Source organism: Myxococcales bacterium, from assembly GCA_016717005.1.
Classification (GTDB): Bacteria; Myxococcota_A; Polyangia; order Haliangiales; family Haliangiaceae; genus UBA2376.
Map to the genome: position 1 here is coordinate 130,001 of JADJUF010000007.1, position 57,671 is coordinate 187,671.

Here is a 57,671-nt window from a genome sequence, read left to right on the forward strand (position 1 = left end):
GTCGTGCGGCCCCGGGCCGAGTGGACGATCGAGGTGTTGCCGGCGTTCCTGCGCTACGGCCGGCCGCCCGACGGCACCACCACGCTCGACCTGCTGCGCGATCTGCTGGCGCTGCGGCGCACGCTGATCGGTGAGATCGTCAAGCTGATCGCGGCGCGCATGCCGGCCGGCGGCACGACCGCCGCCCGGGCCCAGGTCGAGCGCGCCTGGGCCGCGCGCGATCGCCCGGCCGCGTTCGTCCACGAGGACTTCCTGGTCATGCGGGCGGTGGTCGAGGCCACCGGGTTCCTGCCGGCGGTGTGGATGCTCAACCGGATCGCCGGGGTCTACCTCGACATCGCCACGGTCGTGACCGTCCGGGTTCCGGACGACTACGTCGTCGCGGCCACCGGCTACCTCGACGCGCTCGATCGCAAGGACGGCGCCACCGCCGCGACGCGCATCACCGCCTACCTCGATCGCCACGACGCCGCCATGCTGGGAGGCCCGACGTGACCTACGCCCACTCGCCGACGACCGCCGCGCTGCTGCACAGCCTGGTGCCGGTGATCCTGCCGCCCGAGGCCAACGACCTGGCCGACGACGTCGTCGCCCACGTCGGGCTGACGATGGGCGCCCTGCCCGCCGGATTCCGGCGCGCGCTCGTGACCGGCATCTTCGGCTACGACGCGCTCGCGGTGGCCTGGGGCCCGGGCGGACGCCGCCGCGCCCACCGCCTGCCGCCGGATCTGGCCGAGCGGTACTACCTGACCTGGGAGCACGGCCCGACCCCGGCCCACGAGCAGTTCGCGAAGGGCATCGGCCAGCTGCTCAAGCTGGCCTGCTACGAGCACCCGACCATGCAGGCCGCGCTCGGCTACACGCCCGCGGCGTGGATCGAGCGGGTCAAGCGCCGGCGGCTCGAGGTCTACCAGGCCGACATCGACCGGCACCAGCGCAGCCTGATCGAGCCCGATCCGCTGCGGCCCAGGGTCGGCGCCCGCGCCAAGGAGCACGTCTGATGGTGGCCCTGCCTCGCCCCGCGGTCGCGCAGGATCGGATCCCCGCCGGCGTCATCACCCGCGACGCCGTCCACGGCGACCTCGCGCTCGAGGCCGACGTCGTGATCGTCGGCTCCGGCGCCGGCGGCGCCACGCTGGCGGCCGAGCTGGCCGAGTGCGGGCTCGACGTGGTGATCGTCGAGGAGGGCCGCTACTACACGACCCGCGACTTCACCGCCGACGCCTCGGCCGCGGTCCGGACGCTGTACCGCGACGGCGGCGCGTCGATGGCGATCGGCGATCCGCCGGTGCTGTTCCAGGAGGGCCGCGCGGTCGGCGGCTCGACGGTGATCAACGGCGGCATGTCGTGGCGCACGCCCGAGCGCATCCTCGATCGCTGGTGGCGCGAGGCCGGCATCGACGGCGTCCGCCCCGCCGACATGGAGCCGTACTTCGCCCGGGTCGAGCGCCGCATCCACGTCGCCGGCCAGGATCCCGAGTCGATCGGGGAGGACAACCACCTGCTCAAGCGCGGCGCCGACGCGATGGGCTGGAAGGTCATCCCCAACCTGCGCAACCAGGTCCACTGCCCGGGCTCGAACAACTGCGCGTTCGGGTGCCCGACCGGCGCCAAGCAGTCGGCGCTGGTCAGCTACATCCCCCGCGCGCTGCACTTCGGCGCGCGGCTCCTGTCGGACGTCCGGGTCGAGCGCGTCGTGATGGCCGGCAAGCGCGCGACCGGCATCGTCGGCCGCGTCGTCGGCGCCGACGGCCGGCCCGGGCACCGGATCAGCGTCCAGGCGAAGCTGACGGTCGCGGCCTGCGGCGCGATCCAGACCCCGGCGCTGCTCGCGCGGTCGGGCGTGCGCTCGCCGTCGGGCCGGCTCGGCCACAACCTGTCGCTGCACCCCAACGTCAAGCTGTCGGCGGTGTTCGATCAGCCGGTCCGCGGCTGGGAGGGCGTGCACCAGGCCTTCCAGGTGCGCGAGTTCGAGGGCGAGGGCCTGCTGTTCGCGGCGGTCAACATCCCGCCCGGCATCCTGGCGATGACCTCGCACCCGCGCGGCGCCGAGCTGCACCGGCTGATGGTCGACTACGACAAGACCGTCGTCGCCGGCATGCTGTGCGAGGACACCGCGACCGGGCGCGTCCGCACGATCGCCGGCCGCCCCCAGGCGTTCTACCAGCTGGCCGAGTTCGACGCGCACAAGCTGATCCGCGGCGTGGCGCTGCTGGCCGAGCTGTTGTTCGCGGCCGGCGCGCGGCGGATCGCGACGCCGTTCGCGGGCGTGCCCGAGCTGACCTCGGCCGACGACACCCGCGCGCTCTACGCCCACCCGATCGCGCGCAAGGCGATGGAGGTCGTGACCGTCCACATGATGGGCACCGCGGCCATGGGCACCGATCGCGCGCGCGCGGTCACCGACGGCCACGGCTACGTCCACGACGCCGACGCGCTGATGGTCTGCGACGCCAGCCTGTTCCCCACGCCGATCGGCGTGAACCCGATGGAGACGATCATGGCGCTGGCCACCCGGGCCGCCGCGCACGTGCTCGACACCTGGACCTGATCGCCACTCGACCTGCGAGGACCGCCATGACCACGACCGCGACCACCGCCACGACGACGCCCGCGCCCGCGCCCGCCCCGACCGCGCCGCCGCCCCGCCCCAACCAGCCGAGCGCGCGCGTGCTCGAGCTCGAGCGCATGTCGCTCGCCGCGCTCGAGCAGGTGTTCGTGCGCGGCGTGACGCCCGACCTCGCCGGCCTGGCCGGCTGGGAGTTCCGCGGCCTCAACTCGCCGGCGCACTTCAAGCTGCTCGGCATCAAGAAGTTCGTGAAGGGCTTCTGGCGCGACGCCGCCGGCGCGACCTGGGGCTACAACTACCCGGTCGAGCAGAACCGCATCGCCGACGGCTGGTACGGCCTGCCGAGCGTGACCGCCCCGAAGCGGTTCGGCTTCTACACGGTCGCGCCGGTCGATCCGACCGCGCGGGACAACCGCTACCTGCACGCGCTCCTGCTCGACTACGGGCGCGGCGGCAACCCGCGCTTCGACGCGAGCGCCGGCCTGCGCGACTACGTCGTCCAGGTCGACGCCGCCGACCCCGACCTGCTGCTCGGCAAGGCCTACTACGCGCTCGGCCCGCTGCGGGTGCCGACCGCGTCGTTCTTCATCCTCGAGCGCCACCAGCCGGGGCCGACGACGATCGCGCGCTGACGCGCGGGCGGGTTGCGGCGCCGACGGGTGACTGATGCGCCGACGGACTACTGCGCGGGGCCGACCTTGGAGCCGACCGGCACGTCGACGCGCAGCACCTCGCGGAACGAGAGCTCGACGTCGGCGGGATCGTCGGACGGGTCGACCGCGCGCATCAGCACGATGATCTCGCCGCGGTAGACCGCGCGGTACTCGCGGCCGACGCCGTCGGTGACGCACCGGAGCACGGTGACCGCGTCGGGGCCGCTGGGCGGCGCGACCGCGCACGGTCCGACGGTGGTGCCGATCGGGTACGACTTGGCGGCGCCGGTGTGGTCGCCGACCTCCAGGAACAGGTTGAGCTTGCCGTCGGGCACCGGCTGCTGGCCCCAGCCGACGAGGGTCTGCGCGACGACGCCGGGATCCGGCGGCGCGGAGCCCGAGCCCTGGCCGGGATCGGTCGCAGGCTTCTTGCTTCCGCCGCAGGCGACCAGCACGATGGCGACGACGACGAGGGCACGGACACGCATGCCGTGTTGTAGCAGGCGCGCGCGCGATCGATCGGGCATAGCACCACAGATGTTGGCGCGGTCGCCGACGTTCACGACGGCCGCGCATCCGGTACGATGGCGCCGTGGCTCTGGCGCGACTGATCGTCATCGACGGCCCCGATCGCGGGCGCGAGTTCGATATCACCGCCCGCGGTGGCGGCGTCGGCCGCGGCGAGGACAACGCCGCCCAGCTCACCGATCCGTCGGTGTCGCGCCTGCACTGCTCGCTCGAGCCGCGCGACGGCGGCCTGGCGGTCGTCGACGCCGGCAGCCGCAACAAGACGCTGGTCAACGGCGCGCCGGTGACCGAGCGGCTGCTCGAGGCCGGCGACGAGATCACCGTCGGCCAGACCCGGCTGACGTTCCTGCCGCAGGGCGCGGTCACGGTCACGCGCGCGGCGGCGCCGGCCAAGGTCACGATCGAGATCGGCACCCGCGAGCTGATGGCGCTGGGCGGGCCCGCCGTCGACGCCGGCGCGCGTCGGCACCTGGCGACGCTCGCGGCGCTGGGCGAGCGGCTGACCGCGGCGATCGGGCGCGGCCGCGGCGAGGTGGCCCAGGCCGCCGCCGAGGCCAGCCTGACCTTGGTCTCGGCCGAGCGCGGGTTCGTGCTGGCGCGCGATCGCGGGGCGACCACGCCGCTCGGGCGCGCCGGCGATGCGGGGCCGAGCCTGGTGCTGCCCGACGCGGTGCTCGACACGGTCCTGGGCCGCGGGCGCGCGCTCGCGATCGATCTCGGCTCACGCCCGGCGCTGGCGGTGCCGGTCGGGACCGGCGCCGCCGCCGCGGTGCTGGTGGCCGATCGCGCCACCGGCAGCTTCGGCGAGCTCGAGCTGATGGCGGCCGGGTGCCTCGGCCAGCTGGTCGCGGCGGCGCTGGCCGCGGCCGACACCCAGGGCCTCCTGGTCCGCACCCAGGAGGTGCTCGAGGAGCGGCTCGGCGACCGCGAGCTGATCGGCCGATCGCCGCCGGCGCGGGCGCTGCTCGAGCTGGTCGCCCGGGTCGCGCCGACCGACGCCACGGTGCTGCTCGGCGGCGAGTCCGGCGCCGGCAAGGAGATGGTGGCCCGGGCGATCCACCGCGGCAGCCGGCGCGCGGCCGGCCCGTGCGTCGCGGTCAACTGCGCGGCGCTGACCGAGACGCTGATCGAGAGCGAGCTGTTCGGCCACGAGAAGGGCGCGTTCACCGGCGCCACCGACAAGAAGATCGGCCGCTTCGAGGCCGCCGACAAGGGCACGCTGTTCCTCGACGAGATCGGCGAGATGCCGCTGGCGCTGCAGACCAAGCTGCTGCGCGTGCTCGAGGAGCGGCAGTTCGAGCGGGTCGGCGGCACCCGGTCGGTCGCGGTCGACGTCCGGCTGATCGCCGCGACCAACCGCGATCTGCCCGAGCTGGCGCGGCGCGGCCTGTTCCGCGAGGACCTGTACTACCGGCTGTCGGTGATCCACGCGATCGTCCCGGCGCTGCGCGAGCGCGCCGACGACATCCCGCTCTTGGCCGAGCACTTCCTGACCCGCATGCGCCAGCAGATCGGGCGCCGCGTGCGCGGGTTCCGCCCCGACGCGATGGCGGCGCTGGTCGCGCACCCGTGGCCCGGCAACGTGCGCGAGCTGCGCAACGCGATCGAGCGCGCGGTCGTGCTCGGCCGCAGCGAGTGGATCGAGGAGGGCGACCTGCCGCCGAACCTGATCGCGCGGATCCCGCACCGCCGCAGCGCGCCGACGCCGCCGCTGGGCTCGATGACGATCACCGGCCCCGTGACGCTCGCGGCCCAGAGCCTGCCCGGCCTGCCGGTGCCGCCGACCAGCTCGCCGGCGCTGGTGGTCCCGCCGATCGTACCCGAGCCGCGGATCGATCCGCCGGGCGCCGAGGCGCCGCCGCCGCCCGCGGCCCCCGCGGCGCCCGCCGCCAGATCGCTGCGCGAGCTCGAGCGCGAGGGCATCATCGCGGCCCTGGCCGCCACCGGCGGCAACAAGGCCCAGGCCGCCGGGATCCTCGAGATCGATCGCTCGACGCTCTACAAGAAGCTGAAGGAGTACGGCATCGGCTGAGCCGCGCGCGGCGCTCACCGTCGAGGCTGGCGCCGAGCGCGTACACCTACGACACGTCCGACGAGGATCTGGGCGACCACCGGCCACCTGGTCAGAGCGAGCTGACCAAGGTGCTGATCGAACCCGATGCTCATGAGCAGCGGCGCCTGCTGCTCGACACCCGCCTCGACCTGCTCCGCTACAGCTACCCCGGCTTCACCCTCCTGCCGTCCCGGGCCAGCGCCCTGGTCCAGGCGGGCGTGACCTGGTCCAGCGCCCTGGTCCAGGCGGGCCTGACCTGGGAGCTGTGACCCCGCGCGGCGGGGTGACGGGGCTAGCGGATCTTGCGGGGGCGACCGCGCTTGCGAGGCGCCTCGCCCGACCCGGCGAAGTCGAGCTCTTCCGCGAAGCGCTCCTCGACCATGTCCGAGACCGAGGTGTGAAGCGAGTCCAGCTTGCGCAGCTCATCGCGCTCGAACTCGGCGAACGAACCATAGATACGCGGCGAGGTAGACATCGTGGTTTCTCCCTGTAGGACCCACATGTCCTACATCTGTTCACAAGGTATTCCAAAGGATCACCTCGGTAAACTTTTCGGCAACGAATTGCGCTGCGTTGCGGGTTCACGACGATGACGCGATGGCGCGACGTCAGACGAACGTGCTAACGGCGTCGCGATGACCCGGATCGTCGCGGTCGCGAACCAGAAAGGCGGCGTCGGTAAGACCACGACCGCCATCAACCTGGCCGCGTCCGTCGCCAGCCGCGGCTACCACGTGCTCCTGTGCGACTTCGACCCCCAGGGCAACGCGTCCTCCGGGGTCGGCTACCCGCGCGACCGGATCGAGCTGTCGATGTACGACGCCCTGGTCGGCGAGGTCGCCCTGGCCGACGTCATCCGGCCGACCGAGATCACGACCTTGTGGGTGGCGCCGGCCAACACCGATCTGGTCGGCGCCGAGATCGAGCTGATCAGCGCCGAGCGCCGCGAGTGGATCCTGGCCGACGCGCTGGCGACGGTGAAGGACCGCTACGACTACATCGTGATCGACTGCCCGCCGTCGCTCGGCATGCTGACGCTCAACGCCCTGTGCGCCGCCGACGGCGTGGTCGTGCCGATGCAGGCCGAGTACTTCGCGCTCGAGGGCATCTCGTCCTTGTCGACGACGATCGAGCGGGTCCGCACCACCTACAACCCGCGCTTGACCATCGACGGCGTGCTGTTCTGCATGTTCGACGCGCGCACCAACCTGTCGGCGCAGGTCCGGGGCGAGGTCCAGTCGTTCTTCGGCGCCAAGGTGTTCGACACGCTGGTGCCGCGCAACGTGCGGCTGTCCGAGGCGCCGTCCCACGGCAAGCCGGCGCTGCTCTACGACTTCCGCAGCCCGGGCGCCAAGAGCTACCTGGCGGTCGCCGACGAGTACCTGGCCCGCCAGGGCCAGCCGGCCATGAGGCCGGCGTCGTGAGCGACCCCAAGCGCGGCGGGCGCGGCCTCGGGCGCGGCCTCGGGGCCCTGATGCCGGCGAAGCCGCCAGTGGCGGCGGTCCCGACGGCGGCGCCGGCCGCCCCGGCCGCGATCATCGCCCGCACCTACTTCCAGGCGCCGATCGAGGACGTCTACCCCAGCGCCGAGCAGCCGCGCCGGCGCTTCGACGACCGCGAGCTCGACGAGCTGGCCGCGTCGATCCGCACCCACGGCGTGATCATGCCGCTGGTCGTGCGGCCGCGGCCCGCCGGCGGCTACACGCTGATCGCCGGCGAGCGCCGCTGGCGCGCGGCGCAGCGCGCCGGCCGGCACGACGTGCCGGTGGTGATCCAGGACGTCGACTCGCGCGAGGCGTTCGAGCGCGCGCTGGTCGAGAACCTGCAGCGCGCCGATCTCAACCCGATCGAGGAGGCGCTGGCGTTCCAGCGGCTGATCGACGAGTTCGGCCTGCACCAGGACGAGGTCGCGGCCCGGGTCGGCAAGGACCGCTCGACCGTCGCCAACGCGGTGCGGCTGCTCAAGCTGCCCGACGGCGTGCGCGCGATGGTCGAGGATCGCCGGCTGTCGATGGGCCACGCCCGCGCGCTGCTCGGGCTCGAGGACACCGCGGCGATCGAGGTGGCCGCCCGCGCCGTCGTGGCCAAGAGCCTGTCGGTCCGCGCCACCGAGTCGCTGGTGCGCGCCACGCACGATCCCGCCCCGCCGCGCGATCGCGGCCCCGGGACGCCGCGCGGGCCGAGAAGTCGGCCGCCGCCAAGGACCTCGAGGAGCGCTTGACCCGGGCCCTGGGCGCGCCGGTCACGCTCGACGAGGACGGCGGCGCCAGCAAGGCCGGCACGATCGCCATCCGCTACCTCGACCTCGACCACCTCGACCGCCTGCTCGACAAGCTGCTGGTCGAGTAACCAACGTCCGACCACTCGAAGCGCTGCAGGGCGGGCACCTCGGGGGGGCTCACCGCCGACGGCCCGACGGCTCCGCGGCGTCAGGCCACCCGCACGTCGGCGTCGACGATCCGCAGGCCGCGCCCGAGGGCGTGCTTGCGGGCCGCGGCGCGACCGTCCTCCCGGGCGTGGTCGCCGTGCTCGTCCCCGGGACACGCCGCGGTCGCAAAGACCTCAGCGGTGTCGCGATCCGACAATGTCCAGGTGGTGGCCGTGGCCTTGCGGCCCGGCTCGATGATCGTGGACAGGGTCAGGGTGCTAGGCCCCGCGTGGACCGAGTGCCCGCCCACCACCGCCTCACCACGTCGCCGTCAGCCGGCGATTGCGCCGGCGGGCGCCGCCGGGGGGGGGCGCGGCGGCCGCGCGCCGGGCGCCGCGGCCGGAGGCGTGGGCTCCCGCCGGGCCCGCGCGTCAGCGCAGCCTTCACCCGCTGTGCCCCCGCCACGCCTCGTGCGCGATCGCTTCGTCACGTCGTCACAGGAACGCCCAACCTCTGCCACGCCACTTCGAGATTGGAGCGCCGAGGCCGGCGCGGATCAGCGCGGATCGTTGCCCCTGCGGCTTCGAAGGCGGTGCGCTCAGCCGCCCTCGGCCCCGAACGCCTCGGCCGCGGCCTCCCGCCGGCGCACCAGCCGGCCCAGGGCGGCGTGCTCGGGCCGCGCGAGGTCGGGATCGTCGGCGAGCACGGCCTCGGCCTCGGCCCGGGCGGCGAGCAAGAGCGCGGTGTGCTGGGCCAGGTCGCCGAAGCGGAGGCGCGGCACGCCGGCCTGGCGGGCGCCGAGCAGCTCGCCGGGGCCGCGCAGCAGCAGGTCTTCCTCGGCGATGCGGAAGCCGTCGGAGGTGTCGGCGATCACCTCGAGGCGGCGCTTGCCGTCGTCGGTCTTGCCGCCCTTGGTGAGCAGGTGGCACCACGCGGCGCCGCCGCCGCGGCCGATGCGACCGCGGAGCTGGTGGAGCTGCGCGAGGCCGAAGTGATCGGCGTCCTCGATGACCATGACGGTCGCCGCCGGCACGTCGACGCCGACCTCGATGACCGTGGTCGCGACCAGCACGTCGAGGTCGCCGCCAGCGAACGCGGCCATCGTCGCGTCGCGCAGGTCGGCCGGCAGCCGCCCGTGGACCAGCCCGACCCGCAGCGGCGCGAGCCGCGCGGTCAGCGCGGCGTGGACGCCGACCGCGTCGGCCCAGCCGCCCCGGGTGTCGTCGCTCGAGGCCTCGACCAGCGGGCACACCACGAACGCCCGCTCGCCGGCGCGGCAGCGCTCGACCACGCGCGCGTAGGCGGCGGCCCGGCCCTTGGCGCCCCGCCCCACCACGGTCGTCGGCGCGGCGCGCCCCGGCGGCAGCTCGTCGATCACCGTCGCGTCCAGATCGCCGAACGCGGTGAGCGCCAGCGTGCGCGGGATCGGCGTCGCGGTCATCACCAGCAGGTGCGGCGCGAGGCCGTCGCCCTTGCCGCGCAGCCGGACCCGCTGGGCCACGCCGAACCGGTGCTGCTCGTCGATGATCGCCAGGCCCAGGCGGGCGAAGCCGACGGCGTCGGCCAGGAGCGCGTGGGTGCCGATCGCCAGGCCGATGTCGCCGGCGCCGAGGAGCGCGACGGTCGAGGCCCGGGTGCCGCGCGCGGTCGACGCGGTCAAGAGCGTGGTGCGGATGCCGAGCGGCGCGCACCAGCGGCTGAAGGTCGCGTGGTGCTGCTCGGCCAGGATCTCGGTCGGCGCCATCAGCGCGACCTGGGCGCCGGCCCGCAGCGCGTGCAGCGCGGCCGCGAACGCCACCGCGGTCTTGCCGGCGCCGACGTCGCCCTGGAGCAAGCGGTTCATCGGCGTCGGCCGCACCAGGTCGGCGCGCAGCTCGGCGATCGCGCGGCGCTGGGCCGCGGTCAGCGCGAACGGCAGCGCCCGCGCGAGCTCGGCGTCGAGCGCCGGCGCCGGCGGCAGCGGCCGCGCGTGATCCGAGCGCAGCAGGCGCCGACGTCGCACCACCACGGCGCCGAGCGCGAACAGCTCGGCGAACGCCAGGCGCCGGTGGTAGGGGCTGGTGCCGGCGTTGAGCGCGGCGACCTCGGCCGTCGACAGGCTCGGCGTCGGCGCGTGCAGCGCGGTCAGGGCCTCGGCCAGGGGCGGCAGCGCCTGGCGCGCGGCCACGGCGACGGGCACGCCGTCGTCGACGTGGGTCGCGACCCGGGCCGCCGCGGTCTGGCACGCGGTGCGCAACCGCGCCGCCGGCACCCCGACGACGTCGGGGTAACGCGGGATGACCTGGGCGACGTCGCCGACCGCGCCCTCGACCGCGACGCCGAGCACGTCGGGGTTGGCCATCTCGTGGTGACCGGCGCGTCGACGGACGACGCCTGACAGCGCGGCCTCGGCGCCGACCGGGAACCGGCGATCGATCCCGGACCACACGCCGAAGAACCGCACGACCAGCAGCGCGCTCGCGCCGACGCCGTCGCCGAGGCGGACCTCGCCCCAGGCTCGACCGCGGGCGCGGACCGTGCGGGCCGCGACGACGGTGGCGCGGAGGCCGATGCGATCGCCGTCGGCGGCGCCGGCGAGCGCCTCGGTCAGCGGCATCACCTCGCGCGCGTCGAGCCAGCGCCGCGGCACCAGCCACAGCAGATCCTCGACGGTGGTCAGGCCGCGCGCGGCGAGCGCGGCAGCCAGCGCCGGGCCGATGCCCTTGATCGAGGTGGTCGGCGCCGCCAGCGGATCGTCGGCGAGCAGCAGCGGCGCAGGGGCGGCGCGAGGACGGCGGGCTCCGGGCCCGGGTCCGGCTACAGCGCCGGCTCCGGTTCCGGTTCCGACTCCGGTTCCGACTCCGCCTCCGGTTCCGGTTCCGGATCCGACGCCGGTTCCGGTTCCGGTTCCGGCTCCGACGCCGGTTCCGACGCCGGTTCCGACGCCGGTTCCGGTTCCGGTTCCGACTCCGGTTCCGGTTCCCTCCGCTTCCGCCTCCGGTTCCGACGCCGGTTCCGGTTCCGCTTCCGCCGCCGGTTCCGGTTCCGGTTCCGACTCCGGTTCCGGTTCCGACGCCGGTTCCGGTTCCGGTTCCGGTTCCGACGCCGCCCCCGACGCCGACGCCGGTTCCGGCGCTGGTCTCGCACGCTCGATCGCGCTCGGCGGTGAGCTGTGCGACCAGCTCGAGCGGTGGCGGCCCGACCAGGCTCAGCATCAATCGGAGGCCGCGCGCGATCTCGACGGTCTGGGCGTGTCGATCGAGGGCCTCGAACCCGATCAGGATGCGGCGCCAGGCGACCAGCGCGGCGAGCGGCGCGGCGGAGGCCGCGGCCGCGAGCACCTGGTCGCAGCCGGCGCGCAGCGCCGGGCCGAGCTCGCGCACGTGGGCCAGGCCAGCGAAGCGGTCGGCGGCGGCCAGCAGCAGCGGGCGCTGCAGCGCGAGCGCGGCGCGTCGAACCGGATCCACCGCGTCCGGGCTACCACGGTGCGCACGCGTCGTACACCGACGCTGCGCGACTTTGTTGGATCGCCGACTCGCCGCGCGCGCGGCGGCGGGCGATACTTCACCGACATGGTCGATCGCGAGTTCCCGCGCATGCCCTACGTGGTCGCGGTCGAGTTCAGGTCGGCGTCGTCGTTCCTGATCACCTACTCGCTCAACCTGTCGCGCGGCGGGTTGTTCGTCGAGACGTTCCAGGATCTGCCGCTCGGCGCGACCGTGGCGCTGACCTTTCGCATCCCCGGCTCTGGCGAGGTGGTGCTCTCGGGCGTGGTCGCGTGGCGACGCGAGCCCAGCAGCCCCGACGGGCCGCCCGGCATCGGCGTCGAGTTCACCGACATCACCGCGCAGCTGGGCGAGACCATCGATCAGCTGGTCGCGCAGTTCCACGGCATCGCGATCCTGGTGCTGGCGGCCGACACCAAGGACCGGGCGTCGCTGACCCGGCTGGTCAAGTCGATCGCGGCGTCGGCCAACATGCTCCAGGCCGCGAGCGCCGCGGTGGCCGAGACGCTGGTGACCGAGGATCTCGATCTGATGGTGATCGACGTCGACGGCGATCCCGAGGGCGCGATCGCGACCTTGCGCCTGGCCAAGGCGCTGAGCTCCCCGGTGCCGGCGATCGCGCTGGCGTCGACCAAGCGCCTGCGCGATCACGCGCGCGCGGCGGGCGCCGACGAGATGGTCGGCAACCCGCCGGCGTTCGAGGAGCTGCAGCTCGCGGTGATGCGCGCGCTGGCGCGCCCGAGCGCGGTGCGCTGATCCCGCGCCCGCGCCGCCAGCGATCGCTCGCCACCGCCGCCGCGCCCGCGCGCAAGATGCGGCGCCGATCGCGCTCGCCCGGCCGAGCCGCGCGGTAGGATGCGCCGTGCCCGTCGAGTTCGAGGCCACGGTGCCGGCGCCCACCACCGCCGCGCACGTGCGCTCGGAGGCCGAGCTCGACGCGACCGCCGCCGCCACCGGCTCGGCCGCGCTCGACGCGACCGCCGCCGCCACTGGCCCGGCCGCGCTCGACGCGACCGCCGCCGCGCCCGCCGACGGCACCGTCACCGCCGGAGGCCGGCGCGGCACCCCCGGCGCGTACGCGATCGGGCCGGGCACGCGCCTGGCCCACTTCGAGATCGTGCGCCCGCTCGGCCACGGCGGCATGGGCGAGGTCTACCTGGCCACCGATCTCGCGCTCGATCGGCCGGTCGCGCTCAAGCTCCTGCCGGCGGCGGTCGCGCGCGACCCCGGGCGCCGCGAGCGGCTGATCCGCGAGGCCCGGGCCCAGGCCCGGCTCAACCACCCCAACGTCGCGCACCTGTACTTCATCGGCGAGGATCTCGGGCACCTGTTCTTCGCGATGGAGTACATCGACGGCGAGACCCTGGCCCAGCGGCTCGAGCGCGGCCCGCTGCCGGCCGACGTCGCGCTCGAGCTCGCGCGCATGGCGGCCCTGGGCCTGCGCGAGGCCCACCGCCACGGCTTCACCCACCGCGACGTCAAGCCGTCGAACCTGATGATCGATCAGCACGGCGTGCTCAAGGTCATGGACTTCGGCCTGGTGACCGAGGCCGCCGACGGCGCCGCGCCGCCGACGTCCGACGACGACGCCCCGATCGCGGCGTCGGCGCTGGTGGGCACGCCGCTGTACATGGCGCCCGAGCAGGGCCGGGGCCGCGCCGTCGATCACCGGGCCGACATCTACGCGCTCGGCGCCACGCTCCACCACATGATCGCCGGCGCGCCGCCGTTCGCCGGCGGCTCGGCCGCCGAGCTGCAGTCGCAGCACGAGGCCGCGGCCCGGGCGTCGCTGGTCGGCGCGCGGCGGCGCCGGCGCACCGTCGGGCTCGCCGACGTCGTCATCACCCGCATGATGGCCAAGCGCCCCTTCGACCGCCCGGCGACCTACGACGAGCTGATCGACGATCTCGATCGCGCCAACCCGGTGCGCAGCCGGCCGGCCGGGTTCTGGCCCCGGGCCGTGGCCGGGCTGGTCGACCTGATCGGGGCCGGGCTCATCGCCGTGCCGATCGGCGTGCTGCTCGGCGGCAACGGCAACCTCGGCCTGGGCCTGTACTTCCTCTTGCTCATCCCGCTGGTGATCCGACGCTTCGGCACGACGCTCGGCCACGCGCTGTTCGATCTCGCGATCGTGCCGGTGCGCGGCGCGCGGACCGGGTTCTTGACCGCGGCGCTGCGCTACCTGGTCATGCTCGGGCCGATGATGGCCGGCATGGCGATCGATCGCTTCGGCGACGTCCTCGAGTCCCGACTCCTGGGCTTCGTCGGCGGCGCCGTCACGTTCGTCGGGTTCGCCTACCCGCTCGTCGAGCTGGCCCGGGTCGCGCTGACGACCGCCGACGCGGCCACGCTCTGGGATCGCGCCGCCCGGACGCGCGTGCGCTACCGCGTCCGCGGCTCGGTCGCGATCGGCGTCAGCGCCGGCGCGCTCGCGAGCTTGCCGCCGAGCCTGCGCTGACCGCGGCGGCGCGGCACCTCGAGGTCCCCCGCACCTGCCTGGGTTCGGCGACGAACCTCTGGAACTCAGAGCCTGTAACTTTTTTCGGCCGAGCACCGGTCGACGTGCCGGGAGTCTCGCGTCGTGGGTGGGGGCCCTGTCGGGGCTTGCCCCCGACGGGGGAGGGCCTGGCGACAGGCCCTCTGAAACTCAGCCGCTGGCGGCGACCAGCTCGGCCGCGCGCACGGTGTTCTCGAGCAGGCACGCGCGGGTCATCGGCCCGACGCCGCCCGGCACCGGGGTGATCACGCCGGCGCGCGCGGCGGCCGCGGCGAACTCGACGTCGCCGATCAGCTTGCCGTCGGCGCCGCGGTTGATGCCGACGTCGATCACCGCCGCGCCCGGCTTGATCCACGCGCCGCGCACCAGCTCGGGGCGACCGACCGCGGCCACGACGATGTCGGCGGCGCCGATCACCTCGGCGAGGTCGCGCGTCTTCGAGTGGCACAGCGTGACCGTGGCGTCGGCGTTGGCGAGCAGCAGGGCCATCGGCTTGCCGACCAGCACGCTGCGCCCGAGCACCACGGCCCGGGCCCCGACCAGCGGCACCTCGCCGTAGGCCAGCAGGCGCATGCACCCGGCCGGCGTGCACGCGGTGAAGCGCGGCTTGCCCTGGGCCACGCGCCCGAGGTTCTCGGGGTGGAGGCCGTCGACGTCCTTGTGCGGCGGGATCGTCAGGATCACGGCGTCGCTGTCGAGCCCCTTGGGCAGCGGCAGCTGCACCAGGATGCCATGCACCGTCGGATCGGCGCCGAGGCGCGCGACCAGCGCCAGCAGCGCGGCCTGGGTCGTGTCGGCCGGCAGCCGGTGATCGGTCGCGGCGATCCCCACCTCGCGCGCGTCCTTGGTCTTGGCCTTGACGTAGACCGCCGACGCCGGGTCGTCGCCGACCAGCACCACCGCCAGCCCGACCGTGACGCCCTGGGTCGCGAGCGCCGCGGTCCGCGCGCGGACCTCGTCCTTGACCTGGGCGGCGACCAGCTTCCCGTCGAGGATCCGCGCCGTCACGGCGCCGCCCCCGATCCCGATCCGGTCCCCGATCCCGATCCGGTCCCCGATCCGGTGCCTGATCCCGAGCCGGTGCCCGTCCCCGATCCGGTGCCGGATCCGGTCCCCGATCCCGCGTCACCACCGCTCGCCGGCGCCGCCGCCGGCGTCGCGGGCGCGCTCGCCGCCCCGCCGCTGTCGCCGCTCCCCGGCTTCGACGACGCGTACAGGTCCTTGTACCAACCGCCGCCCTTGAACGCGAACGACGTGCGCGAGATGAGCCGCTCGAGCGGCCCTCCACACGCCTCGCACACGGTCTTGGCCGGATCGCTCATCCGGTGCTCGTACTCGAACTCGCGCTTGCACGCGCCGCACTGGTACTCGTAGACGGGCATGACCCAGGGCGCTTAGCACGCCGCCGGTGGCGGCGACAAGACGTCGATCACCCGCACGCCCAGGTGACCGTCGACGGTCACCAGCTCGCCCCGGGCCACGGGCTGGCCGCCGGCCCGCAGCTCGACCGGTCCCCCGACCGGCGCCGCCAGCCCTAGCACCTGGCCGGGCGCCAGCTCGAGCAGCGCCCGGGCGGACACCTCGACCTCGCCGACGACGATCGACAGGGACACGCGCAGGTCGGCGGCGAGCAGCTCGGCGGGGGCGGTCATGGGCGCTCGGACATAGGGTCCGGTGACGGTAAGCCGCCCAGCGGCGCGGTCAAGCGTGGCCGCGAACCAACCGCGCGCGACCCGCAGCCGCGCGGCGCTGGCGCCGACCACGACCACGTCGCCGACGGTCACCGCGGCCAGGCGCGCGGCGACGATCGACGCCCGCGCCACCTCGACCCCGCCGACGATCGCCGGCAGCCGCGCGGCCCGGCTCGACACCAGCGCCGCCAGCGGCCGCGTGGGCAACGCCGCGACCTCGTCGACGGCCAGCGCGATCACCGCGGCGGTCGGCCGGGTCACCGCGATCAGCGCCATCGGCCCCGACGGCACCGCGCCGCCGAGCTCCGCGGTCGCGGCCACGCCGGCGCGCTCGAGCACGGTCGCCACCGCGAACGCCGCCAGCGCCGCCTCGACGTCGGTGGCCGGGCGTGGCGCCGCCAGCCCCGGGGCCCGGCCCAGGGCCACGTCGGCCACGGCGATCGCCAGGGTCGCCGGGATCACCACGACCGCATGCGCCCGCTCGGCCCGCACGGTCACGACCACCGGGTCGGCCACCGCGCACTGGTCGTCGACGCCGACCCAGCGGGCGCCGGCGATCCAGCCGCCCTCGGCGCCCAGCGCGTCGATCCACGCGGCCATCCGGCCGTCGACGGCCCGCGCCGCCGGCAACGCCGCCCAAGGGTACGAGGCCACCGGCACGCCTCTCGAGTGCCAGACGCAGCGCGCCAGGTCAACCGCCCGGCCAAGCGCCAGGTCAACCGCCGGAAACTGGCCCCGCCCAGCCAAGCAGGTACGATCAACACCTACATCGGCACCAGGAGCCACCTACCATGTCCCAGCGCGACCGCCGGATGGGCTTCCGCATCCCCTACTCGACCTTGATGACCTCGTTCGTCGCCGAGCGACCGGTCCGCATCCTGGTCGAGGATCTCAGCGACACCGGCATGCGCGTCCACGCGGTGACGCCGCGGGCGCCCGCGCCCGGCACCGTCATGGCGCTCGAGGTGGTGCTGCCCGACTCCGACGACACCATCTGGGCCACCGGCCAGGTCTGCCACCGCACCGCGGACGATCTCGCCGTCGGCCTCGGCGTCCGCTTCGTGGCGATGGCCACCAGCCACGCCCGCCGGCTCCGCGACTTCTGCCTCGAGTCGCGCCGCGCGCACCTCGGCGGCCTGCTCGAGCGCATCCGGGCCTGAGCCGCCGCTGCGGGCACCACGCGCGCCCGCGCCGCGCGACCGGCCCCGGCCCGATCGGCGCGCTATACTCCTGGCGCCGCATGCGCCGCACACCCTGGCTCGTCGCTGCTCTCCTGGTCCTGTCGGCGGCCGTGGTCGCGCCGACGCTCGCCCACGCCCAGCCCGGCGACGACTGGGACGTGCAGCGCGACCCGTTCGACAAGTCGGTGGTCGCGCGGCTCAAGGGGATCCTGGCCAAGAACCCCAACGACGCCGACGCGCTCGCGAAGCTGCTGAACCTGTACCGCCGCTACCGCACCGTCGCGACCTTGCGCGGGGAGTACGAGGCGATCCTCACGGCCAAGCCCGACGACTTCGGCGCGCTGGTGGTGCTGGCGCGCCTGGCCAAGACCGACCGCGACGACGTGACCGCGCTGGGGCTGTTCGAGCGCGCGGCCGCGACCCGGCCCGATCCGGCGGTGCTGGTCGAGGTCGGCACGCTCTACCGCATGAGCGGCAAGCTGGCCGAGGCCCGAGCCGCGCTCGACAAGGCCCTCGCCGGCAAGCCCGCCAAGGCGATCAAGCAGCAGGCGCTCCGCGCCCTCGCCGACCTGGCGCTCGCGGCCAAGGACATCGACGGCGCCCGCGGGTACTTCGAGCAGTACATCGCCCTCGACAGCGGCAACGTCGCGCTCCGGCTCGAGCTCGGCGACGCGCTGGCCGGGGCCGGCAAGGCCGACGACGCCATCGCGATCTACGAGGACGCCGAGCGCCGCCTCGGCAGCGATCCGTCGCGCCGGGTCGAGGTCGCGGCGCGGATCGGCGCGGCCCAGGAGACCAAGGGCGACGACGCCGCCGCCGTGTCCACCTACCGCCGGGCGATCAAGCTCGTGCCCCGCGGCTACTACCTCGAGACCGAGCTGACCGCGCGCATCGTCGACATCTACCGGCGCAAGCAGGACCTCGCCACGCTCCTGACCTTCTACGAGAAGGAGTGGCCCGAGCGCAGCCGCGGCGCGTTCGAGTGGAGCACGCTGGCGCGGCTGTACGAGGAGACCGGCGATCAGGACAAGGCGGTCGGCGCGTACACCAAGGCCGTGGCCAAGGCGCCGTACGAGCTCGAGGTCCAGCGCCGCCTGATCCAGCTGCTCGAGGCGACCGGCCGCGACAACGACGCGCTGGCCCAGTACGAGGTCGTGGCCCGGGTCGCGCCGGGCGAGGCCCGCTTCCAGCTCGAGCTGGCCGAGCGCTACTGGCGCCGGCACCAGGAGCCCAAGGCCCTGGGCACCGCCAAGAAGATCGAGGCGCGGTTCCCGACCGATCCGGCGGTCATGTCGGCGGTGGCCGATCTGTACCTGCGCTGGGGCAAGGACGACCTGGCGCTGGCCGCGTTCGAGCGGCTGGCCAAGCTCGAGCCTGACGATCCCGATCACCTGGTGACGCTCGGCGAGCAGTACCACCAGCGCGGCCAGGTCGACAAAGCCATGGCGACCTGGAAGCGCATCGCCGGCACCAAGTCGGCCAAGGGCTACGCCCGGCTCGGCGACGTGCTGGCCGAGCACGACGCGCCGACCGAGGGCCTGGTCTACTACGCCAAGGCGATCAAGCTCGATCCCGACGATCCCGAGCTGTACAAGGGTCGGGCCCAGATCCTCGAGCGGCAGCGCGCCTTCGCCGAGGCGATGGCCGACTGGGAGAAGGCGCTGTCGTTGTGGGTCAAGCCCAGCGATCGCAGCGCCCGGCGCGAGGCCCGCACCCGGATCGTCAACCTGTTGCCGCGCTGGGACGGCGGCAGCCACAAGGACGCGTACCGCCAGCGCTGGGAGCGCGCCTTCACCAAGGCCCCGCCCGACCTCGACGGCGGCTACTTCCTGGTGGCCTACTTCCAGCGGTTCGGGCAGCAGGGCCAGCCGCGCAAGACCCTCGAGCGCCTGCTCACGCTCGCGCCCGACGATCAGGAGACGCTGCTCGATCTGGTCAAGGCCTACCGGGGCGAGCACGCCTACGACAAGGCGGTGGCGCTGCTGATGCGCCTGGCCGAGCAGGACCCGGCGCGGCAGCGCGAGGCCTACAACCAGATCGCCGAGATCAAGACCGAGGACCACCAGGACGCCGAGGCGATCGCGTGGTCGCAGAAGGCGCTCGAGAAGAGCCCCAACGATCCGGTCGCGTACCAGCGCCTCGCCGAGCGCTACGTCGAGATGCAGCGCCTCGCCGACGCCACCGGCGCGTACCAGCGGGTGGTCGAGCTCGATCCGCGCAACTGGAAGGCGGCGTTCGCGCTCGCGGCGCTGCACCAGCAGCAGGTCGACCTGCCCGCCGCGGCCGAGGTCTACCGCCGGATCCTGCGCCAGGCCACCGACGACGACACCCTCAAGAAGGCCGGCAAGGCCGGCGATCGCGCTCGAGGAGATCAACCAGTCGCTGGGCGAGCTCGAGAAGGTGCTGGCGCCGCTGTCGTCGATCATGGCGCACAAGCAGGTCTACCGGCAGCTGCTGGTCGAGCTGTACGTGCACTACGTGCCGCGCCTGGTCGGGCGCGCCCGCCACGGCACCAGCGAGGTCCGCCGCTCGGCCCGGGCCGAGCTCGACCGGCTCGGCCACGGCGGCATGAAGGCGCTGCTCGACGCGCTGGCCGATCACGCGGCCCCGGCCCAGCGCGAGATCGCGGTCGCGATCCTGGGCCACCTGGGCAACAAGGCCGCCGCGCTGCCGCTGGTGCGGGTCGCCAAGGAGGAGCCGGCGCCGATCGATCCGTCGGCGCCGCGCACGCTCGGCACGCTGACCAACGCCCTCGATCTCGAGAACCGGATCGCCGCGCTCGTCGCCGCCGGCCGGCTCGGCGATCCCCGGGTCGTGCCCGAGGTGCTGCCGCTGGTCCACCACGGCGAGGTCGGCCTGCGCGAGGCCGCGGTGTTCACGCTCGCCGGCGTCAGCGACCCGCGCGCGACCACCGCGCTGATCGACGCGCTCGCCGACCACCGGCCCTCGGTCGCCGCGATCGCGTGCCTCGGGCTCGGCGGCGCGAAGGACCCGCGGGCGCTCCGGGCGGTGCTCGCCGTCGATCGCACCCGCGAGGATCTCGTGCGCGCGGCGTGCGCGGCGGGCCTGGCCGGCGCCGGCGCGGCGGCGCTGCCGTTCCTGACCGCCGCCGTCGACGACAACGCCGGCGAGACCCAGCGGGTCGCGGCCTACGCGCTCGGCCAGCTCGGCGATCCGCGGGCCGCGGCGCCGCTGGTGCGCGCCTACCTGGCCCGGGTCGGCCAAGACCGCTCGACGATCGTCTGGGCGCTGGCGCGGATCACCGGCGCGACGGCCCCGGCGCCCGCGGCCGGGCTCGACGACTACCCGATGCGCGCCGGCAAGCTCGACCTGGCCGCGCTGGTCCGCGGGCTGGCGACCGAGCTGCCGCAGGCGACGCCGTCGGCCGACGTCCTGATCGGCCACGAGGCGGAGACCGCGCAGGCGGTGATCGCCGCGCTGGCCGCGCACCGCGACGCCGCGCTGGGCGCGCTCACCGATCTCGATCGGCGCGACGACGGCCTGGCGCTGGGCGAGCTGACCGACGGCGCCCTGACGCCGAAGGCCCGCGCCGCGCTCGCGCAGATCGGCGCCGCGATCGGCGGCGCGGTGATCGCGCGGATCCGCGACGACGACGCCAAGCTCGCCGCTCGCGCGGTGAGCGTCGCCGGCAAGATCGGCACCGCGGCGGCGCTGGCCGCGCTGGCGCCGGCGCTCGACGACGATCGCCGGCTGGTCCGCGACGCGGCGATGGTGGCGATCGCGCGCGCCCCGGGCAGCGCCCCGGCGGTGCTCGCCACCGTCACGGCGCGGCTGACCGCGCCCGACTGGCGCGATCGGATGTCGGCGGCCACGGCCCTGGCCGCGATGGGCCCGCGCGCCGACGTCGCGGCCCTGACGCGCGCGGTCACCGATCGCTCGCCGTTCGTGCGCGGCGCCGCGGTCGCCGCGCTCGGCGCCACCGGCGCGGCGGCCGCCGTCGAGCCGCTGCTGACCGCCAGCGCCGACGAGACGCCCGAGGTCCGCCGGGCCGCGGCCACCGCGCTGCGCGCCAGCACCGATCCCCGGGCCCGCGCGCGCGTCGTCGAGCTGACCCGCGATCCCGACGCGGACGTGGCCGCCGCCGCCGCTGGCGCCGGCCCCGCCGGGCCCTGAATCGCACCTGGTAAAAAAAGGCGTGCTTTCGCAAGTTTGACGGCTCGGCCGGGCGCGTCTATTCTGTAGCCGCAATGGACATCGGGCTGGTGTGCGACCAGTGCAGCACGCTCTCCGCGATGGGGACCCCGCGCTGTCCGCGCTGCGGTACCTCCCTCGCCCTGGAGGAGGAGACCCGCATCGGCACGCCGGCCCTGCGCACGCCCGCGCCCGTGGATCCGACGGCGTCGATCCCGTGCGCGGAGTGCGGCGAGCTGGTGCCGCCCAACCATCGCTTCTGCGGCGCGTGCGGGGCCCGCACCGACGCGCCACGGGCGCGACCGCCCGCGGCCGCGCCCGCCGACAAGGGCACGCGCCGGACGATGTTCTTCGGCGCGATGCAGGCGGCGCGGGCGAAGCTGACGCTGATCCGCGGCGACGGCCTCGACGGCGTGTCGTTCACGCTCGCGGGCGACGAGCACCTCGCCGGGCGCGTCGACTGCCCGATCCTGTTCCCCGACGACCCCTACCTGTCGCCGGTCCACGCCAACTTCTTCTACCGCGACCAGAAGCTGGTCGTGCGCGACGAGGGCTCGATCAACGGCGTGTTCGTGCGCATCAGCGGCCAGGTCGACATGCCGCTCGGCAACCGCTTCCTGGTCGGCGAGCAGATGCTCGAGGTCGAGCTGGTGCCGGCGATCGACGAGGGCGCGATCGAGGACGGCACCTACTTCTTCGCCAGCCCGCGCCGCGGCGGCGACCTGCGGATCGTCCAGCGCCTGCGCGGCGGCGACAGCGGCTTCGTCTACGGCGCGCTCGGCGCGACGATCCGCATCGGCCGCGAGGGCAACGACATCGACTTTCCCGACGACCCGTTCATCTCTGGCCACCACGCGCACGTGGCGTGGAACGGCGAGCACCTGACGCTCACCGACCTCGGCTCGAAGAACGGCACCTTCGTCCGCATCATCGGCGAGCGCACGCTCGCCCACGGCGACTACGTGTTCATGGGCCAACAGCTCCTGCGCGTGGAGATCGTGTAGGATGCGCGTGGTTTCAACCCAAGCTGCCTCGGGGTCCGAATGATCGTCTGCAATCGGTGCGGCAAAGAAAATCAGGATCACTACAAGTTCTGTCTCGGCTGCGGCGCCGAGCTGACCGCCGCGACCAAGCCTGAAGCCGGCATGGCGATGATGAAGACGATGATGGCGGACACCGGCGGGGCGCCGCCGCGTCCGCTGCCGGGCCTGTCGCCGGCGCCGGCGGCGGGCATGCCGCTGCCGCCACCGCCCGGCTTCCCCGGCGCGCCCGGCCCGATGGGCCCGCCGCCCGGCTTCCCGGGTGGCCCCGGCCCGATGGGCCCGCCGCCCGGCTTCCCGGGTGGCCCCGGCCCGATGGGCCCACCGCCGGGCATCGGCGGCATGTCCGGAGGTCCGCTCGGCGGCCCGCTGCCGCCGCCGGCGTCGCTGGTGCCGGCGCCGCAGACCCAGCCCCCGCCCTACGGCGCGCCGCCCTCGGTCGGCCCGCCCGCGGGCCCGCCCCCGGGCGTGCCGGCCGCGAACCCGAGCGCCGGCTTCGGCGCGCCGGCCGCGGCGACCGGGCCGCGCCGCTGTCCGCAGTGCGGCGCCGACGTGCCGCCTGGCTTCCGCTTCTGCGGCGCCTGCGGGTGCCGCATGGACGAGGTGTCCCAGCCGGCGATCGCGCCGGTGGTCGGCGCCCCGCCGACGCGCACGGCGCCGCGCGCGATCATGACGCTGATCCGTCCCGACGGCAGCGAGGGCGGCACCCACGAGCTGCGCCAGGGCGACAACAAGATCGGCCGCAACTTCGGCCCGGTGTTCGAGACCGACGGCTACCTGTCGCCGGTCCACGCCGAGATCCTGGTCAACGGCACCGCGGCGCTGGTCCGCGACCTCGACAGCCTCAACGGCGTGTTCGTCAAGATGACCGAGGAGGAGGAGCTGGAGCCTGGCCAGATCATCCGCATCGGCCAGGAGCTCTTGCGGTACGAGCTGATCGTGCCGCCCGAGCCGATCGCCGACGGCACCGAGGTGATGGGCAGCCCCAACCCCGGCTACTGGGGCAAGCTGACCGTCATCATCGGCCGCGACGTCGACGGCTCGGCGTTCCCGCTGCTGGGCGACAGCATCACGCTGGGCCGCGAGCGCGGCGAGATCAACTTCCCCGACGACGGCTACGTCTCGGGCCTGCACGCGCGGGTCATCAACCGCGACGGGCGGGTGTTCCTGTCGGACCTCGGCAGCTCGAACGGGACGTTCGTCAAGGTCGCGAGCGAGCGCAGCCTGGTCAACGAGTCGTTCGTGCTGATGGGCCAGCAGCTGTTCCGGCTGAACCTGACCGCGTAGTCAGGCGCGCCCCTCGTGCGCCGCCGGCCGCGCCTCGTCGCGGCCGCGCTACTTCTTGAGGTCGTCGGCGTCCATCCCGCGCTTCTCCTTGAAGGTGAAGCCCTTGGGGATGGTGACCTCGCCGCCCGGCTCGAACACGACCAGCACGTCGACGATCTGGTCGGGCTTGCCGCCCGGGGCCTCGACGACCAGCTCGCCGTCGCTCTTGAAGCGGATGACGTTGCCGGGCTGATCGCCGAAGTACACCTTGGCGGTGCGGGTGACCTTCATGAAGTTCTGCCCGTTGATCAGCACGATCTGGCCGCCCATCGAGTCGCCGGTCCGCGGCTCGATCCCGGTGACCTTGAGCTTGCCGTCGTTCGAGCCACACCCCGCCAGCAAGACCGCCGCCCCGACCAAGAGGCCCTGGGCCAGACGCGTCGCCGGCCCGCTCATGCCGCCATGTGCCTGCATGGTCGCAGGCTATCACAGCCCTCCAGCGCGCGGCGCAGCGCGCGCGGCCCGCCTACATCATGTCCTTGCGCTGGAGCGCCCGCCGCATCTTGACCAGCGCCTGCTCCTGCAGCTGCCGGATGCGCTCACGCGACAGGTTGTACTTCTCGCCGATCTCCTTGAGCGTCAGCTCGTGCTCGTGCTCGGTCTCGATGCCGAAGCGCTGCCGCAGGATGTCGGCCTCGATCGGCCGCAGCTCGCCGAGGATCGCGCGGACCTCGGTGGTGAGCGCGTCCATCTCGAGGTCGGCCGTCGGCGAGACGTCGGCGCGCTCGGGATCCTCGAGCACCTCGGCCAGGCTGCGGCCCTCCTCGTCGCCGACCGGTCGGTCGATCGACACCGACTGCTCGAGCACCCACCGGCGCATGTTCTCGACCTTCTCGGCCGGCATCCCGGTGGTCTCGGCCAGCTCGGCCGTGGTCGGGCTCCGCCCGAGCTTCGAGGTCAGCTCGCGCGGGGCCTTGGTCAGGCGGTGGTGCGCGTCGATCATGTGCACCGGCACCCGTACCTCGCGGCCCTTGTCGGCCAGCGCGCGGCTGATCGCGTGGCGGATCCACCACGACGCGTAGGTCGAGAAGCGGAAGCCGCGGCGGTAGTCGTAGCGCTCGACCGCCTTGATCAGCCCCAGGTTGCCCTCCTGGACCAGATCGGCCAGGGACATGCGGCCGTGGTTGAAGCGGCGCGCGATGCTGATCACCAGGCGCAGGTTGGCCTTCACGAACGCGTTGCGGGCGTCGTGGGCGGCCCGAGCGGCGCGCTCGACCTTGCGGACCCACTCGGCCAGGCCGCGGGGCACCTTGCCGCGCGGCGGCGCGACGAAGCCGCGGGCGACTCGATCGATCAGCGTCAGCGCCGCGTCGATGAACAGCCGGTCGAGGTCGTGCTCGCGCAGGTGGGCGGCGGCGCGGCCCACGGCCGCGTCAGCCTTCTTGCCGGTCAGCGGGCGCCGCAGGGCCTTGAGCTCGGGGCTCGCGGTCTCGGGCGGCAGCGCGTCGAGCACCATCGCCTGCATCGGCGCGAACCCGAGCGCCTCGCGCCACAGGCCGATCTCGAGGCTCTCGATCTCCTTGGCGGTCGTGAACTCCTCCTCGGGCCGGAGCACGTGGAGGGCGGCCATGTCGCGGAAGTACATGGTCAGGTAGCCCGAGCCGTCGGTCGTCTGGCTGCGGGCGCGGTCCCCGTCGGGGCGACGCGTCCGGCCGCGCGCCTTTTCGGCCAGCCGCACGGCGCGCTGCGCGGCGCGGGGCGCCGGGCGAGTGACGGCGGGGGCTCGGGAATGGCTGATGGCGGCTGCAGTCTTCACGGCGTTCTCCTGGAAGGCCTTGCATGAGACCTCCCGAAATGTCAGACGTTCCGCGGGGCAAAATGTTTTGATCGATGGGACCTCGGGCGGCCGATAGGATCTAGACCCGCGAACGGACGCAGCTATTCCCCCCGGCGCCGAGGCCATCCCGGGGGCGCCCACCGTGCGCATGCAGTGCGCGCCACCCCGTGCACCCCGTGCGCGCCGACCCCGTCCGCGCCCACCCCGCGCGCGCTCGCCCGTGCCGTGCGCGCCCATCGCGCGTGCGCTCACCCCGTGTGCGCCGTCGCGCGTGATCCCCCCCACGGCGCGATCGGCCGAGGTCGCGCCGCGTAGGTGCGCGCCTACACGCTACTTGGTGTCGGTGCGGCGCTCGGCGATCACGATGATCTCGCGCGAGCGGTTGCCCAGGAAGCGGCCCTTGGTGGCCATGCTGCCGGACACCTCGAGCACCCGCAGGCCGGCGGCGTGGAGCAGCTTGCCGATCTCGTGCAGCGAGTAGACGCGGATCGAGATCTCCTGCTCGACCTGCCGGCCGTCGTCGAACACGACCGAGCGCTTCGACTGGACCCGCGACGAGAAGTAGTTGAACTCGACCTCCTCGAGGACGACGCAGCCGTCGCCCTCCCACCACACCCGGGTCGGCAGGTCGCCGATCACGTAGTCGCGGTTGAGGATCTCGAGCATGAACTTGGCGCCGGGCTTCATGCCCTTGGCCACCAGGCTCGCGGTCTTCTTGTTGGTCTCGTCGTCGAAGTAGCCGAAGGTCGAGAACAGGCAGTAGGCGCCGTCGAACTGGGCGTCGAAGTCGATCTCGCGCATGTCGGCGTGGACGAAGTTGATGTCGAGGCCGCGCCGCTGGGCCTCGTCGGCGCCGCGCAAGAGCATCGGCAACGACAGATCGACGCCGACGACGTTCATGCCGCGGGCCGCGAGCTCCATCGCGTGCCGGCCGTAGCCGCAGCCGAGGTCGAGCACCTGCGCGCCGGGGCTGAGCCCGAGCGCGTCGACCACCATCGACGCCTCGGCCTGGGTGGTCTGCGGCGTCAGGAACGGCAGCGTGCGGAGGTAGTCCTCGTCGAACAGGTCCTCGAACCAGGGCTTGCCGCGGCGCTTGCGCTTGTCGTCGGACGCGCCGCTCGTGGACGGCGCGGCCACCGCCTTGCGCGGCGGCGGCGGCTTGGGCACCGCGGCCGAGGGCGGCGGCGGCGGCGCGGCCTGGGCCGCCGCGGCGACGATCGCGGCGGGCAGCGGCACGGGGCCCGACGGGGTGTACGCGATTGGCGCGGGCGCGGCCTCGACCGCGTGCGCGCGGCTCTTCTCCTCGACTTCGAGGATCTCGTCGGCGAGGATCTCGCTCGAGTCGCCGGCGTCGGCGGGCCCGGCGGGGGCGGCGGCGACCGGGACCTCCTCGACGTCGACGTCGACGTCGTCCGACGACGACGCCTCGACGTCGATCTCGGCCTCGCCGTCGTCATCGTCGCTGGCGACCGACGGCGCCTCGACCGGCGCGGGCGGGGCGACCGGCGCGGGCGCCGCCTGCGGCGCGTTGATCGACGGCAGCGGCGCGTTGATCGACGGCAGCGGGGTGCTCGCCGACGCGGTCGGCCCGGTGAGGACGGCCATCGGGGGCGGCAGGGCCCCGGCCACGGACGGCGCCGGCAGCGGCGGCAGGGTCTTGTGCGGTCGATCGCTGGGCGGCGGCACCGGCGGCGCGGTGGTCGGCTTGGCGCGCGACGGCGCCGAGCCGATCCCGGTCGACTCCATCAGCTCCTCGAGATCGTCCTCGGACAGCGCGACGGTGGCGGCCCGGCCCATCGGCGCGCGCGGCACGCCGTCGGCGACGCCGGCGTCGTCGACGATGATGTCGACCGCCTCGACCTCGCCGGTGGTCCGGGTCAGATCGGGCTCGAGCGCGGGCGCGGGCGCGGGCGGCTCGTCGACGACGATCTCGTCGCCGGCCCCGTCAGGATCGAGCGCGGACAGGCCCAGCGCCTCGAGGTTGATCGCCGGCATCTGCCGGGTCCGCCCGTCGGGCACGACGTCGTCGATCGCGACCGCGACCGCGCCGTCACCGGTGGGCGCGGCGCCGATCGCGGTGGCGTCGTCGAGCTCGGCGCCGAGCTCCTCGTCGGGCGGCAGCGTCGTCGGCGCGCGGCCGCCCTGCTCGTCGCCGAACGCGTAGGCGATCGACACCGCCAGCGACGGCTCCTCGGGCACCGGCGCCACGACCGGCTGGCTGCCGGTCCGCCGCGGCACGTTGTCCGAGGGGATCCGGATGCCGCCGCGGCGGCGCCGACGCCGGCGCTCGGACGTCGACATGCCGTCGTCGAAGTCGGGGGCGTCGTCGTCGGGGCGCTTGGTCACGGCGCACCTCCCGGGGCGACCAGCGCGGCGCCGCAGCGGATCGAGCCGCCGGCGGCCGGCAGGGCCAGCGGCGGCGCGCCGGGCGGCAGCACCATCACCACGGTCGAGCCCAGCAAGAACGCGCCCAGCTCGTCGCCGGCCTCGACCGAGGCCGCCAACCGGTGGCAGTGGAAGTCGCCGCGGCGACGCCAGGCGCGGGTGTCGTGGCCCGCGTGGGTCAGCCAGACGTTGCCGACGCCCGTCGCCGCCACCATCACCACCGCCATCGGGCCCCAGGCGGTCTCGAGCTCGATGACGACCCGCTCGTTGACCGCGAACAGACGCTCGACGTGATCGACGAAGCGCGGGCTGACCGGCCAGCGCAGGCCGGGCACGTAGTGGTATCCGGTCACGCGGCCGGCGGCGGGGGCGTGGACCCGGTGGTAGTCCCGGGGCGACAGGTAGATGGTCGCGAACTGGCCCCCGGCGAGGCGGGCCGCCAAGGCGTCGTCGACCACCAGATCCCGCAGGGCGTAGTCGTGTCCCTTCGCCTGGAGGAGCGTCCCCTCGCTGATCATGCCGGCCGCGCCGATCGCGCCGTCACAGGGCGAGACCAGCGGCGCGCTCGCCACCGGCCGGGCCCCAGCCTGGAGCGGCCGGGCGAAGAAGTCACCGAAGCTGGCGAAGGTCGGCAGCGGCGCGCCGACCTCATCGAGCCGGGCCCCCACCGCGGCCGCGAACGCCCGGTACAGCGGCGCGCGCAGCGGCCGCGGAATGGTCCGCCGCGCCGTCGCCCCGATGACAGTCGAGTACGCCGACATCGGCGCCCAACGTAGGGAGCCGACGGTCACACGGTCGCGAAGCTCGGTTAGGGTCACGCGGTGGAGCCTGCACGTGGGCTGGCCGCCGGGCACACGCCAGGATCGGCCCCATCATCCAGGAAACCCTAAGAGTATAGGCCGGGTGAACGCGTGGGCACAAGCGACGGCGCCGGATCCGGCATGGCGTCTGACACTTGTAATCGCGAAATTCGCGTGGCGCGGCAGGTCAAAGGCCGATCTGAGCCCTGACGAGGGGTGGCGGGCTGCGGCGTTGCGCCTGCGGGCCTGCCCTGCCGCCTGCGGAGGGCCCGCGACCGGCCAGCGCCCCCATCGGGAGAGGCGCCCGGCCGTTGGCGGGGCCAGCGTTCCGCGGCTCGGCGGCTCGGCGGCTCCGCGGCTCGGCCGCTCCGCGCTCGGCGGCTCCGCGGCTCCGCGGCTCGGCGGCTCGGCGGCTCGGCGGCTCGGCGGCTCGGCGGCTCGGCGGCTCGGCGGCTCGGCGGCTCGGCGGCTCGGCGGCTCCGCGCTCGGCGGCTCGGCGGCTCGGCGGCTCGGCGGCTCCGCGCTCGGCGGCCCGGCGGCCCGGCGGCTCCGCGCTCCGCGGCTCCGCGGCTTGGCGGCTCGGCGGCTCCGCGCTCAGCGGCTCCGTGGCTCGATCCTGGGGACGGGCCCCTGGGAACGTCAGCGCCTGAAGTTCGTTCGACCGGCCACGCCGAGGGTCAGATGGCGTCCTCGCCGGTCTCGCCGGTGCGAATCCGGACGACCTCATCGATCGCGCTCACGAAGATCTTGCCGTCGCCGATCCGGCCGGTGCGCGCCGCGGCGGTGATCGCGTCGACGACCTGCCGGACCGCGTCGTCGGTGACGATGATCTCGAGCTTGACCTTGGGCACGAAGTCGACCACGTACGCGGAGCCGCGGTAGACCTCCTTCTTTCCCCCGGTGCGACCGAAGCCCTTGACCTCGCTGACGGTCATGCCGTGCACGCCGATCTCGGCGAGCGCGTCCTTCACCTCGTCGAGCTTGAACGGTTTGATGATCGCCTCGACCTTCTTCATGTCCCCCACGGTAGCGCCGGGTTGTTTCCGCCAGGTTTCCGGCCCGGCGCGCCGTGGGTCAGCGATCGCTCTTCATCTGAGCGCGCAGCCGATCGAGCTTCCGGTCGAACGCGATGCGCTTGTCGGCCGACGACAGGAAGCCGACCATGCTGGCGACGTCGGTCCACTCCGACTCGAGGCGCTCGCCGAACTCGGCCTTGTACTGCTTGTACTCGCGGGTGACGCCCTGGAACTTGGCGCGCAGCGCCGCCTCGTCGGGCGCGGCCGGCGGCTCCTTGGCCGAGCCGCTGCCGACCCGCGGCGGCGTGCCCGACCCCGCCGGCGTGCCCGAGCCCACCCGATCGCGCGGCGGGCGCACCGGCGGCGGCGCCGGCGCCGCGTCGATGTCCTCGGCGGCGTCGGGCGAGGCGACGCCGGCGTCGATCGGCGTGACGACCGGCGCCTGCGCGATCGCCGGGGCGGCCGCGGCCGAGCTCCCCGACGGCCGGGTCAGCACCCAGGCCAGGGTCAGCCCGATCCCAGCCAGGCCGGCCGCGACGGTCGCGACCACGGTGCGGCGCCGGCGACGCGCCAGCAGCGCGCGCTCGCGGGCGTAGATCGTCGCGTCGTCGACCACGACCGAGCGCGCCTCGAAGGCGCCGGCCGACGCCGACGACGACGACGCCCGCGGCAGGCTCCGGCCCGGCTGGGCCGGCATCGCCGGCACCCGCGGCACCGCGGCCGTGGCGGCGGCCGTGAGCGGCATGTTGGCCAGCGCGAACGAGATCGTCTCGATCGACTGGGTCGTCAGCTCCTGGCGGAAGTCCTCGAGGTGCGCGGCCGCGGCGCGGTCGAGCAGCTCGCGCTGGGACGCCATCTCGGTCTCGAACACCTCGCGCAGGAACGACGCGAGCGCGTCGGTCGAGATCGTCGGTGCGATCGCGACCAGCGCCGCCTGGATCTCGTCGCGCAGCTCGGCCGCGGTCTGGAAGCGCTCCTCGGGCCGGGGCCGCAGGGTCTTGGTGACCAGCGCGTCGAACCGCGCCAGCGCGGGATCGAGCTGCGACGGCAGCCGGTGCTCGCCCTTGACGACCTGGCGCGCCAGCGCGCGGTAGTCCGGGTTGTCGCCGACCTCGTACAGGCGCTCGCCGGTCAGCAGCTCGAACAGCACCGCGCCGAGCGCATACAGATCGGTGCGGGCGTCGACCGTGCCGCCGCGGACGAGCTGCTCGGGCGCCATGTAGCCGAACTTGCCGAAGCCCATCTTGGGGTCGGTGGCGGTGGCGCGCAGCGCGCTCTTGGCGATGCCGAAGTCGATGATCTTGGTCTCGCCCTCGAACGACACCAGCACGTTGGGCGGGGAGATGTCGCAGTGGACCAGGCCCAGCGACTGGCCGTCGGACGAGGTCCGGCGGTGGGCGTAGGCCAGGCCGTTGGCCATCTCGCGGGCGATGAACAGCGCGATCGGCGCCGGGATGCGCCGACTCTGCCGGGTCAGCAGGTTCAGCAGCCGCCGCAGATCGCGCCCCTCGAGGTACTCGAGCGCCAGGAAGTACTCGTCGCCGACCCGCCCGACCTCGAACACCTGCGCGACGTTGACGTGCTGGAGCTTGATCGCGACCTGGGCCTCGTCGATGAACCGCGAGATGAACTGCTCGTCCTCGGCCAGGCTGGGCAGCACCTTCTTGATCACGCACAGCTTCTCGAAGCCGGCCAGCCCGTGCTTGGCGAGGAAGATCTCGCCCATGCCACCGCGCGACAGCCGCTGCACCAGCAGGTAGCGCCCGAACACCGCCGGCAGCCCCACGTCGGTGAGGCGCGGGCCGGTGTGATCGACGCCGCCGTCGGATGGGGCGCGCAGGGAGTCTGATTCGACGACCACGGACATCGAGAACCTCCCGAGCATGCCAGATCACGGCGGCACGCGCGGGGTGTTCGCGCGGTTGTGGCCGCCCCGACGGCGGTGATAGCGTCGAGGCGTGCGGCAGGTCCTCTCGTGCGTGCTCGCGGCCCTCGCCGCCGGGGCCTGTGGCCAGGGCTCGGTCGAGGTGGTCCTGCTGCTGCCGACCGAGGCCAGCGCGCTGCCGGGGGACGCCGCGCAGATCACCCTGCGCGCCGACCGGGCCGACGGCGATCCCGTGACGCTGACCGCCCCGGTGCGCGGCGGCGCCTTCGACCTCGGCGATCTGCCGGTCGACAGCTACGTGCGCATGACGGTCGAGCTGATGAGCGCGTCGGGCGGGATGGTCGCCTACGGCCGGGCCGAGGCGCCGCTCGAGGTCAGCGCCGACGGCGTCCGCCGGTACGAGATCCCGGTGCGGCGCCCGCGGACCTACGCCGCCGGGCCGACCCCCGAGATGAGCCTGGAGGCGCCCGACGTCGGCGCCCGTCCCCGCCTGCTGCAGATCGATCGCGGCGGCGCGGTGCTCGAGACCGACACGATGATGCTGCCGGCCGGGCAGACGCCGACGCTGGTGGCCTCGGCCGGCGCGGACCTGTTCATGGCGATCGGCCCGTCGATCTACCGCCTCGACAGCGCCATCGACGCGTTCCTGCCGGATCCGCTCGCGACGCTCGCCGCCCCGGTGGTCGATCTCACCGGCTCGCCCGACGGGCGGTTCCTGGTGGCCGGCGCCGGCAACGATCTGACGATCATCGAGGTGGACAGCGGCAACCTGCGGACCGCGACCGCCGATCGGCCGATCGGCGCGGTCACGATCGCCCAGGAGCCCGACACCACCCTCAGCGCGGTGGCGCTGCTCGACGCGGTCCGGGTGGCCACCCAGTGCGGGCCGCAGTCGTCGCTGTTCCTGACCGAGCTCGGCCTGGCCGAGGCCGGCTCGCGCACCATCCCGCTGGGCGGCGGCGTCGCCGACATCGCCGGCACGAGCGCGCGCCCGTTCGTGGCCGCCGCCGAGCTGTGCGGCGATCGGGTCACGATCGCCGAGCTCGGTCCCGACCTCGTGACCGCGGTGACGGCCCCGGCCGCGCCGACCTGCGCCGCGACGCCCGACGTGGTGTGCGCGCCGACCGCGGTGACCGCGACCGAGGACCACGCCTGGGCTGGCGGCACCGTGCCGTCGCTGCCGTCGACGATCGGCGGCGTCACCTACACCGCCCGCGGCGCCTCGCACCAGCTCGCGACGATCGACCTGACCGCGGCGCCGCTGCTCCAGCGGGTCGACACCTTCCGCGAGATCCAGCAGCCGCTCGCGCCCGACAACGGCGAGCAGTTCGTGATCGACCGCACGATGAAGGCGCGGCAGGCGGTGGTTTCGGCGCTGTCGGCCTCGGCCGACGGCTCGATCATCACGCTGACGTCGAACTCGATGGCGCGCGCGACCGCGGTGCGCATCACCGTGTCGATCCCGTTCCTGGGCGACGTCGACGTCGACGTCGTGCCGACGACGGTCCTGCACCTGTCGCAGGAGCTGGCGGTGTCGACCCGCACCGGCGCGATCGAGTCGACGCTGCGGACCAAGTGCGCGGTGTGCGAGAGCGACTCGACCGGGCCGGGCTTCGAGCTCGGCACGCTGTGCACGCTGGCGCCCGACGAGGCCTACGTCCTGCCGCAGTGGCACTGCGCGCCGGCGCTCGGCGGTGAACCCCTGACCGACTTCGAGGGTGGCTCGTCGTCGTCGCTGTTCGGGCGGCCGTGATGCGGGCCCCGCTGATCGCCGCGCTGATGATCGCCCTCGTGGCGCCGGCCCGCGCCGACAGCCGCTCGACCGCGGTGGTGGAGTTCCGCTCGGGCAGCGCGGCCCTGCCCGACATCAGCGCCCGGGTCGGCGCGGTGCTCTCGGGCCGCACCTCGCTCAAGGTCGTCGGCGGCGATCAGGCGCGGCAACGCTACGGCGAGGGGCTCGATCGCGCGGTGGTCGAGTGCGCGGGCGACGCGGTCTGCATCGGCAAGATCGGCGCGCGGCTCGGCACCGACGAGGTGCTCCTGGTCGGCGTCAGCGAGCTCGGCGACGTGATCTTCACGCTCCAGCGCATCGCGTCGGGCGACGGCACGGTCGACGGCCGCGTCGCCGAGGCCCTGGCGGCCGACGTCGTGCCGACCGACGACGATCTGGTCGGCTACCTCGAGCGCGTGCTGCCGCCCGAGGACTTCGTCCGCTTCGGCACGATCGCGATCAAGGTCAACGTGGCCGGCGCCGAGATCTGGGTCGGCGGCATCCCGAAGGGCGCGTCGCCGATCCCGGCGTTCCGGGTGCCGGCGCCGTCGCGCTACCCGATCGAGATCAAGAAGGCCGGCTACGCCGCGTTCCGCGCGTCGGTCTCCGTGCCGCCCGACGCCGAGGTCAACGTCGACGCCGAGCTGACCCGCCCCGGCGGCCGCGCCGGCGCCTGGTACAGCAAGTGGTGGGTGGTCGCGACCGCCGGCGTGCTGGTCGCCGGCGCGGTCACGACCGCGGTGATCCTGACCCGCGACGTCAACAGCGTGCCGATCTCGGGCCACTTCTGACGCCGCGCGCGGCGCGATCGCGCGCCCGAGGGCGCTCCACGAGGACGCGCTGGTGCGCGCGCGGTGGGACGCGGTCCCGGTGTCACCCGCCGCCGGCCCCGGTCAGGCCTGCGCGCGCAGCATCACGACCGCGTCCTCGTCGTCGCCGCCATAGTAGCCGCGGCGGGTCGAGACCGCGACGAAGCCGGCCCGCTGGTACAGCGCGATCGCCGGCGCGTTGCTGGCGCGCACCTCGAGCGTGATCAGCCGCGCCGTGGCGGCCGCCTCGAGCACGTGCGCGAGCAGCCGCGCGCCGACGCCGCGGCGCCGGTGATCCGGGTGGGTCGCGATCGCCAGCAGGTGGACCTCGTCGGCGACCAGCCAGTAGTTGGCGTAGCCGACGACGTCGGCGGCGGCGCGCGCGACGATCAGCCGGCCGTGGGCGCGGGTCAGCTCGTCGACGAAGGTCTGCCGCGGCCACGGCGCGCGGAACGAGTGGCGTGAGATCGTGTCGATCGCGTCCGTGTCGGCGTCGGTCGCCGGCGCGACCTCGACCGCCTCACCCACGCGCCAGCCCGGCCAGGAGCGCGCGCCACAGCTCGTCGTTGCCGAGCCGCTCGAGCGATGAGAACAGCACCGGCGCCCGCGGCAGGCCGAGCTCGGCCTTGACCGACGCCACGATCGGCTGGCGCTTGGCCTTGCCGAGCTTGTCGGCCTTGGTCAGCACCGTCACCACCGACAGGTCGCGCTGCAAGAGCCACGGCACGAAGTCGCGCTCGTCGTCCTCGACGCCGCGCCGGATGTCGATCAGGAGCACGACGACCTTGAGGGTCGTGCGCTCGCCCAGGTAGCTCTCCATCAGCGGCCGCCACGACGCGCGCATGCCGCGGTCGACCGAGGCGAAGCCGTAGCCGGGCAGATCGACGAAGTAGCAGGCGTCGTGGCCGCCGGTCGCGCGCGGCAGCGCGACGTGGAACCAGTTGAGCAGGCGGGTGCGCCCCGGGGTCCGCGACGTGCGCGCCAGGCCCGAGACGCCGGCGAGCATGTTGAGCAGCGACGACTTGCCGACGTTCGAGCGGCCGGCGAACGCGATCTCGGGCAGATCGGCGACCGGGAACTCGACCGGCCGCGTGGCCGAGGTGACGAAGCGTGCGGCGCGCGGGCGCATCGCCCTCCTGTACCGCGGGGGCGGGCCCGGGTCCACGATCGTCACCGGAATCCGCGCGGGTCGCCGGCGGCGCCGCGGTCGTGGTACCAGATCGCGTGGCCAAGGTCCTGGGCCTCACCGGTGGGATCGCCAGCGGCAAGAGCACCGTGGCGGCGCTCCTGCGCGCGCGCGGCGCCGCCGTGGTCGACGCCGATCTGCTGGCGCGCGCGGTGGTCGAGCCGGGCCAGCCGGCGCTGGCCGAGCTGCTGGTGCGGTTCGGCCCCGAGATCCTCAACCCCGACGGCACCCTCGACCGCAAGGCGCTGGGCGCCCGCGCGTTCGCCGATCCCGAGGCGCGGCGCGATCTCGATCGCATCACCCACCCGCGCATCGCCGCCGCGGCCCAGGCCGCGATCGCCGCGCACGCCGCCGCGGGCGCGCCGGTGGTGCTCTACGAGGCGGCGCTGCTGATCGAGAAGGGCCTGCACCGCGGCCTCGACGGCACCGTCGTGGTGGCGGTGGCGCCCGAGGTCCAGGCCGCGCGCCTCGCCGAGCGCGACGGCCTCGACGCCGCCGCGGTCGCGGCCCGGCTGGCGGCGCAGCTGCCGCTGGCCGACAAGGTCGCGGTCGCGACCTGGGTCGTCGACAACTCCGGCGACCGCGCGCACCTCGAGGCCGAGGTCGAGCGGCTGTGCCAGGCGCTCGAGGACCGGTACGGGGCGCTGGCGGCGCCGACCGCCGAGACCGTGCCCGAGGACGTGCTGGTGATCGGCGCGCCCAGCCCGGTCGCGATGGCGCTGTGCGCGCACCTGCTCGCGACCGATCCGCGCGTGCGCGTGCGCGCGGTCGCGCCGGCCGAGCACGCGGCCACCTGCCTCGCCGCGCTGGCGGCCCACCCGCCCGAGCAGCGGGCGCGGATCGAGCTGCTCACCGGCGACGTGGCCGCGATGGATCTGGGGCTGTCGACCGCCGAGTACCTGGCGGTGCGCGCGACGGTCACGACGATCCACCACCTGGCGGCGGCGTTCCCCAAGGGCGCCGACGCCCGCGCCCGCAGCCGCACGGTGCTGGCCAGCACCCGCAACGTGCTCGAGCTGGCGCGCGAGGCCCCGCGCCTGCGCCGGGTCGTGCACTGGTCGAGCATCCGCGCGGTCGGCGACGGCGTCGGGGTCGTGCGCGAGGCGCCGCTGCCGCGCGCGCCGCGGTTCGCCAGCGTCGACGCGCGCGCCAGCTACGAGGCCGAGCGCGCCGCGGTCGTGGCGATGACGCGCCTGCCGCTGACGGTCGTGCGGGTCGGCCCGATCGTCGGCGGCGATCGCCGCGGCGGCGCCGGGGACGACGCCGCGACCGCGCTGTTCCGGTTGGTCGCGCAGCGCGCGGCCGGGCTGCAGGTGCCGCTGCCGGCCGACGGCCGCGGGCCGCTGCACGTCGCGCCGCGCGCGATCGTCGTGGCGGCCGCCGACGTGATCGCGCGGGCGCCGCGCGCCGCCGGGCGGGTGCTGCACCTGCTCGATCCCGATCCGCCGACGACCCGGGCCGCCCTCGACCGGGTCGCGGCGCTGGCCGGCCGCGAGCCGCTGCGCGGCTCGATCCCGCGCGGCCTGGCCCGCATGCTGCTCCGCGCGCCGGGGCTCGAGCGCGTCGCCGAGCTGCCGGCGGCGATGCTCGAGATGGTCGCGGTGCGCGCCCGGTTCGCGGGCGACGACACCCAGGCGCTCCTGGCCGAGGCCGGCCTGACCTGGCCGCGGTTCGACGCCTGGATCGCGCCGGTCGTGGCCGCGCTCACGCCGCCGCCCGCCGCCCCGGCGCCGCCGGTCGACGACGACTCGGTCGATCCGCTGGCGTGACCGCGGCGCCTACTCGTCGGCGTCGCCGCCGCCCTTGGTCCGCAGGCCGTTGCGCTCGAGCAGCCGGTACAGGAACTTCCGCTCGAGCCCGGCGGTCCGGGCCGCGGCCGACAGGTTGCCGCCGGCGCGCTCGACCAGGTCGGTGAGGTAGGCCCGCTCGAACCGATCGACGACCTCGTCCTTGGCCTCGTGGAACGGCCGATCGGCGCGCACGACCGGCTCGGTCGCGGCCGGCGCCACCGTCGGGCGCAGCAGGATCGGCAGCTCGCCGAAGTCGCGCGCGGGCCCGGCCAGCGCCACCGCGCGGGTGATCACGTTGCGCAGCTCGCGCACGTTGCCGGGCCAGTGGTACGCGGCCAGGCGGTCGAACGACGGGCCGCCGACCGTCGGCACCAGGTGCTTGGCGCCGGCCCGCTCGAGGAAGATGCCGACCAGGGTCTTCAGGTCCTCGCGGCGCTGCCGCAGCGGCGGCAGGTGGACCTCGACCACCGCCAGCCGGTAGTAGAGATCGCCGCGGAAGCCGCCCTTGGCGACCTCGCCGAACACGTCGCGGTGGGTGGCGGCGACCACGCGCACGTCGTAGCGCTCGGGCTTGCGCGACCCCAGCGGGATCACCTCGCCGGCCTCGAGCATGCGCAGGAGCTTGGGCTGCAGCGCGATCGGCAGATCGCCGATCTCGTCGAGGAACAGCGTGCCGCCGTGGGCGGCCGCGAACGCGCCCTGGCGATCGCCAGCGGCGCCCGTGAACGAGCCGCGCACGTGGCCGAACAGATCGCTCTCGATCAGCGTGTCGGTGGCCGCGCCGCAGTCGAACACGATGAACGGGGCGTGCGCGCGCGGGCTCTCGTCGTGGATCGCCCGCGCCGCCAGCTCCTTGCCGCACCCGCTCTCGCCCAGGAACAGGATCGACGCGTCGCTGGTGGCGGCGCGCTCGAGCACGGCGAACACCTGCCGCATCGCCGGGCTGTCGCCCCACATCGCGCCGAAGTGATCGCGCGTCGACGGCGGGATCGCGACGACCTCGTCGGCCGGCAGCAGCTGCAGCAAGGTCTTGCCGACCCGCACCACCGCGCCCGGCGGCGCCGTGACCTTGCCGACCGCGACCCCGTCGATCGACGTGCCGTTCTTCGAGCCGAGATCGACCACGTGGAAGCCCGCGGAGGTCGGCGCGATCGTGCAGTGACGGCTCGACACCGAGGGATCGGTCAGCGCGACGTCGCAGCCGGCGTCGGCGCCGACGACGACGCCGACCGGCGGCAGCTCGAGCTCGAGGCCGGCGTCGGGCCCGGCCAGGATCCGCAGCCGCGACGCCCGTCCGAACATGGCGTCGCGCTGGTTGGTGACCCGGGTCACCCGCACGGGCGCCTCGCGCGGGTCGGCCGCGTCACGGCTCGCTCCGGACCAGGCCGCGCCGCATCAGCTGCGCCAGGTGGCGGCACGCCTCGAGCCGGCCCATGCCGGCCACGTCGAGCAGCTCATCGAAGGTGAGCATGCCATCGATGCGCGACAGCAAGAACGCCGCGCGCGGCTCGAGCCCGCCGGGCCCGAGCGCGGCCATGTCGCCGATCGCGATCGGCCGCCGCTCGAGCGAGCCGAAGTACTTGTAGTAGCAATCGAGCAGCGCGTCCCGGTGCTTGTGCACCAGCTTCTGCGCCACCGCGCTGTCGGGCGACTCGGCGAGCGCCAGGTCGATCGCGACGGTCACGACGTCGTGATCGCCGCCGGCGGCGGCCACCCGCGCGCGCTCGATCAGCCAGTTGATGCGCCGGCGGGCCACGTCGTCGGTCGACTCGCCGGCGCGGCGATCGCGATCGGCCAGGGCCAGGAGCTGCCCGGCCAGGCCGGTCGCCGTGGGCCTGGCCGCGGCGTCGGGCCCGAGGTCGTCGTCATCGACCGGGAACGACCGGCCCGGCGGCGGCGGCAGCTTGAGCTCCTCGATCCCGATCGCGCTGTCGTCGAACCGCGACGCGATCGACCGCCCGGCGGGCGCGGTCTTCGACGGCACGCTGGCCTCGATGCCGAGCTCGACCGCGGCGCCGGCCAGGTCGAGCTCGAGCGAGAGATCGGCGATGCCGGGCAGCGGCCGGGGGCCGAGCTGCGCGGTCTTCTTGCGTGACGCCGCGGTGCGGTCGATCGTCAACTCGGTGCTGGGCTCGTGGTCGTGGAAGTCGAGCCCGGTGAGGCCACGGGGCGCCACCGGCAAGAGCGACGGGCCCAGCTCGAGATCCAGGTCGAGCGGCCCGGGCGCGCGCCCGGCGTAGTCCCCGAACGTAGCCTCGCCTGAGTCCTCGGCGGGATCGAACGTGGGCGGCCGCGACGCCCCGGGCGGGCCGGGCCGGGCGTCGATCGACGGCAGGCCGGCGGGCCGGCCCAGCGACAGGCTGGCGTAGTCGGTGGTCATGTCGTCGTCGCCGAACAGGGCCACGACGGCGCCGGCCGCGGGCGGCTCGTCGGCGTCCAGCTCGATCGTCGTCGGCGGCGCGGCCGCGGTCGTCAGCGCCTGCTCGGCCTCCAGGCCCCAGCCGTCGTCGACCGCGGGCTCGGCCAGGCGCTCGCCCAGCGGTGGATCGCGGGTGATCGAGATCTCGTAGTCGTCCGAGTCGTCGCTGCTCGCCAGCCCGAACGGCACCAGCAGCTCGGCCAGCGGCGCCGGCGCGCCGGCCACCAGGTTGTCGTAGTGGGCGCGCACGTAGTCGACGTAGCGCAGCACGCGCGGATCCCCCGGCACCATCGCCAGCACCTGCTCCCACACCATCAAGGCGCCGTCGACCTCACCCCGGCGGTAGCGGTCGAGGCCGTCCCCGATCAGGCGATCGATCTCGGCTTGATGCATGGGGGGCGTGCGGTCGGACGGGGCCATCCCGTCACCCCGCGGTCTTGCTCACCACGCCCCGGAACATGTTGAGCGTGCGCGACAGCGCCTCGGTGGCGTCGGTCAGGCCCGCCAGATCCTTGGTCGCGATCGCGGCGCGCACGCGCTCGACCACGCTGCGCGCCTTCTTGATCGCGTCCTGGCCAAAGTCGGAGCCGCTGATGATGTCGGACACCCGCGGGAACAACCCCTCGACCTCGTCGAGCACCTTCTCGGCGGCGTGGCGGGCGCGGTCGAACTCCTGCCCCGACCGCACCTCGACCATGTAGTCCTTGTTCGCGTCGACCATCTTCTTGAGCTCGTCCTCGGTCAGGCCGCTGGTCGCGGTGACCGTGATCGACTGCTCGAGCCCGGTCTCGAGATCGCGGGCGGTGACCGAGACGATGCCGTCGGCCGAGATGTGGAACGTGACCTCGATCTCGACCTCGCCGCGCGGCGCCCGGCGCAGGCCGGTCAGCACGAACTCACCGAGCAGCTCGTTCTCCTCGGCCCGATCGCTCTCGCCCTGGAGCACGAGGATCTTCACCGACGTCTGGTTGTCCTTGACCGTCGTGAAGACGTGCGACTTCGAGGTCGGCACGGTGGTGTTCTGCTCGATCAGCTTGTGGAAGTAGCCACCCACGATCATGATGCCGAGCGAGTGGGGGGTGACGTCGAGGAGCAGGATGTCGTGCTTCTCGTCGGTCAGCGCCGCGGCCTGGATCGCGGCGCCGAGCGCGACCACCTCGTCGGGGTGGACGCCCTTGGACGGCTCGACCCCGAAGAACTCGGCCACGCGCTGCTGGCACAGCGGCATGCGGGTCATGCCGCCGACCAGGATGACGTCCTCGAGATCGCCCTTGGCGATCTCGGCGTCCTCGAGCGTGCGCGCGCAGATGTCGACCGTGCGCTCGATCAGGTCGGCCGTGAGCTCCTCGAGCTTGTCGCGGGTCAGCGTGGCCTGGAGGTGCAGCGCCTCGTTGCGGCCGGTCGAGATGATGAACGGCAGGTTGATCTCGGTCTCGCGCACGCTCGACAGCTCACACTTGGCCTTCTCGGCGACGTCCTTGAGGCGCTGCAGCGCCATCTTGTCCTTGCGCAGGTCGATCTTGTGCTCGCGCTGGAACCCGGCGACCAGCCAGTCGATGATCCGGCGATCGAAGTCCTCGCCGCCGAGGAACGTGTCGCCGGCGGTCGAGATGACCTCGAACACGCCGTTGCCGATCTCGAGGATCGAGATGTCGAACGTGCCGCCGCCGAGGTCGTAGACCGCGACGCGGCGCTCGAGGTTCTTGCCGAACCCGTAGGCCAGCGCGGCCGCGGTCGGCTCGTTGATGATCCGGATGACGTCGAGACCGGCGACCCGGCCGGCGTCCTTGGTCGCCTGGCGCTGGGCGTCGTTGAAGTACGCCGGCACCGTGACGACCGCCTTGCTGACCTCCTCGCCGAGGTACTCCTCGGTGATGAGCTTCATCTCCTGGAGGATGTAGGCGGAGATCTCGGGGACCGAGAACACCTGATCGCGCAGCATGACGCGGACATCGTCGTGGGGGCCCTCGACGATCCGGTACGGCACGGTCTCGAGCGACTGCCGGACCGCCGCCGAGCCCCACTTGCGTCCGATCAGGCGCTTGGCCGCGTAGACGGTGTTCTCGGCGTTGGTGATCGCTTGCCGCTTGGCGATGTGCCCGACCAGGCGCTTGCCGTTCTCCGCGATCGCCACCATCGATGGCGTCGTCTTGTAGCCGCCTCGGTTTGGGATGACCGCGGGCGTGCCGTTCTCGACGATCGCCACGCAGGAGTTCGTGGTCCCCAGATCGATGCCAATGACCTTTTCGGTCGCCATGTCGGGTGATCTTCTCAGGGATCCCGGTGGTTGGCCAGACTTCGGAGGGGAAAGGGACAGGGCCCCCTACCCCGGTGATCACCCAACGACCGCGGTCAGCGGCGCAGGGCCGCGCGGACCATCGACAGATCGCTGGCCAGCTCGGTCGCGAGGGTGTCGTTCTCGTTCTTCATGGCCAGCGCCATCAGCAGGACCTCCTCGGCGTCGTCGAGCCGGTCCAGGGTCTTCAGCACCTTGGCCAGGATCCGGGCGGTCGAGGGATCGTTGGGATCGGCGGCCGCGGCCTTCTTGGCGTAGTCGAGCGCGGTGCGGGGCTCGGCGGCGGCGAGGGCGCAGCTGGCGGCGCGGCGCAAGTACCGTGGCCCGGGATCGAGCTTGATCGAGGCGGCGAACAGCTTGCCCGCCCCGTCGAGGTCCCCCGACACCTCGGCCTGGCACGCGCGATCGAACAGCTCCGCGGCGTACTCGGTCGGGCTCTGCGGCGCGGTGGCGTCGACCGGGGGCCCGGCGGTGGCGCGCGCCGCGGCCCGCCCATCGACCAGCTCGCCGTGGGCCGCGGACATGGCCTCGAACACCGTGTGCAGGCGATCGTCCCAGACGCCCAGCTCGCGCCCGAAGAAGCGATCGGGGTGGAACAGCTTCGAGCGCTCGAAGAACGCGCGCTTGATCGTGCGCTTGTCGGCCCCGCGCGGCACCCCGACCAGGGCCCACCGGTCGGCCGCCGCGACCAGGCGCAGGCCGGCCAGCACGCGGACCTTCTCATCGAGGCTCAGGTCGCCCGGCTCCGCCAGGAGCGCGCGCTCGGCCGGCGTGGGATCGTCGATGGTGGGCAGCGCGGCGGCGTCGGGGCCACCGCCGGGCGCCCGGGTCCCCGCCGCGAGACCGTCGGGGATCGGCGGCGCCGCCGACAGGGTCGGCATCAGCTGGGTGGTGCGGGCGCTCGACGCCGACGGCACCTTCAAGATCGGCATGGGAGCGGTCGCCCGGGCCGAGGCCACGTACGGCCGCGCCGCCGCCGGCGGCTCGGCCTCCCCGGGCGCGAGGATCGCCCCGCTCTGGCGCAGCTGCCGAACGATCGCCACCGCCCGCTCGACCGCGAGGCCGGTCATGAGGATCAGGTCCTTGAGCGTGGTGGCGCCGTCGAAGCGCGACCACACGAAGTACTCCTCGGTCCCGAACCCCGCCTTCATCGGATCGAACCGCGGGTTCTGCCGCAGCCGCTGGCTGGTCGCGCCGACCTCGGGGATCTCGCTGGGGACGACACTCATGGCGGGCACGCGAAGCTAACACGCGCGCGCGCCGTCGTCAGCCAGCGCGATTTTCTCACGGGCCGCGGGCGGCGCCGGTGAGGGCGCGCGCAAGGATCGCCTTGCTGGTGTGCAGGCGGTTCTCGGCCTGGTCCCACACCGCGCGCCCGCGCGGGCCGTCGAGCACCTCGGCGGAGATCTCCTCGCCGCGGTGCGCCGGCAGGCAGTGCAGCACCATCGCCGCGGGCGCCGCCCGCGCCAGCAGCGCGTCGTCGACGCGGTAGCCGGCGAACGCCCGGACCCGGGCCGCGACCTCCTGCTCCTGGCCCATCGACGCCCACACGTCGGTCATGACCACGTCGGCGCCGGCGGCGGCCGCCGCGGGGTCGTCGGTGACGGTCACGGTCGCGCCGGCCTCGCGCGCGGTCGCGACGTCGTGCTCGGGCGGCCGATAGCCGACCGGACACGCCAGCGCCAGCTCGAGGCCGAGCGCGCCCGCGGCGTGCAGCCACGACACCGCCATGTTGTTGCCGTCGCCGATCCACGCGACCCGCAGGCGCTCGAGGCGGCCGAGGTGCTCGCGGATCGTCAGCAGGTCGGCGACGATCTGGCACGGGTGCTCGCGATCGGTGAGCGCGTTGATGATCGGGACGGTCGCGGCGCCGGCCATGCGCATCATCCGATCGGCGCCGAAGGTCCGGAACACGATCGCGTGGGCGTAGCGCGACAGCACCCGGGCGGTGTCCTCGATCGGCTCGCCGCGGCCGAGCTGGGTGCCGTCGGTGGTGAGGATCGTGGCGTGGCCGCCGAGCTCGCGCACCGCGACCTCGAAGCTGACCCGGGTCCGGGTCGACGCCTTCTCCATGACGATCGCGACGTGGCGCCCGGCCAGCCACGGCGCGGGGCCGTGGGGCCGCGCCGCCTTCCACGCCGCGGCGCTGGTCACCAGGCTGGTCAGCGCGGCCCGATCGAGATCGGCCAGGGTGATGAAGTCGGTCACGACGCCACCTCGGCCACGACCTCGCCCAGGATCGCGACCGCCTCGTCGAGCTGCGCGGTCGTGACGATGTACGGCGGCGCGAACCGCACGACGTTGGCGCCGGCCAGCGACAGCAGCAGGCCGCGCTCGCGGCAGCGGCCGACGATCTGGCTGGGCGCGCCGGCCACGGCGACGCCGCGCAGGAGGCCGCGGCCGCGGGCCTCGAGCACGCGCTCGGGCTGGGCCGCGACCAGGGCCTCGAGCTTGCGCCCGAGGTAGTCGCCCTGGGTGGCGGCGGCGGCGACGAGGCCATCGCGGTCGAGGATGTCGATCACCGCGGTGACCGCCGCGGTCGCGAGCGGGTTGCCGCCGAAGGTCGAGGCGTGCGGGACCGCGCCGCCGGTCGGCGTCGTCAGGCCCGCCGCGGCGCGCTCGGTGACCGCCAGGCAGCCGACCGGCACCCCGCCGCCGAGCCCCTTGGCCAGGGTCATGACGTCGGGCGTGACGCCGTCGTGCTCGTGGCCCCACCAGCGACCGGTGCGGCCGGTGCCGGTCTGGACCTCGTCGAAGATCAGCAGCACGCCGGCGGCGTCGCAGGCCGCGCGCAGGCCGGCCAGGTAGCCCGGGGGCGGCACGATGATGCCGCCCTCGGCCTGGATCGGCTCGATGATCATCGCGCAGGCCTCGGGCCGGGCGATCGCCGCGCGCGCGGCGTCGAGATCGCCGTAGGCCACGAACTCGATCGGCCCGAACAGCGGCCCGAACCCGTCGCGGTACTTCGGCTGCCCGGTGATCGACACGGTGCCGACCGAGCGGCCGTGGAAGCTGCTCACGGTCGAGATGATCGTCGTGCGCGCCGGCGCGCCCGCGACCACCTGCTGGTAGCGCCGCGCCAGCTTGAGCGCGGCCTCGTTGGCCTCGGCGCCCGAGTTGCAGAAGAAGACCCGGTCGGCGAACGAGCGCGCCGTGATCGCCTGGGCCGCCAGGATCTCCTGATCGTTCCAGTACAGGTTCGAGACGTGGATGAGCCGGCCGAGCTGCGCGCGCAGGCGCTCGGTGAGCTCGGGGTGGGCGTGGCCCAGACAGCAGACCGCGATGCCCGCGGTCATGTCGAGGTAGCGCTTGTCCTCGAGGTCCCAGACCTCGCAGCCGGCGCCCCGGGTGAGCACCATGGGCTGCTGGCGGTAGTTCTTGATGAAGGTGCGATCGGCGATCGCGAGCAGGTCGGCCTGGGTGTGCGCGGTCACGCGCGCATCATGACACTTCGGCCGGTGACGAACCTCCACCAGCCGCCCCGATCGCGCCGCCACGTGTCAGGTCTTCGACGCGACCGAGCGCACAGCCCGGGCCGCCCGGTCAGAACATCGGACCACGTCGTGCGTCGATCGAGCGCATGCCCCGCCCTCCCGCTCCGCGCCGCTCCTCGTCGCGGCGATCGCGATCGCCACGGCCCCCGCGTGCGTCACGGCCCGCGCCGCCGTCGGCCCGAACCTCACGACCGGCGGGACCAACGGCGCGTCCGCCACCGGCGCCGTCGGCTTCGGCTGGAGCTTCCGCGATCACCAGGCGATCTACGCCGCGGTCAACGGCGGCGTCGTCACGCTCGATCACGCCCGGGGCGTGCTGTTCGACAGCATCGGCTACGTCAACTACGGCCTGGCGCTGCCGGTGCGCGTCGACGCCCGCGTCGGCGTGATGTTCGGCCGCGCGGCCTACGATCAGGAGGCCCGCTCGCTGTTCGGGGCCGCGATCGCGGTGCTGCCGTGGCGCGGCGAGAGCCCCGACCACCACACCCACTCCGAGAAGGGCTGGACCGACCTCGGCCCCGACCTCGACCTGCTCCGCGGCCTCGGCGTCGAGGTCGCGGTCGACGCCCTGCCGGCGCCGTCGGGCGCCGAGCGCGGCCTGGTCGTGACGACGATCAGCCTGGTCGGCGATCTCAGCACGGTGATCGCGCGCTGAGCCGGTCGCGCGGCTCGGGCGGCTCGGGGCGGCCGCCCCCGTCGCGCGCCAGCCCCGCAGCGGCGCGTCCCCTTCGCCCGGTCGGCCCTCGTCGCGGGCGAGCCCGGCCCGGCCCGGCCGGACGGATCTTGGTCGCGAGCGCGACGTTCGCGCGGGGCAGCCGTTGTGTTCGCCACCCACCTTGCCTACCGTTGTCGACGGTCCATGCGCATCGCGATCGTCTTCGACACCCCGTACGTCGACTGGACACCAGAGGATCACGCGGCGCAGATGGCCCGTGAGCTGGCGCACCCCGACGAGGCCGAGGCCGAGATGGAGTACCAGGTGGCCGAGGCGCTGGTCGCCAACGGCCACGAGGTGCTGCTGCTCGGCGTCCACGACGATCTACGCGACATGCGCCAGCGCCTGGCCGACTGGGAGCCGGAGCTGGTGTTCAACGCCACCGAGGCCTACCTCACCAACACCGATCTCGACTACCTGATCCCGGCGATGCTCGAGGCCGAGGGCCACCGCTACACCGGGGCGCCGCCGCTGGCGTTGATGGTCACGCGCAACAAGGCCATGAGCAAGAAGATCCTCGCGTACCACGGCATCAAGGTGCCGGGGTTCCGGACCTACCGCGTCGGCGAGCGGCCGGCCGCCGAGGTCGCGCTGCGGTTCCCGCTGATCGTCAAGCCGATGCAGTCCGACGGCTCCGAGGGCATCGCCCAGGCCTCGATCGTCCACGACGTCGCGGCGCTCGACCAGCGGGTCGCGTTCATCCACGAGCGCTTCGCGAAGCCGGCGATCGCCGAGGAGTACATCGAGGGCCGCGAGCTCTACGCGACGATGATCGGCAACGGCGACACGGTCGAGGTGCTGCCGCCGGTCGAGCTGATCTTCGACCCGAGCAAGTCGCGGCCCGAGGATCGGATCTCGACGCAGCGCGCGAAGTGGGACATGGCCTACCGCAAGCGCCACGGCATCAAGACCGTGTTCGCGCGGCGCATGTCCAAGGTCGCGACCGCGCAGCTGCGCAAGGCGTGCCTGACCTCGTACCGGGCCCTGTGGCTGCGCGACTACGCCCGCATCGACGTGCGGCTCACCGCCGACGGCGAGGTCTGGTTCATCGAGGCCAACGCCAACCCGTACCTGAGCTTCGGCCACAACTCGGCCGAGGCCGCGCACAAGGCTGGCATGCACTACGAGGCGTTCATCCAGCGCATCTGCGACGAAGCGATGGTCCGCGATGCCTGATCGTCCTCGCCCCGAGCACCGCTGCAAGTGCGGCCACGCGCTCAAGCGCTTCTGGCCCTTCTGCCCGGCGTGCAGCCGCCCGCAGATCTGGCGCGACATCCAGTTCGCCACCGGCGCCGAGTGCGCCGCGTGCGGCTGGGTCGTGTCCGATCACGCCAGCTACTGCCCGTGGTGCCGGGCCGACATCTACGAGGAGGGCGTGTCGAGCGAGGTGCCGCTCAAGGAGCCCAAGGGCTTCCGCATGGACGCGAAGTGCGATCACGGCTGCGGCGGCGGCGTCCAGTACCCGATGCCGTTCTGCCCGTGGTGCAGCAAGCCCCAGAGCTGGAGCGACGAGGACCTGTTCGAGGGCGTCTGTCCGCGGTGCGACCGCGGCGTCGACGACTGGATGGACGCCTGCCCGTGGTGCGGGCAGGATCCGACCGGGCGCGACCTGATCGAACCAGCGATGCGCGAGATCCGGCGCCTGCTGCGGATCGCGGGCATCGCCAACTGGGGCTTCCGGGTGCTGCTGCGCCCGGGCGGCTCCGGCGTCGATCCGAAATACCCCAAGATCGTCGAGATCGAGCGCAGCCACGTGCTCGAGCCCCGACGCCGCGGCGAGGTGCCGTGGACGATGCTGGTCGGGCTGATCGCCCACGAGCTCGGCCACAGCTTCCTGTTCCACCACTGGCGCTGGACCCGCACGCCGAAGTTCCGGCGGGTGTTCGGCGAGGTCGACAAGGCCTACCGCGCGATGGACGACCACACGGTCTACTTCCAGCGCCGCAAGGTCTCCCACGCGCCGCCTGACCATCCCAGCGCCTACGCGGCGACGCACCCGCAGGAAGACTTCGCCGAGACCTTCCGCTTCTACGTCACGCGCCAGCGGCGCCTGCGCGAGCTCTTCGCCGAGCTCGGCCGCAAGCGCAAGGGCGTCAAGGTGTTCGAGAAGTTCCTGCTGCTGCACGACTACGTGCGCTCGCTGCGCGGCTGGACCTGAGCTCGGGGCGGGAGCCGGAGCCGGTATCGGAGCCGGAGCCGGAGCCGGAGCCGGAGCCGGAACCGGAGCCGGAACCGGAGCCGGAACCGGAGCCGGAGCCGGTATCGGAACCGGAGCCGGAACCGGAGCCGGTATCGGAGCCGGAACCGGTCGGAGCCGGAGCCGGTATCGGAACCGGTGCCGGATCCGGAGCCGGAGCCGGGATCGGAGCCGGCCCCGGAGCCCGTATTCCGATCCGCAACCGAATCCGGGCGCGCGGTCACCGCCGGCGCGCGGCGGGGCTCAGAGGCGCACGGTGCCCTTCTTGCCGCCGGGCGCTGGCGGCGGCGGCACGTCGCCCTCGACGGTGGCGGTCGCGACCCGGCTGGCGCTGGGCAGGCCGCCGAGCGCGCGCTCGACCTCGCGCAGCCGGGCGTCGGGGGTGCCCAGGTCGCGCAGATCGGTGACGTAGCCGTCGAGGTCGACCTTGCCCTCGGCGATCGCCAGCGCGCCGAGCAGGACGTCGATGATCGACGCGGGATCGCCGACCCGCATGATGTGCTCGCGCGGGATCACGGTGGCCCACTGCCCCAGGATGACGTCGTCGGAGTAGTTCGCGAGCACCGACGCCTGGTCGGCCTCGCGGCGCGCGGCGTCGGGCGCGTAGTCGAACTCGGCGACGATCACGTCGCTGGCGTCGCCGGTCTGGCCGGCCGGCGAGATCACGCCCTCGACGTGGCGGATCTCGCCGCCGAGCTCGAGCTCGACCTTCCACCGGGTCGGCGCGTGGTCGGGCTCGTGGAAGCGGAAGTTGCGGACCCACACCTTGTAGCGCCCGGGCGGGGCCTTGCCCTTGGCCCAGCGCACGTTCTCGACCGGCTTGGTGCTGTCGCCGCTGACGTTCATGTCGACGTCGAGCCAGCCGCCGCAGCTGGCCTGCTTGGCGCCGTAGTAGATGTGCTCGCCGGCCGGCGTCGTCACGTGCAGATCGAGGTCGTTGCGGTTGTCCCAGAGCAGCGACGCGCGCACGTCGACGCCGTCGTACATGCCGCCGCGGCCGGTGACCCGAGCCTTGATCTCGGCGTCGATGTTGGTCCGGCGCTCGTCCATGGTCTTGCCCGGGTAGATCAGGAACGCGTGGAACTTGTCCTGCAGGCGCCGGAACGCCTCGACCGCGTCGAGATCCTCGTCGAGGTCGTCGCCGATGACCCGCTTGACGACGGCCTTGTCGAGCTTCGGGTAGAAGCCCTCGTCGCCGACGAAGAAGAAGTAGCCCTTCTTGCCGGTGCCCGCGGCCAGGCGCACGCAGTTGGTCCGGCTGTAGAAGTACGCGGCCAGCTCGTAGCTCTCCTGGCCGGTGCCGCCGCCGCCACCCTCGATCCACATGCGCTGGAGCACCTCGTCGAGGCGGTTGTCGCCCTCGAACTGGCCGACCTGGAGCGGCGCGCGATCGGCGTAGGCGTCGCCGATGCCGCAGAAGCTGATGCCGGGGTTCTCGGTGTAGCCCTTGAGCTCGATCTGGCCCATCAGCGCCGGCAGCTTCTCGTACATCAGCTTGGTGTCGTCGCCGCGCGACCGGGTCACGTCGAGCGCGACCACGATCGGCGTCACGTTGTTGACCTCGCGCCGCTTGCCGAACGGGTCGAGCGCCGGGTGCGGCCCGGTCGGCGTCTGGCTGCCGGCCGGCGCCTCGAAGGCGGCGTTGTTGCCAGACCGATACTGACGCGCGATGTCGAGGCTGTAGCGACCGCCACCCATGATGGGCTCCTCAGGTTCGGGGTTCCGTGATCACAACTCGAGCGGGACGAACTCGTGCTCGCCCCAGATCTGGGCGCGGACCTTGTCGACGTGCAGGTACAGCTCCCACGCGTCCTGAGGCCGGCCGCCCTGCGACTCGACCGCGAGGTACTTGAGGAAGCGCGCGAGCCGCGGATCCATGTCGGGCAAGGTCTTGGTCGCGGGGTCGCCGCCGGCGAGGTGGATCATCACCTTGCCGAGCGCGTACAGATCCGACGCGGGCGTCGGGCGGCCGCGGGTCGCGACCTCGGGCGGGCTGTAGCGCTCGTTGTGGGCCTTGAAGCCCTGGCCGGTGCGGGCCGGCTCGACCACGGCCCAGCACCAGTCGATCAACCACAGCATGTGATCGTGGGGCCGGATCAGGATGTGCGACGGGTCGAGGTTGCCGTGCAGGATGCCGTGCTTGTGGGCCCAGCCCAGCGCGGCCAGCGCCCGCCGCAGCACCCAGACGAGGTGGCGCGGCGGCAGGCCGGGCTCGCCGCGCTTGCGGCAGCGATCGCGGATCGTCGTCAGGTCGAAGCCCTCGAGGTGATCGAACACCGAGCCGAGCCGGCCGTCCTGGGTGCGGAACTGATCGCGCGGCGGGGCGAAGTGGATCACCGGGCCGCCGGCCTCGGCGGTGAGCAGGCCCAGCACCCGGGTCTCGTGCTGGAGCAGATCGTTGTCGGACCCCTGATCGGCGATCTTGATCGCGACCTGGGCCGGCGGCTGCGAGCCGCGCACGTGACCGCCGTAGACCGTCGCCAGATCGCCCTGGGCCAGCGTGGTCGTGACCTGGTAGGTCGCGCGCTCGGTCGTGACCGCGAACTCGACCCGGCGCGGGTTGGCGGTCGCGGCCGCGCGGCGCGCGCTGGCCTCGCGCACCGCGACCACGGCGATCGGCTGCCAGTCGCCGTCGTCGGGGCCGATCAGCGCGGCGGCGTCGGCCGCGCCGCCGAAGGTCGAGCGCGAGTTGTCGACGACGCGCGCCGACGACTGATCGATGTTGACGACCGAGACCTGGGGGCCGTCGCCGCCGACGCGGACGTGGACGCCGTCGAAGGTGTAGCGGCTGGCCTCGCCCATCAGGTCGACGAGGTGCAGGGCCCCGGCCAGCTCGTGGAAGCCCGCGGTCGCGGGCGTGACCGCGAGCGTGAGCACCGTGGGGCGCCCCGGGAAGATCGTCGCGGCCTCGAGCACCGGCAGCGCCGCGCCCGACCAGGTCGCGTGCAGCGCGCACCGCTCGAGCGCGAGCGCCCCGTCGTTCTCGACCCGCAGGCGCACGAGGCCGCGGGCGCCGACCGCGAGGTGGCGCAGCGGCACGACGTCGATGCTGACGCGGATGGCCGACGCCGGCGGGCTGTCGGGCTCGAGCTGCGCGCACAGCGACGCGTGGGTGGCCAGCGTGACGCCGAGGCGCAGGCGCAGCTCGTCGAGCTGGGCCTGCTTGGCGCCGTCGAGCCCGCCGTCGCCGAGGAACCGGGTCAGCACGTCGCGGTAGCGCGCCGCCGCCTCGGGGGTCTCGACCGCGGCCGGCTGGCGCGCGCCGCACGCGCCGCAGAAGGCCGCGCCCTCGCGCAGGCCCTGCTTGCAATCCACGCACGCGGCCACGGCCCTAGCGTTACACGAACGATGCCGGTCGTGCCCACCGATCCGGCCCGCTGTTCCGCGGTATCGTCGATCCTCCAAGGGGGCCGCGCCGCAGATGCCTAGCACCACCACGCCCGACGCCACGTCCTGTCCGCAGTGCGGCGCCCACAACGACGCCGGCGCCAGCTTCTGCGCCGCGTGCGGCGCCAGCACCGTGGCCCACGCGCAGTGCCCGAGCTGCACCAGCCTCAACCCCCTCGGCAACCGCTTCTGCAACCGCTGCGGCGGGTCGCTCGAGCACGCCGGCTGGGCCGGCGACGCCGCGACCAGCGGCGTGGTCGATGGCATCTGGGAGCGCGGCGGCGACGAGCTGATCCGGCGGGTCGATCCCGAGGACGCGCGCCGGTTCCTCGGGGCCCGCACCGTCCGGGTCCCGGCCGGGACCGTCGGCGTGATCCTCGTCGACGGCGTGATCGAGCGGGTGCTGCCGCCGGGCGAGCGCACGACGCTCGGGCTGTTCGAGCGCATCGCCAGCTTCTTCCTGGGCCGCGACCGGACCGCGTTCTACCTGGTCGATCAGCGGCCGTTCCCGGTGCCGTTCGTGGTCCAGACCCGCCCGAGCCCGACCGGGCACACGCTCAAGTCGCAGGTGCTGGTCACGTTCACCCTGCCGCGCGGCGATCACGACGCGCTGGCCCGGTTCATCGCCAACGTGCTCGGGCCGCGCCCGGCGTTCGCGGCCGGCGACCTCTACAACCTGCTGCGGCCCGACGTCGTGCGCGTCGCGCAGGAGGCGCTCGAGCGCGCCGTGGCCGCGCACGCCGACGGCGCGGTCTCGTACCCCGACGCCGAGGCCGCGATCCGGATCGGGCTGGACGGCCTCGTCGGCCCGCGCTACGGCCTCACCGTCGACGCGACCCTGGCGCCGCTGACGCGGATCGCCAGCCTCGATCTGCGGCTCGGCGCCGGCGTCGCGCCCGAGGTGCGCCCGTGCACGAGCTGTCAGCGCGAGCTGCCGGCGACCTTGCGCTTCTGCGACGCGTGCGGCGCGCGCCAGCCCGAGCACCCGAGCGGCGGGGCGACGCCGTCGCTCGAGAGCCCGCTGTTCTCCGCCGACGGCCAGCAGCTCGAGCTCGAGCTGGTGGTCCGGGTCCACGGCCAGCACGACGACTTCGGCCCGGCCGCGATCGCGCCGGCCCTGGTCGGGGCCGCGGCCGCGCACCTGCGCATGACCACCTGGACCGCCCTGGCGACGCCGGCCGGCTTCGCGGCGCTCGAGCAGGCGCTGACCGCGGTGGTCGCGACCACGCTGACCGGCCTCGGCCTCACGCTGTCGGCGCTCGCGGTGATCGACGCGCGCACCAAGAACGGTGAGTGGCTGCTGGCGGCCCGCGCCGATCTCGAGCGCGCCCGCGAGGCCGTGCGCCTCGGCCACGCCTGGCTCGAGCAGCGCGACGGCGAGCTCGAGCTCGAGGAGCTGACCCTGACCCGGGTGCTGCGGCAGCAGCGCACCCACCGCGACCAGGCGTTCGCGCGCGACGCGGCCCAGACCGAGGACCGCGAGCGCCGCGACGAGCTCGCCGCGCGCGCGGCCACGCTCGACGTGGCCGCGGCCCAGCGCGCGGGCGCGGTCCGCGCCGCGACCGACACCGTCGAGCAAGAGCGGGCCCGCCGCGAGCTGGCCCACGCGACCGAGCTGCGCCAGACCAGGCTGACCGCCGAGCTCGAGGAGCTAAAGGCCCGGCGCGATCTCGACTTCGCCGAGACCGAGCGCAAGCGCCGGCTCGAGCTCGAGCTGGCCGCGGTGGCCGAGGCCCAGCAGCTCGACAAGCTGCGGGCCATGGCCGAGCTCGATCGCGCGGCCGAGGCCCAGGCCCACGCCCACGATCTCGAGAAGCGCCGCGCGCTCGAGGGCTTGACCCCCGAGCAGATGATCGCGGTCCAGGCGGCCGAGCTGGCGCGCACCGACGGCGGCGGCGCCGCGTGGGCCAACGTGCTCGCGCAGCAGCACGGCGTCGAGGCCGAGCGGCGCCACGCCGAGGACACCCGCGCGGTCTACGAGCGCGCGATGGGCGCGATGGCCGACGTCGCGCGGTCGCGGGCCGAGGCCGCGCCGGTGGTCGCGGGCGGCGCCGGGCCGGTGGTCACGGTCGCGAACACCAGCCGCAGCGCCGGGCTGACGCGCGCGTGCAAGGCCTGCGGCGCCGGGCTCAAGGCCGACGCCGGCTTCTGCGGCGCCTGCGGCGCGTCCCAGGCGTGACCGTCAAGGTCGTCCTCGGGCTCGGCTTCGGCGACGAGGGCAAGGGCACGATCGTCGACTGGCTCGCGCGCCAGGCCGCGACCCCGCCGCTGGTCGTCCGCTACGGCGGCGGCCCCCAGGCGATGCACCACGTCGTCACCGACGACGGGCGCACCCACTGCTTCGCGCAGCTCGGCGCCGGCGGGTTCGTGCCCGGCGCCCGCACCCACCTCGGCCCCGACATGGCGGTCGATCCCTACGCGCTGGTCGCCGAGGCCGCGGCGCTGGCCGAGGTCGGCGTCCCCGCCGCGCTGACCTCGCTGTCGATCGATCCGCGCTGCGTGCTGGTCACGCCGTGGCACGCGCTGGTCAACCGCGTGCGCGAGCTGGTGCGCGGCGACGCGCGCCACGGCTCGACCGGCCGCGGCGTGGCCGAGGCCAAGCTCGGGGCGATCGCGGTCCGCGCCGGCCAGCTCGGCGCCGGCCTCGCCGACGCGCTCGCGCCGCTGCGCCGGGCCCTGGCCGCCGAGGCCGCGGCGCTGATCGCCGCGCACCCGGCCGCGCCCGAGGCCGCGCGCGCGCTCGCGGCGCGTTTCGGCGACGACGACCTCGCCGCCGCGGTCGTCGACGCCGCCGCCGCGATCGCGGCCGCGGGCGTGGCGATCACCCCGACGCTGCCCGCCGCCGACGACGTGATCCTCGAGGGCGCCCACGGGGCCTTGCTCGACCAGGACCACGGCTTCGTCCCCCACGTCACGCCGAGCCGGATCACCCGCGCCGCCGCCGAGGCCGCGGCCCGCGCGCTCGGCCTGGCCGGCTCGCTCGAGGTCTGGGGCGTCGTGCGCGCGTACCACACCCGCCACGGCGCCGGCCCGTTCCCGTCGGAGCTGCCAGGCCTGGCCGCGCGCCTGCCCGAGCGCCACAACCCCGACGACGGCTGGTCCGGGGCGTTCCGGGTCGGCTGGTTCGACGCGGTCCTGGCCCGCTACGCGCTCGGGTTCGCCGGGCCGATCGATCGCCTGGCGGTCACCTGCGTCGATCGCCTGACCGCGCTGGCCGAGGTCGCGATCGTCGACGCCTGGCGCACGCCCCGCGGCGACGTCACCGACCTCGCGGCGATCGCCGCCGGCGAGCGCACCGCCCTGGCCGCCGCCGCGACGCCGATCGCGCGGCGCGTGCCGTCGATCATCGCGGCGATCGAGGCCGCGCTCGGCCGCACCGTCGACGTCACGTCGTGGGGGCCGACCGCCCGCGGCAAGCGCGCGCCCCCCCCGACCGGAGCGCCGCGATGAGCCGTCGGCGGGCGCCGCCGTCGACTACACTGGCGGCGATGCGCCCCCTGCCCTGCGGATCCTGCTCGCCGTGCTCGCGCTCACCGCCTGCGATCCGATCGATCACATCAACGTGCGCTTCCCGGTGGCGCCGGGCCCGGCCGGGGCGCCGCCGCCCATGGTCACCGCGTACTGGGTCCAGACCTACCAGGGCCGGACCTACGCCCAGTTCCAGATCGTCGCGCAGGCGGTGACCGGGCCCGAGCTGAACGTGACGGTCACCGAGTGCTGCGGCACCGCCGCGGCCTACCGCGCGGGCAAGCTCGCGTTCCTCGGCTGCATCGAGCGCGCGGACGCCGCCCCCGAGCTGGTGTGCGGCGCGATCGGCGCCCCGGACGCGGCGATCACCCACGCGCGCGCGCAGGCGACGAGCTGCGCCGAGGTCGCCCAGACCCTCGGCCGCGCCAACCTCGATCTCGCGACCTGCACGCTGACCCCGATCCGCCCCGCCCCCGCCGCCCGACCGGCGGTGGCGACGCCGCCGAGCTGAGGCGCAGCCCGCAGCCGGGGCTCGCGACCGATCATCAGCGCCACGGCCACGCGCCGGCGGGGATGAGGCGCGGTGAGCGGTCGGCGCCGGCGCGGCTACGGCGTCAGGCGCGGCGGCTCGCCGTTGCCGGCGGTCGCGACCCGGTCCTTGACCCGATCGAGCAGCCCGGCCAGCGGCGTGCCGGCGAAGACCCGGTCGATCACGTCGACCATGGTCTTGCCGCCGACGAACGACTGCACGCTCATCGCCTCGGCCACCTTGGCCAGGACCTCGCGCGACGACAGCGCCAGGAGCGCCTCGCTGAACCCGCCCTGGGCCGCGCCGAAGCGCTTGACCGCGGCGTCGACCTCGGCGGTCAGCGCCTCGAGGGTCAGCGCCTGGCGCGCGCGCTCGGCCGCGACCGCGGCGTCGTCGACCGCGCGCTGCCGGGCCAGGCCGGCCTGGTGGTCGACGTCGACCGCGGCGTTGGTCGCGGTCGCGGTGGCGTGCCGGGCCTTGGCCGCCTCGAGCTCGCCGGTGATCTGCGCCAGCGCCACCTGGACCCGCGCGCCGATCTGCTCGATCTCGATCTCGGTCAGCTTGCGCTTGGTCTCGGCCTGGGCGTCCGCGGTCTCGCGCGCGATCTGCTCCTGCCGGCGGGTGACGTCGAGGCCGCGCTGGGCGCGGAGCAGCGTGATGTTCGACTGGACCGCCTCGTGCTGGGCGTGGCTGAGCAGCTCGTCGATCGACGCGTCGTCGATCGACACCTCGAGCAGCTCGACGTCGGTGATGCGCATGCCGTTCTCGGCGAAGCGCATGCCCGACCGGGCGCCGCCGTCGCCGGTCTTGCCCAGGAGCGTGTCGCGGATGATCTCGACCGAGCCGGCGTAGAACGACTCGATCGACGCCTTCTTGACCGCGCCCTTGAGCACGCTGCGGACGTGGTCGCACAGGAACTTCACGTAGTTCTCGACCTCGAACCACTTGGTCGGGTCGCCCTCGAAGTTGACCCGCATCGAGTACTCGAGCGTGACGTTGACGTGATCGCTGGTCTCGACCTCGCAGATGTCGCCGACCTTGTTGTTGAGCACGCGCAGGAACACCGTCTCGATCAGGCGCTCGGAGGTCTTGGGCTTGCCGGTCGAGAGCTGGATGACCTCGAGGGTCTCGTCGTAGCCGAGCAGCAGGTTGAGCGGGCCCTGCTCGACCCGGCGGCCGCCCTGCTTGTCGACCACCAGCACCGCGTAGCCGACCCAGGTGTTGACCGACGGCACGCCCTGGAACCGGGTGTCGAGCACGACGGTGCGCGGCTGGGTGAACTGGTTGGCGCGGTCGAGCACGTCGCCGGCCAGCGCTGGCGACGCCGTCGGCGCGCCCGCCACCTGCTGCGCCGCGGGCGCCTTCTTCTGCTGGCGCTGGACCTCGTTCTCGGACACCACGCCGGCGCGACCGACCGGCCCGGCGCTCTCGAGCTGCCGCAGCGACCGGTTGTACGCGAGGACGCTGTCGTTGCCCGGGTACCAGGTCTTGCACTCGCGCTCGGTCAGCACCCGGCGCACGATCACGTCGTCGACCGGGTTGGGCAGGAGCATCGCCGGGCCGCGGGCCATCCGGATCTCGCCCGACTTGCGGTTCATCACGTAGCGGGCCTCGCCGGCCGGCACCGCGACCGCGAAGTGCTTGTCGCGCCCGTCGTAGCGGACGACCGAGTGCTCCTCGCGCGGGAAGTAGATCGCGGTCTCCTTGCCGGTGATGAAGAACTCGTCGCCCTCGCGATGGCTGGTGCCACCCTCGGTGTACGGCGCGATCACCTTGACGTGGAGCCCCTGGATCTCGTTGAGCTCGATCGCCTTGAACTTGCGGTGACCGTCCATCGAGATGAAGGTCTCGGTCGGCTCCGGAAACACCACCTGCGGCCCGCGCTCGTAGCGCTTCTTGCCGTTCTGATCGACCAGGATGCAGTACTCGAGCCGCTCGAGCGTGAGCGCGTCGCGCACGTAGCTGCCGTGCTCGTCCGGCACCACCCCGACGCCGGTCGGCGGGATGTAGAACGACACGTCGGTGCCCTTGATGATGAAGAGCTTGCCGACCGTCAGCTCGGCCGGGGCCCGGGTGATCGGCTGGGTCGGATCGGCGCCGTCGACGGTGGCCGGCTTGATCACCGCCTGGCCCCAGTGCTTGCGGGCCTCGTCCTCGTTGTAGACCCGGACCAGCAGGTACTGGTTCGAGCGCAGGTGGTGCCC

46 protein-coding genes and 3 pseudogenes (2 of these 49 running past the window's edge) are annotated in these 57,671 nt (G+C 74.2%); 25 read left to right on the forward strand and 24 right to left on the reverse strand.

The window, feature by feature from the left end:
• The 4 genes in view from IPL61_07530 to IPL61_07545 are tightly spaced (at most 26 nt apart) and all read left to right on the forward strand, a layout consistent with a single transcriptional unit that may run on beyond the window.
• On the forward strand, window positions 1-495 hold the 3' portion of the coding sequence (locus IPL61_07530; GenBank protein MBK9031174.1) for a GntR family transcriptional regulator. Its footprint begins 231 nt before the window's first position; only the last 495 of its 726 coding nucleotides appear in the window; its start codon lies off the left edge, out of view; the stop codon is at window positions 493-495.
• Complete coding sequence (locus tag IPL61_07535) at window positions 492-1,001, forward strand: hypothetical protein (protein ID MBK9031175.1); 510 nt, start codon at window positions 492-494, stop codon at window positions 999-1,001. The genes IPL61_07530 and IPL61_07535 overlap by 4 nt, the downstream gene beginning before the upstream one ends.
• Window positions 1,001-2,551 (forward strand): GMC family oxidoreductase, encoded by a 1,551-nt coding sequence (locus IPL61_07540; GenBank protein ID MBK9031176.1) that lies wholly within the window; start codon window positions 1,001-1,003, stop codon window positions 2,549-2,551. The genes IPL61_07535 and IPL61_07540 overlap by 1 nt, the downstream gene beginning before the upstream one ends.
• Window positions 2,552-2,577: 26 nt before the next feature.
• Complete coding sequence (locus IPL61_07545) at window positions 2,578-3,201, forward strand: hypothetical protein (protein ID MBK9031177.1); 624 nt, start codon at window positions 2,578-2,580, stop codon at window positions 3,199-3,201.
• Window positions 3,202-3,248: 47 nt separating this feature from the next.
• On the opposite strand, the gene IPL61_07550 is transcribed toward IPL61_07545, so the two are convergent.
• On the reverse strand, window positions 3,249-3,710 hold the full coding sequence (locus IPL61_07550) for a hypothetical protein (GenBank protein ID MBK9031178.1): 462 nt from the start codon (window positions 3,708-3,710) through the stop codon (window positions 3,249-3,251).
• A 104-nt stretch (window positions 3,711-3,814) separates the two neighbouring features.
• Between IPL61_07550 and IPL61_07555 the strand changes: the two genes are divergently transcribed.
• Both IPL61_07555 and IPL61_07560 read left to right on the forward strand, forming a co-directional pair.
• Complete coding sequence (locus IPL61_07555; GenBank protein ID MBK9031179.1) at window positions 3,815-5,782, forward strand: sigma 54-dependent Fis family transcriptional regulator; 1,968 nt, start codon at window positions 3,815-3,817, stop codon at window positions 5,780-5,782.
• 110 nt (window positions 5,783-5,892) lie between these two features.
• Window positions 5,893-6,072 carry a hypothetical protein gene (locus tag IPL61_07560; protein ID MBK9031180.1) on the forward strand — a complete coding sequence of 60 codons (180 nt, stop codon included), beginning with the start codon at window positions 5,893-5,895 and terminating at the stop codon, window positions 6,070-6,072.
• A gap of 23 nt (window positions 6,073-6,095) precedes the next feature.
• Here the strand turns inward: IPL61_07560 and IPL61_07565 are convergent, their stop codons facing one another.
• Window positions 6,096-6,278 carry a hypothetical protein gene (locus IPL61_07565; GenBank protein ID MBK9031181.1) on the reverse strand — a complete coding sequence of 61 codons (183 nt, stop codon included), beginning with the start codon at window positions 6,276-6,278 and terminating at the stop codon, window positions 6,096-6,098.
• Between the two features lie 160 nt (window positions 6,279-6,438).
• Between IPL61_07565 and IPL61_07570 the strand changes: the two genes are divergently transcribed.
• Complete coding sequence (locus tag IPL61_07570) at window positions 6,439-7,227, forward strand: ParA family protein (GenBank protein ID MBK9031182.1); 789 nt, start codon at window positions 6,439-6,441, stop codon at window positions 7,225-7,227.
• Complete coding sequence (locus IPL61_07575; GenBank protein ID MBK9031183.1) at window positions 7,224-8,024, forward strand: ParB/RepB/Spo0J family partition protein; 801 nt, start codon at window positions 7,224-7,226, stop codon at window positions 8,022-8,024. The genes IPL61_07570 and IPL61_07575 overlap by 4 nt, the downstream gene beginning before the upstream one ends.
• A 208-nt stretch (window positions 8,025-8,232) precedes the next feature.
• Here IPL61_07575 and IPL61_07580 read toward each other — a convergent pair whose 3' ends face one another.
• Together IPL61_07580 and recG are read right to left on the reverse strand one after the other, a co-directional pair.
• Window positions 8,233-8,481: a hypothetical protein gene (locus tag IPL61_07580; protein ID MBK9031184.1), complete on the reverse strand. Its 249-nt coding sequence runs from the start codon at window positions 8,479-8,481 to the stop codon at window positions 8,233-8,235.
• Between the two features lie 288 nt (window positions 8,482-8,769).
• Window positions 8,770-10,920, reverse strand: a complete 2,151-nt coding sequence (gene recG, locus IPL61_07585) for an ATP-dependent DNA helicase RecG (GenBank protein MBK9031185.1) — start codon at window positions 10,918-10,920, stop codon at window positions 8,770-8,772.
• On the opposite strand from recG, the gene IPL61_07590 reads away from it, so the two are divergent.
• Together IPL61_07590 and IPL61_07595 are read left to right on the forward strand one after the other, a co-directional pair.
• Window positions 10,874-12,412: a TIGR02266 family protein gene (locus IPL61_07590; protein ID MBK9031186.1), complete on the forward strand. Its 1,539-nt coding sequence runs from the start codon at window positions 10,874-10,876 to the stop codon at window positions 12,410-12,412. The genes recG and IPL61_07590 overlap by 47 nt on opposite strands.
• Window positions 12,413-12,518: 106 nt before the next feature.
• Window positions 12,519-14,114: a protein kinase gene (locus tag IPL61_07595; GenBank protein MBK9031187.1), complete on the forward strand. Its 1,596-nt coding sequence runs from the start codon at window positions 12,519-12,521 to the stop codon at window positions 14,112-14,114.
• Between the two features lie 189 nt (window positions 14,115-14,303).
• Here IPL61_07595 and folD read toward each other — a convergent pair whose 3' ends face one another.
• The 3 genes and pseudogenes from folD to IPL61_07610 form a co-directional block, all read right to left on the reverse strand.
• A complete protein-coding gene (gene folD, locus IPL61_07600) occupies window positions 14,304-15,161 on the reverse strand; it encodes a bifunctional methylenetetrahydrofolate dehydrogenase/methenyltetrahydrofolate cyclohydrolase FolD (protein MBK9031188.1) in 858 nt (285 codons plus the stop codon).
• 125 nt (window positions 15,162-15,286) lie between these two features.
• Window positions 15,287-15,535, reverse strand: a pseudogene (locus IPL61_07605) (zinc ribbon domain-containing protein).
• Between the two features lie 12 nt (window positions 15,536-15,547).
• Window positions 15,548-16,498 (reverse strand): FliM/FliN family flagellar motor switch protein, encoded by a 951-nt coding sequence (locus tag IPL61_07610; protein MBK9031189.1) that lies wholly within the window; start codon window positions 16,496-16,498, stop codon window positions 15,548-15,550.
• 137 nt (window positions 16,499-16,635) lie between these two features.
• On the opposite strand from IPL61_07610, the gene IPL61_07615 reads away from it, so the two are divergent.
• From IPL61_07615 to IPL61_07640, 6 genes and pseudogenes are all read left to right on the forward strand, one after another.
• Window positions 16,636-17,004, forward strand: coding sequence for a PilZ domain-containing protein (locus IPL61_07615; GenBank protein MBK9031190.1), 369 nt, complete (start codon window positions 16,636-16,638; stop codon window positions 17,002-17,004).
• An 80-nt stretch (window positions 17,005-17,084) separates the two neighbouring features.
• Window positions 17,085-17,879: pseudogene (locus IPL61_07620) on the forward strand (tetratricopeptide repeat protein).
• 588 nt (window positions 17,880-18,467) lie between these two features.
• Window positions 18,468-19,349, forward strand: a pseudogene (locus IPL61_07625) (tetratricopeptide repeat protein).
• Between the two features lie 76 nt (window positions 19,350-19,425).
• Window positions 19,426-21,159, forward strand: coding sequence for a HEAT repeat domain-containing protein (locus tag IPL61_07630; GenBank protein MBK9031191.1), 1,734 nt, complete (start codon window positions 19,426-19,428; stop codon window positions 21,157-21,159).
• A gap of 74 nt (window positions 21,160-21,233) precedes the next feature.
• Complete coding sequence (locus IPL61_07635) at window positions 21,234-22,181, forward strand: FHA domain-containing protein (GenBank protein MBK9031192.1); 948 nt, start codon at window positions 21,234-21,236, stop codon at window positions 22,179-22,181.
• A 39-nt stretch (window positions 22,182-22,220) separates the two neighbouring features.
• Window positions 22,221-23,504 (forward strand): FHA domain-containing protein, encoded by a 1,284-nt coding sequence (locus IPL61_07640; protein MBK9031193.1) that lies wholly within the window; start codon window positions 22,221-22,223, stop codon window positions 23,502-23,504.
• Between the two features lie 48 nt (window positions 23,505-23,552).
• On the opposite strand, the gene IPL61_07645 is transcribed toward IPL61_07640, so the two are convergent.
• The 6 genes from IPL61_07645 to IPL61_07670 form a co-directional block, all read right to left on the reverse strand.
• Window positions 23,553-23,957 (reverse strand): IPT/TIG domain-containing protein, encoded by a 405-nt coding sequence (locus IPL61_07645; GenBank protein MBK9031194.1) that lies wholly within the window; start codon window positions 23,955-23,957, stop codon window positions 23,553-23,555.
• A gap of 52 nt (window positions 23,958-24,009) precedes the next feature.
• Window positions 24,010-25,221, reverse strand: a complete 1,212-nt coding sequence (locus IPL61_07650; GenBank protein ID MBK9031195.1) for a sigma-70 family RNA polymerase sigma factor — start codon at window positions 25,219-25,221, stop codon at window positions 24,010-24,012.
• A gap of 429 nt (window positions 25,222-25,650) precedes the next feature.
• Complete coding sequence (locus IPL61_07655; protein ID MBK9031196.1) at window positions 25,651-27,666, reverse strand: methyltransferase domain-containing protein; 2,016 nt, start codon at window positions 27,664-27,666, stop codon at window positions 25,651-25,653.
• On the reverse strand, window positions 27,663-28,466 hold the full coding sequence (psd, locus tag IPL61_07660; protein MBK9031197.1) for a phosphatidylserine decarboxylase: 804 nt from the start codon (window positions 28,464-28,466) through the stop codon (window positions 27,663-27,665). The genes IPL61_07655 and psd overlap by 4 nt, the downstream gene beginning before the upstream one ends.
• A 716-nt stretch (window positions 28,467-29,182) precedes the next feature.
• Window positions 29,183-29,521: a P-II family nitrogen regulator gene (locus IPL61_07665; GenBank protein MBK9031198.1), complete on the reverse strand. Its 339-nt coding sequence runs from the start codon at window positions 29,519-29,521 to the stop codon at window positions 29,183-29,185.
• Window positions 29,522-29,579: 58 nt separating this feature from the next.
• Window positions 29,580-31,388, reverse strand: a complete 1,809-nt coding sequence (locus tag IPL61_07670) for a protein kinase (GenBank protein ID MBK9031199.1) — start codon at window positions 31,386-31,388, stop codon at window positions 29,580-29,582.
• A 91-nt stretch (window positions 31,389-31,479) separates the two neighbouring features.
• Between IPL61_07670 and IPL61_07675 the strand changes: the two genes are divergently transcribed.
• Both IPL61_07675 and IPL61_07680 read left to right on the forward strand, forming a co-directional pair.
• Window positions 31,480-33,159 (forward strand): hypothetical protein, encoded by a 1,680-nt coding sequence (locus IPL61_07675; GenBank protein MBK9031200.1) that lies wholly within the window; start codon window positions 31,480-31,482, stop codon window positions 33,157-33,159.
• Window positions 33,159-33,968: a PEGA domain-containing protein gene (locus IPL61_07680; protein ID MBK9031201.1), complete on the forward strand. Its 810-nt coding sequence runs from the start codon at window positions 33,159-33,161 to the stop codon at window positions 33,966-33,968. The genes IPL61_07675 and IPL61_07680 overlap by 1 nt, the downstream gene beginning before the upstream one ends.
• 102 nt (window positions 33,969-34,070) lie before the next feature.
• Here IPL61_07680 and rimI read toward each other — a convergent pair whose 3' ends face one another.
• On the reverse strand, window positions 34,071-34,514 hold the full coding sequence (gene rimI, locus IPL61_07685; protein ID MBK9031202.1) for a ribosomal protein S18-alanine N-acetyltransferase: 444 nt from the start codon (window positions 34,512-34,514) through the stop codon (window positions 34,071-34,073).
• The gene (locus IPL61_07690; GenBank protein ID MBK9031203.1) at window positions 34,507-35,115 is read right to left on the reverse strand and encodes a YihA family ribosome biogenesis GTP-binding protein; all 609 of its coding nucleotides are present in this window, start codon (window positions 35,113-35,115) and stop codon (window positions 34,507-34,509) included. Before IPL61_07690 ends, rimI begins: the two co-directional genes overlap by 8 nt.
• 95 nt (window positions 35,116-35,210) lie before the next feature.
• On the opposite strand from IPL61_07690, the gene IPL61_07695 reads away from it, so the two are divergent.
• Window positions 35,211-36,941, forward strand: coding sequence for a dephospho-CoA kinase (locus tag IPL61_07695; GenBank protein ID MBK9031204.1), 1,731 nt, complete (start codon window positions 35,211-35,213; stop codon window positions 36,939-36,941).
• Between the two features lie 9 nt (window positions 36,942-36,950).
• Here IPL61_07695 and IPL61_07700 read toward each other — a convergent pair whose 3' ends face one another.
• The 6 genes from IPL61_07700 to IPL61_07725 form a co-directional block, all read right to left on the reverse strand.
• Window positions 36,951-38,294 (reverse strand): sigma 54-interacting transcriptional regulator, encoded by a 1,344-nt coding sequence (locus IPL61_07700; GenBank protein MBK9031205.1) that lies wholly within the window; start codon window positions 38,292-38,294, stop codon window positions 36,951-36,953.
• A gap of 31 nt (window positions 38,295-38,325) precedes the next feature.
• Window positions 38,326-39,774: a hypothetical protein gene (locus IPL61_07705; protein MBK9031206.1), complete on the reverse strand. Its 1,449-nt coding sequence runs from the start codon at window positions 39,772-39,774 to the stop codon at window positions 38,326-38,328.
• A 31-nt stretch (window positions 39,775-39,805) separates the two neighbouring features.
• Window positions 39,806-41,638 (reverse strand): molecular chaperone DnaK, encoded by a 1,833-nt coding sequence (gene dnaK, locus IPL61_07710; GenBank protein MBK9031207.1) that lies wholly within the window; start codon window positions 41,636-41,638, stop codon window positions 39,806-39,808.
• A 95-nt stretch (window positions 41,639-41,733) separates the two neighbouring features.
• A complete protein-coding gene (locus IPL61_07715) occupies window positions 41,734-42,906 on the reverse strand; it encodes a hypothetical protein (protein ID MBK9031208.1) in 1,173 nt (390 codons plus the stop codon).
• Window positions 42,907-42,961: 55 nt separating this feature from the next.
• A complete protein-coding gene (gene argF, locus IPL61_07720) occupies window positions 42,962-43,885 on the reverse strand; it encodes an ornithine carbamoyltransferase (GenBank protein ID MBK9031209.1) in 924 nt (307 codons plus the stop codon).
• On the reverse strand, window positions 43,882-45,111 hold the full coding sequence (locus IPL61_07725; protein MBK9031210.1) for an acetylornithine/succinylornithine family transaminase: 1,230 nt from the start codon (window positions 45,109-45,111) through the stop codon (window positions 43,882-43,884). Before IPL61_07725 ends, argF begins: the two co-directional genes overlap by 4 nt.
• A gap of 373 nt (window positions 45,112-45,484) precedes the next feature.
• On the opposite strand from IPL61_07725, the gene IPL61_07730 reads away from it, so the two are divergent.
• From IPL61_07730 to IPL61_07740, 3 genes are all read left to right on the forward strand, one after another.
• On the forward strand, window positions 45,485-45,826 hold the full coding sequence (locus IPL61_07730) for a hypothetical protein (protein MBK9031211.1): 342 nt from the start codon (window positions 45,485-45,487) through the stop codon (window positions 45,824-45,826).
• A gap of 204 nt (window positions 45,827-46,030) precedes the next feature.
• On the forward strand, window positions 46,031-47,062 hold the full coding sequence (locus IPL61_07735; protein MBK9031212.1) for an ATP-grasp domain-containing protein: 1,032 nt from the start codon (window positions 46,031-46,033) through the stop codon (window positions 47,060-47,062).
• A complete protein-coding gene (locus IPL61_07740) occupies window positions 47,055-48,044 on the forward strand; it encodes a putative zinc-binding metallopeptidase (GenBank protein ID MBK9031213.1) in 990 nt (329 codons plus the stop codon). The genes IPL61_07735 and IPL61_07740 overlap by 8 nt, the downstream gene beginning before the upstream one ends.
• A 282-nt stretch (window positions 48,045-48,326) precedes the next feature.
• On the opposite strand, the gene IPL61_07745 is transcribed toward IPL61_07740, so the two are convergent.
• Both IPL61_07745 and IPL61_07750 read right to left on the reverse strand, forming a co-directional pair.
• The gene (locus tag IPL61_07745) at window positions 48,327-49,781 is read right to left on the reverse strand and encodes a hypothetical protein (GenBank protein MBK9031214.1); all 1,455 of its coding nucleotides are present in this window, start codon (window positions 49,779-49,781) and stop codon (window positions 48,327-48,329) included.
• Window positions 49,782-49,811: 30 nt separating this feature from the next.
• Complete coding sequence (locus IPL61_07750) at window positions 49,812-51,410, reverse strand: hypothetical protein (protein ID MBK9031215.1); 1,599 nt, start codon at window positions 51,408-51,410, stop codon at window positions 49,812-49,814.
• A gap of 94 nt (window positions 51,411-51,504) precedes the next feature.
• On the opposite strand from IPL61_07750, the gene IPL61_07755 reads away from it, so the two are divergent.
• The 3 genes from IPL61_07755 (at window position 51,505) to IPL61_07765 (ending at window position 55,449) form a co-directional block, all read left to right on the forward strand.
• The gene (locus tag IPL61_07755) at window positions 51,505-53,649 is read left to right on the forward strand and encodes a zinc ribbon domain-containing protein (GenBank protein ID MBK9031216.1); all 2,145 of its coding nucleotides are present in this window, start codon (window positions 51,505-51,507) and stop codon (window positions 53,647-53,649) included.
• A complete protein-coding gene (locus tag IPL61_07760) occupies window positions 53,646-54,920 on the forward strand; it encodes an adenylosuccinate synthetase (GenBank protein ID MBK9031217.1) in 1,275 nt (424 codons plus the stop codon). Before IPL61_07755 ends, IPL61_07760 begins: the two co-directional genes overlap by 4 nt.
• 70 nt (window positions 54,921-54,990) lie before the next feature.
• Window positions 54,991-55,449: a hypothetical protein gene (locus tag IPL61_07765; GenBank protein ID MBK9031218.1), complete on the forward strand. Its 459-nt coding sequence runs from the start codon at window positions 54,991-54,993 to the stop codon at window positions 55,447-55,449.
• A gap of 95 nt (window positions 55,450-55,544) precedes the next feature.
• Here the strand turns inward: IPL61_07765 and IPL61_07770 are convergent, their stop codons facing one another.
• On the reverse strand, window positions 55,545-57,671 hold the 3' portion of the coding sequence (locus IPL61_07770) for a hypothetical protein (protein MBK9031219.1). 375 nt of this gene lie beyond the right edge of the window; only the last 2,127 of its 2,502 coding nucleotides appear in the window; its start codon lies off the right edge, out of view — the gene reads right to left on this strand; the stop codon is at window positions 55,545-55,547.

Coding starts and splice junctions, on each gene's coding strand:
- IPL61_07540 (MBK9031176.1), top strand. CDS start 1,001: ATGGTGGCCCTGCCTCGCCCCGCGGTCGCGCAGGATCGGATCCCCGCC.
- IPL61_07545 (MBK9031177.1), top strand. CDS start 2,578: ATGACCACGACCGCGACCACCGCCACGACGACGCCCGCGCCCGCGCCC.
- IPL61_07550 (MBK9031178.1), bottom strand. CDS start 3,710: ATGCGTGTCCGTGCCCTCGTCGTCGTCGCCATCGTGCTGGTCGCCTGC.
- IPL61_07565 (MBK9031181.1), bottom strand. CDS start 6,278: ATGTCTACCTCGCCGCGTATCTATGGTTCGTTCGCCGAGTTCGAGCGC.
- IPL61_07570 (MBK9031182.1), top strand. CDS start 6,439: ATGACCCGGATCGTCGCGGTCGCGAACCAGAAAGGCGGCGTCGGTAAG.
- IPL61_07615 (MBK9031190.1), top strand. CDS start 16,636: ATGTCCCAGCGCGACCGCCGGATGGGCTTCCGCATCCCCTACTCGACC.
- IPL61_07635 (MBK9031192.1), top strand. CDS start 21,234: ATGGACATCGGGCTGGTGTGCGACCAGTGCAGCACGCTCTCCGCGATG.
- IPL61_07640 (MBK9031193.1), top strand. CDS start 22,221: ATGATCGTCTGCAATCGGTGCGGCAAAGAAAATCAGGATCACTACAAG.
- IPL61_07645 (MBK9031194.1), bottom strand. CDS start 23,957: ATGCAGGCACATGGCGGCATGAGCGGGCCGGCGACGCGTCTGGCCCAG.
- psd (MBK9031197.1), bottom strand. CDS start 28,466: ATGTCGGCGTACTCGACTGTCATCGGGGCGACGGCGCGGCGGACCATT.
- IPL61_07665 (MBK9031198.1), bottom strand. CDS start 29,521: ATGAAGAAGGTCGAGGCGATCATCAAACCGTTCAAGCTCGACGAGGTG.
- IPL61_07670 (MBK9031199.1), bottom strand. CDS start 31,388: ATGTCCGTGGTCGTCGAATCAGACTCCCTGCGCGCCCCATCCGACGGC.
- IPL61_07680 (MBK9031201.1), top strand. CDS start 33,159: ATGCGGGCCCCGCTGATCGCCGCGCTGATGATCGCCCTCGTGGCGCCG.
- IPL61_07690 (MBK9031203.1), bottom strand. CDS start 35,115: ATGCGCCCGCGCGCCGCACGCTTCGTCACCTCGGCCACGCGGCCGGTC.
- IPL61_07705 (MBK9031206.1), bottom strand. CDS start 39,774: ATGCATCAAGCCGAGATCGATCGCCTGATCGGGGACGGCCTCGACCGC.
- dnaK (MBK9031207.1), bottom strand. CDS start 41,638: ATGGCGACCGAAAAGGTCATTGGCATCGATCTGGGGACCACGAACTCC.
- IPL61_07715 (MBK9031208.1), bottom strand. CDS start 42,906: ATGAGTGTCGTCCCCAGCGAGATCCCCGAGGTCGGCGCGACCAGCCAG.
- IPL61_07735 (MBK9031212.1), top strand. CDS start 46,031: ATGCGCATCGCGATCGTCTTCGACACCCCGTACGTCGACTGGACACCA.
- IPL61_07740 (MBK9031213.1), top strand. CDS start 47,055: ATGCCTGATCGTCCTCGCCCCGAGCACCGCTGCAAGTGCGGCCACGCG.
- IPL61_07745 (MBK9031214.1), bottom strand. CDS start 49,781: ATGGGTGGCGGTCGCTACAGCCTCGACATCGCGCGTCAGTATCGGTCT.
- IPL61_07755 (MBK9031216.1), top strand. CDS start 51,505: ATGCCTAGCACCACCACGCCCGACGCCACGTCCTGTCCGCAGTGCGGC.